Annotated in this window: 57 protein-coding genes (1 of these 57 running past the window's edge); 27 read left to right on the forward strand and 30 right to left on the reverse strand. The window is 68.2% G+C overall.

Going from position 1 to position 53,732, the window contains the following annotated elements:
• Positions 1–342 precede the first annotated feature (342 nt).
• Positions 343–726 (forward strand): MarR family winged helix-turn-helix transcriptional regulator, encoded by a 384-nt coding sequence (locus tag ACWGE0_RS38650; RefSeq protein WP_452265908.1) that lies wholly within the window; start codon positions 343–345, stop codon positions 724–726.
• Between the two features lie 7 nt (positions 727–733).
• The gene (locus ACWGE0_RS38655) at positions 734–1,078 is read left to right on the forward strand and encodes an MmcQ/YjbR family DNA-binding protein (protein WP_452265837.1); all 345 of its coding nucleotides are present in this window, start codon (positions 734–736) and stop codon (positions 1,076–1,078) included.
• Here ACWGE0_RS38655 and ACWGE0_RS38660 read toward each other — a convergent pair.
• Positions 1,075–1,458: a VOC family protein gene (locus ACWGE0_RS38660; protein WP_452265838.1), complete on the reverse strand. Its 384-nt coding sequence runs from the start codon at positions 1,456–1,458 to the stop codon at positions 1,075–1,077. The two genes, ACWGE0_RS38655 and ACWGE0_RS38660, sit on opposite strands and share 4 nt — an antisense overlap.
• A 56-nt stretch (positions 1,459–1,514) precedes the next feature.
• On the opposite strand from ACWGE0_RS38660, the gene ACWGE0_RS38665 reads away from it, so the two are divergent.
• Complete coding sequence (locus tag ACWGE0_RS38665; protein WP_452265839.1) at positions 1,515–1,907, forward strand: VOC family protein; 393 nt, start codon at positions 1,515–1,517, stop codon at positions 1,905–1,907.
• A 1-nt stretch (position 1,908) separates the two neighbouring features.
• Here ACWGE0_RS38665 and ACWGE0_RS38670 read toward each other — a convergent pair whose 3' ends face one another.
• Genes ACWGE0_RS38670 through ACWGE0_RS38680 form a run of 3 tightly spaced genes read right to left on the reverse strand, consistent with a single transcriptional unit; the run spans position 1,909 to position 5,856 of the window.
• A complete protein-coding gene (locus ACWGE0_RS38670) occupies positions 1,909–2,835 on the reverse strand; it encodes an ABC transporter permease (protein WP_452265840.1) in 927 nt (308 codons plus the stop codon).
• Positions 2,832–3,020 (reverse strand): hypothetical protein, encoded by a 189-nt coding sequence (locus ACWGE0_RS38675; protein ID WP_452265841.1) that lies wholly within the window; start codon positions 3,018–3,020, stop codon positions 2,832–2,834. The genes ACWGE0_RS38670 and ACWGE0_RS38675 overlap by 4 nt, the downstream gene beginning before the upstream one ends.
• Positions 3,013–5,856, reverse strand: coding sequence for an alpha/beta fold hydrolase (locus ACWGE0_RS38680; RefSeq protein WP_452265842.1), 2,844 nt, complete (start codon positions 5,854–5,856; stop codon positions 3,013–3,015). Before ACWGE0_RS38680 ends, ACWGE0_RS38675 begins: the two co-directional genes overlap by 8 nt.
• A 350-nt stretch (positions 5,857–6,206) precedes the next feature.
• Between ACWGE0_RS38680 and ACWGE0_RS38685 the strand changes: the two genes are divergently transcribed.
• Positions 6,207–7,205 carry a TerC family protein gene (locus tag ACWGE0_RS38685; protein WP_452265843.1) on the forward strand — a complete coding sequence of 333 codons (999 nt, stop codon included), beginning with the start codon at positions 6,207–6,209 and terminating at the stop codon, positions 7,203–7,205.
• Here the strand turns inward: ACWGE0_RS38685 and ACWGE0_RS38690 are convergent, their stop codons facing one another.
• Positions 7,206–8,408, reverse strand: coding sequence for an amidohydrolase family protein (locus ACWGE0_RS38690; protein WP_452265844.1), 1,203 nt, complete (start codon positions 8,406–8,408; stop codon positions 7,206–7,208).
• Between the two features lie 89 nt (positions 8,409–8,497).
• Between ACWGE0_RS38690 and ACWGE0_RS38695 the strand changes: the two genes are divergently transcribed.
• On the forward strand, positions 8,498–10,357 hold the full coding sequence (locus ACWGE0_RS38695; protein ID WP_452265845.1) for a S9 family peptidase: 1,860 nt from the start codon (positions 8,498–8,500) through the stop codon (positions 10,355–10,357).
• Between the two features lie 45 nt (positions 10,358–10,402).
• Here ACWGE0_RS38695 and ACWGE0_RS38700 read toward each other — a convergent pair whose 3' ends face one another.
• Complete coding sequence (locus ACWGE0_RS38700) at positions 10,403–10,741, reverse strand: hypothetical protein (protein WP_452265846.1); 339 nt, start codon at positions 10,739–10,741, stop codon at positions 10,403–10,405.
• A 198-nt stretch (positions 10,742–10,939) separates the two neighbouring features.
• On the opposite strand from ACWGE0_RS38700, the gene ACWGE0_RS38705 reads away from it, so the two are divergent.
• Positions 10,940–12,985 (forward strand): ATP-binding protein, encoded by a 2,046-nt coding sequence (locus ACWGE0_RS38705; RefSeq protein ID WP_452265847.1) that lies wholly within the window; start codon positions 10,940–10,942, stop codon positions 12,983–12,985.
• 4 nt (positions 12,986–12,989) lie between these two features.
• Here ACWGE0_RS38705 and ACWGE0_RS38710 read toward each other — a convergent pair whose 3' ends face one another.
• A complete protein-coding gene (locus ACWGE0_RS38710; RefSeq protein ID WP_030466547.1) occupies positions 12,990–13,646 on the reverse strand; it encodes an RES family NAD+ phosphorylase in 657 nt (218 codons plus the stop codon).
• 28 nt (positions 13,647–13,674) lie between these two features.
• Positions 13,675–14,259, reverse strand: a complete 585-nt coding sequence (locus ACWGE0_RS38715) for a DNA-binding protein (RefSeq protein WP_452265848.1) — start codon at positions 14,257–14,259, stop codon at positions 13,675–13,677.
• Positions 14,260–14,415: 156 nt separating this feature from the next.
• On the opposite strand from ACWGE0_RS38715, the gene ACWGE0_RS38720 reads away from it, so the two are divergent.
• Positions 14,416–15,585 carry a glycosyltransferase 87 family protein gene (locus tag ACWGE0_RS38720; protein ID WP_452265849.1) on the forward strand — a complete coding sequence of 390 codons (1,170 nt, stop codon included), beginning with the start codon at positions 14,416–14,418 and terminating at the stop codon, positions 15,583–15,585.
• Here the strand turns inward: ACWGE0_RS38720 and ACWGE0_RS38725 are convergent.
• A complete protein-coding gene (locus tag ACWGE0_RS38725) occupies positions 15,527–16,072 on the reverse strand; it encodes an HdeD family acid-resistance protein (protein ID WP_452265850.1) in 546 nt (181 codons plus the stop codon). The genes ACWGE0_RS38720 and ACWGE0_RS38725 overlap by 59 nt on opposite strands.
• 54 nt (positions 16,073–16,126) lie before the next feature.
• On the opposite strand from ACWGE0_RS38725, the gene ACWGE0_RS38730 reads away from it, so the two are divergent.
• Positions 16,127–16,651 carry a hypothetical protein gene (locus ACWGE0_RS38730; protein ID WP_452265851.1) on the forward strand — a complete coding sequence of 175 codons (525 nt, stop codon included), beginning with the start codon at positions 16,127–16,129 and terminating at the stop codon, positions 16,649–16,651.
• Here the strand turns inward: ACWGE0_RS38730 and ACWGE0_RS38735 are convergent.
• The 7 genes from ACWGE0_RS38735 to ACWGE0_RS38765 all read right to left on the reverse strand — a co-directional run bounded on the left by ACWGE0_RS38735 (position 16,648) and on the right by ACWGE0_RS38765 (position 24,640).
• Positions 16,648–17,577, reverse strand: a complete 930-nt coding sequence (locus ACWGE0_RS38735; RefSeq protein WP_452265852.1) for a hypothetical protein — start codon at positions 17,575–17,577, stop codon at positions 16,648–16,650. The genes ACWGE0_RS38730 and ACWGE0_RS38735 overlap by 4 nt on opposite strands.
• 127 nt (positions 17,578–17,704) lie before the next feature.
• Positions 17,705–18,148: a hypothetical protein gene (locus tag ACWGE0_RS38740; RefSeq protein WP_452265853.1), complete on the reverse strand. Its 444-nt coding sequence runs from the start codon at positions 18,146–18,148 to the stop codon at positions 17,705–17,707.
• Between the two features lie 42 nt (positions 18,149–18,190).
• Positions 18,191–18,652 carry a hypothetical protein gene (locus ACWGE0_RS38745; protein WP_452265854.1) on the reverse strand — a complete coding sequence of 154 codons (462 nt, stop codon included), beginning with the start codon at positions 18,650–18,652 and terminating at the stop codon, positions 18,191–18,193.
• On the reverse strand, positions 18,621–23,255 hold the full coding sequence (locus tag ACWGE0_RS38750; protein WP_452265855.1) for a hypothetical protein: 4,635 nt from the start codon (positions 23,253–23,255) through the stop codon (positions 18,621–18,623). The genes ACWGE0_RS38745 and ACWGE0_RS38750 overlap by 32 nt, the downstream gene beginning before the upstream one ends.
• The gene (locus tag ACWGE0_RS38755; protein WP_452265856.1) at positions 23,255–23,557 is read right to left on the reverse strand and encodes a type VII secretion target; all 303 of its coding nucleotides are present in this window, start codon (positions 23,555–23,557) and stop codon (positions 23,255–23,257) included. Before ACWGE0_RS38755 ends, ACWGE0_RS38750 begins: the two co-directional genes overlap by 1 nt.
• 35 nt (positions 23,558–23,592) lie before the next feature.
• Positions 23,593–24,123, reverse strand: a complete 531-nt coding sequence (locus ACWGE0_RS38760; RefSeq protein ID WP_452265857.1) for a YbaB/EbfC family nucleoid-associated protein — start codon at positions 24,121–24,123, stop codon at positions 23,593–23,595.
• Positions 24,124–24,265: 142 nt separating this feature from the next.
• Positions 24,266–24,640, reverse strand: coding sequence for an FKBP-type peptidyl-prolyl cis-trans isomerase (locus tag ACWGE0_RS38765; RefSeq protein WP_452265858.1), 375 nt, complete (start codon positions 24,638–24,640; stop codon positions 24,266–24,268).
• A gap of 170 nt (positions 24,641–24,810) precedes the next feature.
• Between ACWGE0_RS38765 and ACWGE0_RS38770 the strand changes: the two genes are divergently transcribed.
• Both ACWGE0_RS38770 and ACWGE0_RS38775 read left to right on the forward strand, forming a co-directional pair.
• Positions 24,811–25,620 (forward strand): S1 family peptidase, encoded by an 810-nt coding sequence (locus ACWGE0_RS38770; RefSeq protein WP_452265859.1) that lies wholly within the window; start codon positions 24,811–24,813, stop codon positions 25,618–25,620.
• Positions 25,621–25,691: 71 nt separating this feature from the next.
• The gene (locus ACWGE0_RS38775; RefSeq protein WP_452265860.1) at positions 25,692–27,638 is read left to right on the forward strand and encodes a beta-propeller domain-containing protein; all 1,947 of its coding nucleotides are present in this window, start codon (positions 25,692–25,694) and stop codon (positions 27,636–27,638) included.
• Between the two features lie 10 nt (positions 27,639–27,648).
• On the opposite strand, the gene ACWGE0_RS38780 is transcribed toward ACWGE0_RS38775, so the two are convergent.
• A complete protein-coding gene (locus tag ACWGE0_RS38780; protein WP_452265861.1) occupies positions 27,649–28,428 on the reverse strand; it encodes an EI24 domain-containing protein in 780 nt (259 codons plus the stop codon).
• Between the two features lie 140 nt (positions 28,429–28,568).
• Here ACWGE0_RS38780 and ACWGE0_RS38785 point away from each other — a divergent pair, with 140 nt between their 5' ends.
• The 3 genes from ACWGE0_RS38785 to ACWGE0_RS38795 all read left to right on the forward strand — a co-directional run bounded on the left by ACWGE0_RS38785 (position 28,569) and on the right by ACWGE0_RS38795 (position 30,406).
• On the forward strand, positions 28,569–29,897 hold the full coding sequence (locus tag ACWGE0_RS38785) for a helix-turn-helix domain-containing protein (protein ID WP_452265862.1): 1,329 nt from the start codon (positions 28,569–28,571) through the stop codon (positions 29,895–29,897).
• An 84-nt stretch (positions 29,898–29,981) separates the two neighbouring features.
• Entirely contained in the window at positions 29,982–30,143 is a 162-nt protein-coding gene (locus ACWGE0_RS38790) for a hypothetical protein (RefSeq protein ID WP_452265863.1), read from the forward strand.
• A 26-nt stretch (positions 30,144–30,169) separates the two neighbouring features.
• Entirely contained in the window at positions 30,170–30,406 is a 237-nt protein-coding gene (locus tag ACWGE0_RS38795; RefSeq protein ID WP_452265864.1) for a hypothetical protein, read from the forward strand.
• Here the strand turns inward: ACWGE0_RS38795 and ACWGE0_RS38800 are convergent.
• Positions 30,389–31,066 carry a GNAT family N-acetyltransferase gene (locus ACWGE0_RS38800; RefSeq protein ID WP_452265865.1) on the reverse strand — a complete coding sequence of 226 codons (678 nt, stop codon included), beginning with the start codon at positions 31,064–31,066 and terminating at the stop codon, positions 30,389–30,391. The two genes, ACWGE0_RS38795 and ACWGE0_RS38800, sit on opposite strands and share 18 nt — an antisense overlap.
• Before the next feature lie 104 nt (positions 31,067–31,170).
• Between ACWGE0_RS38800 and ACWGE0_RS38805 the strand changes: the two genes are divergently transcribed.
• Together ACWGE0_RS38805 and ACWGE0_RS38810 are read left to right on the forward strand one after the other, a co-directional pair.
• Complete coding sequence (locus ACWGE0_RS38805) at positions 31,171–31,608, forward strand: nitroreductase/quinone reductase family protein (RefSeq protein ID WP_452265866.1); 438 nt, start codon at positions 31,171–31,173, stop codon at positions 31,606–31,608.
• A complete protein-coding gene (locus ACWGE0_RS38810) occupies positions 31,605–31,970 on the forward strand; it encodes a hypothetical protein (protein WP_452265867.1) in 366 nt (121 codons plus the stop codon). Before ACWGE0_RS38805 ends, ACWGE0_RS38810 begins: the two co-directional genes overlap by 4 nt.
• Here ACWGE0_RS38810 and ACWGE0_RS38815 read toward each other — a convergent pair.
• Positions 31,941–32,867 carry a YihY/virulence factor BrkB family protein gene (locus ACWGE0_RS38815; protein WP_452265868.1) on the reverse strand — a complete coding sequence of 309 codons (927 nt, stop codon included), beginning with the start codon at positions 32,865–32,867 and terminating at the stop codon, positions 31,941–31,943. The genes ACWGE0_RS38810 and ACWGE0_RS38815 overlap by 30 nt on opposite strands.
• A complete protein-coding gene (locus ACWGE0_RS38820; protein WP_452265869.1) occupies positions 32,854–33,042 on the reverse strand; it encodes a hypothetical protein in 189 nt (62 codons plus the stop codon). Before ACWGE0_RS38820 ends, ACWGE0_RS38815 begins: the two co-directional genes overlap by 14 nt.
• 92 nt (positions 33,043–33,134) lie before the next feature.
• On the opposite strand from ACWGE0_RS38820, the gene ACWGE0_RS38825 reads away from it, so the two are divergent.
• Positions 33,135–34,736: a hypothetical protein gene (locus ACWGE0_RS38825; RefSeq protein ID WP_452265870.1), complete on the forward strand. Its 1,602-nt coding sequence runs from the start codon at positions 33,135–33,137 to the stop codon at positions 34,734–34,736.
• Between the two features lie 6 nt (positions 34,737–34,742).
• On the opposite strand, the gene ACWGE0_RS38830 is transcribed toward ACWGE0_RS38825, so the two are convergent.
• Genes ACWGE0_RS38830 through ACWGE0_RS38840 form a run of 3 tightly spaced genes read right to left on the reverse strand, consistent with a single transcriptional unit; the run spans position 34,743 to position 37,139 of the window.
• Positions 34,743–35,885: a cysteine desulfurase-like protein gene (locus tag ACWGE0_RS38830; protein ID WP_452265871.1), complete on the reverse strand. Its 1,143-nt coding sequence runs from the start codon at positions 35,883–35,885 to the stop codon at positions 34,743–34,745.
• A gap of 4 nt (positions 35,886–35,889) precedes the next feature.
• Positions 35,890–36,486: a TetR/AcrR family transcriptional regulator gene (locus ACWGE0_RS38835; protein WP_452265872.1), complete on the reverse strand. Its 597-nt coding sequence runs from the start codon at positions 36,484–36,486 to the stop codon at positions 35,890–35,892.
• Positions 36,474–37,139: a YqeB family protein gene (locus ACWGE0_RS38840; protein WP_452265873.1), complete on the reverse strand. Its 666-nt coding sequence runs from the start codon at positions 37,137–37,139 to the stop codon at positions 36,474–36,476. Before ACWGE0_RS38840 ends, ACWGE0_RS38835 begins: the two co-directional genes overlap by 13 nt.
• Positions 37,140–37,246: 107 nt before the next feature.
• Between ACWGE0_RS38840 and ACWGE0_RS38845 the strand changes: the two genes are divergently transcribed.
• Positions 37,247–39,469: a glycosyl hydrolase family 95 catalytic domain-containing protein gene (locus ACWGE0_RS38845; protein WP_452265874.1), complete on the forward strand. Its 2,223-nt coding sequence runs from the start codon at positions 37,247–37,249 to the stop codon at positions 39,467–39,469.
• Here ACWGE0_RS38845 and ACWGE0_RS38850 read toward each other — a convergent pair.
• Positions 39,466–40,605: a GNAT family N-acetyltransferase gene (locus ACWGE0_RS38850; RefSeq protein WP_452265875.1), complete on the reverse strand. Its 1,140-nt coding sequence runs from the start codon at positions 40,603–40,605 to the stop codon at positions 39,466–39,468. The two genes, ACWGE0_RS38845 and ACWGE0_RS38850, sit on opposite strands and share 4 nt — an antisense overlap.
• A 54-nt stretch (positions 40,606–40,659) precedes the next feature.
• On the opposite strand from ACWGE0_RS38850, the gene ACWGE0_RS38855 reads away from it, so the two are divergent.
• From ACWGE0_RS38855 to ACWGE0_RS38865, 3 genes are all read left to right on the forward strand, one after another.
• On the forward strand, positions 40,660–41,163 hold the full coding sequence (locus tag ACWGE0_RS38855; RefSeq protein WP_452265876.1) for a DinB family protein: 504 nt from the start codon (positions 40,660–40,662) through the stop codon (positions 41,161–41,163).
• A 79-nt stretch (positions 41,164–41,242) separates the two neighbouring features.
• The gene (locus ACWGE0_RS38860; RefSeq protein ID WP_452265877.1) at positions 41,243–42,157 is read left to right on the forward strand and encodes an NADP-dependent oxidoreductase; all 915 of its coding nucleotides are present in this window, start codon (positions 41,243–41,245) and stop codon (positions 42,155–42,157) included.
• Positions 42,158–42,228: 71 nt separating this feature from the next.
• Positions 42,229–43,362 carry an endonuclease gene (locus ACWGE0_RS38865; RefSeq protein WP_452265878.1) on the forward strand — a complete coding sequence of 378 codons (1,134 nt, stop codon included), beginning with the start codon at positions 42,229–42,231 and terminating at the stop codon, positions 43,360–43,362.
• On the opposite strand, the gene ACWGE0_RS38870 is transcribed toward ACWGE0_RS38865, so the two are convergent.
• Complete coding sequence (locus ACWGE0_RS38870) at positions 43,343–43,795, reverse strand: NUDIX domain-containing protein (protein ID WP_452265879.1); 453 nt, start codon at positions 43,793–43,795, stop codon at positions 43,343–43,345. The genes ACWGE0_RS38865 and ACWGE0_RS38870 overlap by 20 nt on opposite strands.
• A gap of 10 nt (positions 43,796–43,805) precedes the next feature.
• On the opposite strand from ACWGE0_RS38870, the gene ACWGE0_RS38875 reads away from it, so the two are divergent.
• Together ACWGE0_RS38875 and ACWGE0_RS38880 are read left to right on the forward strand one after the other, a co-directional pair.
• A complete protein-coding gene (locus ACWGE0_RS38875) occupies positions 43,806–44,867 on the forward strand; it encodes a DNA polymerase IV (protein WP_452265880.1) in 1,062 nt (353 codons plus the stop codon).
• A gap of 28 nt (positions 44,868–44,895) precedes the next feature.
• Positions 44,896–45,111 carry a hypothetical protein gene (locus ACWGE0_RS38880; RefSeq protein WP_319970619.1) on the forward strand — a complete coding sequence of 72 codons (216 nt, stop codon included), beginning with the start codon at positions 44,896–44,898 and terminating at the stop codon, positions 45,109–45,111.
• 3 nt (positions 45,112–45,114) lie between these two features.
• On the opposite strand, the gene ACWGE0_RS38885 is transcribed toward ACWGE0_RS38880, so the two are convergent.
• On the reverse strand, positions 45,115–45,864 hold the full coding sequence (locus tag ACWGE0_RS38885; RefSeq protein WP_452265881.1) for a class I SAM-dependent methyltransferase: 750 nt from the start codon (positions 45,862–45,864) through the stop codon (positions 45,115–45,117).
• A gap of 242 nt (positions 45,865–46,106) precedes the next feature.
• Here ACWGE0_RS38885 and ACWGE0_RS38890 point away from each other — a divergent pair, with 242 nt between their 5' ends.
• From ACWGE0_RS38890 to ACWGE0_RS38905, 4 genes are all read left to right on the forward strand, one after another.
• A complete protein-coding gene (locus tag ACWGE0_RS38890; protein ID WP_452265882.1) occupies positions 46,107–46,301 on the forward strand; it encodes a DUF397 domain-containing protein in 195 nt (64 codons plus the stop codon).
• A 213-nt stretch (positions 46,302–46,514) separates the two neighbouring features.
• Positions 46,515–47,417 carry a helix-turn-helix domain-containing protein gene (locus ACWGE0_RS38895; protein ID WP_452265883.1) on the forward strand — a complete coding sequence of 301 codons (903 nt, stop codon included), beginning with the start codon at positions 46,515–46,517 and terminating at the stop codon, positions 47,415–47,417.
• A gap of 279 nt (positions 47,418–47,696) precedes the next feature.
• Positions 47,697–49,298, forward strand: a complete 1,602-nt coding sequence (locus tag ACWGE0_RS38900; protein ID WP_452265884.1) for a hypothetical protein — start codon at positions 47,697–47,699, stop codon at positions 49,296–49,298.
• A gap of 36 nt (positions 49,299–49,334) precedes the next feature.
• Positions 49,335–50,180: a hypothetical protein gene (locus tag ACWGE0_RS38905; RefSeq protein WP_452265885.1), complete on the forward strand. Its 846-nt coding sequence runs from the start codon at positions 49,335–49,337 to the stop codon at positions 50,178–50,180.
• Here ACWGE0_RS38905 and ACWGE0_RS38910 read toward each other — a convergent pair.
• The 3 genes from ACWGE0_RS38910 to ACWGE0_RS38920 are packed head-to-tail and all read right to left on the reverse strand — an operon-like array spanning position 50,165 to position 51,855.
• Positions 50,165–51,046: an SRPBCC domain-containing protein gene (locus ACWGE0_RS38910; protein WP_452265886.1), complete on the reverse strand. Its 882-nt coding sequence runs from the start codon at positions 51,044–51,046 to the stop codon at positions 50,165–50,167. The two genes, ACWGE0_RS38905 and ACWGE0_RS38910, sit on opposite strands and share 16 nt — an antisense overlap.
• 4 nt (positions 51,047–51,050) lie before the next feature.
• A complete protein-coding gene (locus ACWGE0_RS38915; RefSeq protein ID WP_452265887.1) occupies positions 51,051–51,362 on the reverse strand; it encodes an ArsR/SmtB family transcription factor in 312 nt (103 codons plus the stop codon).
• Positions 51,363–51,399: 37 nt separating this feature from the next.
• Positions 51,400–51,855 carry a GyrI-like domain-containing protein gene (locus tag ACWGE0_RS38920; protein ID WP_452265888.1) on the reverse strand — a complete coding sequence of 152 codons (456 nt, stop codon included), beginning with the start codon at positions 51,853–51,855 and terminating at the stop codon, positions 51,400–51,402.
• Between the two features lie 74 nt (positions 51,856–51,929).
• On the opposite strand from ACWGE0_RS38920, the gene ACWGE0_RS38925 reads away from it, so the two are divergent.
• Positions 51,930–53,066, forward strand: coding sequence for an aminotransferase-like domain-containing protein (locus ACWGE0_RS38925; protein ID WP_452265889.1), 1,137 nt, complete (start codon positions 51,930–51,932; stop codon positions 53,064–53,066).
• A 540-nt stretch (positions 53,067–53,606) separates the two neighbouring features.
• On the opposite strand, the gene ACWGE0_RS38930 is transcribed toward ACWGE0_RS38925, so the two are convergent.
• Positions 53,607–53,732, reverse strand: partial view of a PPOX class F420-dependent oxidoreductase gene (locus ACWGE0_RS38930; protein WP_452265890.1) — the 3' portion only. Its footprint extends 297 nt past the window's final position; 126 of the gene's 423 nt are visible here — the last part of the coding sequence; its start codon lies off the right edge, out of view; it ends in the stop codon at positions 53,607–53,609.

Raw genomic sequence — 53,732 nt, forward strand, 5'->3', positions numbered from 1 at the left:
GGTGTCAACTCGACGAAAAGCGTGTCGAGTTGACACCCCTCCCCGCGCGCGGCAAGTGCTGAGGAGCGCTAGACGGGGGAGCCCACCACCCACTACCCGTGGCTTGAGGCTTGGCTTGACTGCTCGGCTTCGCCTTCGCTTGGGCGCTCGCCTGCGGCATCGCGGGCTCGCGTGGCTTTGCTGTCCACTGTGGATGCCGGGTGTTGGGGGCGTTTCGAAACTTAGAAATCGCCCTCTGGGGTGAGATGTCGGCTGACAGCTTTCGTCACGGCGCAATGCGGCAATGATCTCACGGTGAACGTGGACTCCCACCTCGCCGCGGTGGAGCAGGCTCTGATAGCTATGCGGCGCAGTCAGTCACGTCGAGCGCTCGCTGAGTTGGCCGTACCGGCGTTTGACGTGCTCGATGTTGTTGAGGCGGCGGAGCGGACAGGGACGCAGGCGACTGTGTCCAGTGTGGCTTTGGCCTTGCACGTGGATCAGCCGCGTGCCAGCAAACTTGTCACCAGCGCTGTTGATTCTGGGCTGGTGTCGCGGGTTGCGGACAAGGCGGATGGGCGGCGGGTGTTGCTCGTGCGGACGCCTCGGGGGCGGGCTACGTCGGCTGAGTTGCATCGGGCTCGGCAGGCTGCTTGTGCTACCGCCATGGCGGACTGGAGCGAGGAGGAGCGGGTGGCGTTCGCGCGGTTGCTCTCGCGTTTCGTTGCGGTCTTCGGCGCGCGATAATCCTGTTGTGACACTGGATGAGCTGATCGCCTACTGCGCAGGGAAGCCTGGCGCGGAAGAGACGTATCCGTGGGGCGAGGCCGAGTTGGTGTGCAAGGTGGGCGGCAAGGCTTTTGCGTTCATCGGGTTGGACATGCACACCGTTGGGCTCAAGTGTGGTGTTGATGCCGAGGCTGCCGCGCCGTGGCGAGAGCGCTTTCCGGACGATGTCACGGTGAGCGGGTATGTGGGGCGGTACGGCTGGAACACCGTTGCGCTCAAGGGATCGGTGCCCGACGACGACCTGTTGGAGCTGGTCGACGGCTCCTACGAGGCCGTCGTCGCGCGGTTGCCGAAGCGGAAGCGGCCCTAGCCGCGTTCGTCGGGTTGCAGGATGCCGAAGATGTTGCCTTCGGTGTCCTTGTAGTAGGCGAGCAGGCCCACGCCGGGCATCTTGTCCTTCGGCAGGGCCACGGTGCCGCCGTTGACTTCGATGGCCGCGATGGTGGCGTCGATGTCGATCACGCTGATCGTCATGACGTAGCCGTGCACGGGTGCGTCCGGGGCCGGGTCCGGGCCTCGGCGGGGGAGCAGGCCGCCGTTGACGCCTGGTTGGTCGTCGTCGCCGGTGGCGATGGTCCAGTAGGGGATGTCGCCCCACTGTTCGATCTTCCAGCCGAAGACGGAGGAGTAGAAGTTCCGCGCTCGCTCGGGATCTGCGGCGTGGATCTCGAAGTGCACAGGACGTGACATGAGACGGCAGGCTACTCCGGACAGTGGTTGTCCGCATTGGGTTCTACGGTTGGTTCATGGCAATCGGAATCCAGGTGACGATGGACGCGGCGGACCCCGGCAAGCTGGCCGGTTTCTGGGCGGAGGCGCTCGGTTACGTGGTGCAGCCGCCGCCTCCCGGGTTTGACTCGTGGGAGGCCTTCGCCGAGGCGAACGGGTTTCCGCCGGAGACGTGGAACGACTACTCGGCGATCATCGATCCCGAGGGCAAGGGGCCTCGGTTCTTCTTCCAGCGCGTGCCGGAGGGCAAGACGGCGAAAAACCGCCTCCACCTCGACGTGAACGCCGGAGTGGAGGCGGTTGACCGGCTTGTTTCCCTTGGGGCCACGAAGGTTCGCGAGTTCAAGGACAACAAGGGGCATTGGATCGTGATGCTCGACCCTGAGGGAAACGAGTTCTGCGTGCAGTGACCTAGCTGGTGATGTCCTTCGTCTTGAACTGGCGTGCGGCGAGCAGCGTGAAGATGCCGCCGTAGACGAGCGCGGAGAAGGTGCCGCGGGTCATCTCCGACCAGTCGATGTCGGTCGAGAGCAGGTCGGCCCACGCCATCGCGTAGTGCGTCGGCAGGTAGTTGCGCAGGTCCCCGAGCGGCTCGATCTGGTCGAGGATCTGCGACAGGATCGAGACGAGGACCGTGCCGCCGACCGCGCCGAGCGGTGCGTCGGTGGACACGGACAGGAACAGTGCCAGGCCCGCTACCCAGAACAGGTTGATCGCGATGTAGACGACCGCGAGGGCCATGCCGAGCACGCCGTCGCCGAACGGGGCCGCCTCGCCGGTCGGGCTCACCACCTCGCCCGCGCCGTACCAGGCGACGCCGACGCCCAGGGCCACCGCGGGGAGCAGGGCTAGGGCGAAGACGCTGAGGATGCCGCTGCTGATGGCTTTCTGACGCAGCAGGCGGTGGCGCGGGATCGGTGCGGCGAGCAGGTACTTGAGGCTCGACCACGACGCTTCGGACGCGATCGTGTCGCCGAAGAACAGCGCCACGATCATCGGCAGCAGGAAGCTGCTGCTCACGAACAGCGTGAGCACCACGAAGTTGATGCCGCTGGCGGTGGCCAGGTCCACGAAGCCGCCGGAGCGGCGGTTCGGGTCGGACTGCCCGATCTCGAAGCTCAGCGCGAGGATGAACGGCAGCAGCACCAGGAAGCCCAGCACGAGCTGGGTCCGGCGGCGGCGGATCTGCCGTTGCAGTTCAACGTGGATGCGGAGCGTGCGGCGCGCCTTGTAGCCGACCGACGAGCCGTCCGGTGCCACCTCGGTGTGCTGCTGGGCGGCTGCGTCGGTGAGGTCGTTGAGCGCGCCGGGGTCGGTGTGGACGCCGTTCTCGTTCATCGGTCCACCTCGTGGCGGGTCGGTGCCTTCGTGCGGTTCGGGTTCGCGGTCCGCACAGGCGCGAACGCGGGCGTCGCCGCGATCTCGTCCGTCACGTCGAGGCCGGCCTCGGCCAGCACCTCGACCGCGGTGGGGTTCGGGGCGTCCGCCGTGGCGGACGCCGCTGCCATCAGGAAGTCATTCACCGACCAGCTCCAAGAACGCGTCTTCCAGCCTGCGTCGCGGGCCCGCCTGGTCCACTGCCACACCGGCCGCCACGAGAGCGGTCAGAGCGACGGAACGCGGGACGCCGTTCATCGACGCGTGCACGGCGTCCTCGTCCTCGTGCACGTCGTGCACGCCTTCGAGGCCCCGCAGCACATCTGCTGCCTTCGAGGGGGAGTCGACGCGGAACGTCGCCTCGCCGCCTCCTGCCGCGATGTCTGCCACCTCGCCGGCTGCGACGAGCTGGCCCTTGTGCATCACGACCACGTGCGAACAGGTCTGCTCCACCTCGGCCAGCAGGTGCGACGAGACGACGACCGTGCGGCCCGCCGCGGCGTAGCGGCGCAGGACCTCGCGCATCTGGTGGATCTGGGGCGGGTCGAGGCCGTTGGCCGGCTCGTCCAGGATCAGCAGGTCCGGGAGGCCGAGCATCGCCTGGGCGATCGCCAGCCGCTGGCGCATGCCCTGGCTGTACGTGCGCACGCGGCGGTGCACCGCCTTGCCGAGGCCCGCGATCTCCAGCGCCTCCTCGACGTGCGCCTCCTCCACCGGCCGGCCCGTCGCCGCCCAGTACAGGCGCAGGTTCGCGGCGCCGGAGAGGTGCGGCAGGAAGCCGGAGCCCTCGACGAACGAACCGATGCGCGAGAGCACCGGAGCGCCCGGCGTGACTTTGTGACCGAAGACCCGGATGTGGCCCTCGGACGGGTGGATCAGGCCCATCACCATGCGCAGCGTCGTGGTCTTGCCGGCGCCGTTGGGGCCGAGCAGACCGAGGACCATGCCGTGCTCCACGCGGAACGACAGGTCCTTCACCGCCGTCACGCCGCCGGGGTAGGCCTTCGTGAGGTTCGAGATGACCAGCGGCACGTCGGCGAGGTCGGGGTCCGAGTCCTGCGCCATGCGGCGGCGGAACATCGCGATGATGCCGGCGCCGATCAGCACCAGCAGCGCGATCACGATTCCCCACAGGGCTCCCGTTGGGAAGCCCTCGGTGACGTTGCGACCGGGCACCACGGGCACCGACAGTTCGTCGGAGGCCAGTGAGATCCGGTACGCGGCGGGCTGCTCGGCGTTCGCGAACGCCTGGTCCGTCGTCGACACCACGAGAGCCAGCTTGTGCTCGCTCTCGACCGGACGGACGGTGCCGGGCAGTGTCACGGTCACCTCGGCGGCGGAACCGTCCGGCGGCAGCGCCACGCGCAACGGCGCGACGATCGAGCCGGGCAGCGTGCGGGTGCCGTCCGCGGAGACGTCGTAGAGCTTCGCGAACAGGATCGCCTCGCCGGAGGTCTGGTCACCACGCGCGACGCGCAGCTTCACCGTCGACGACCCGGTCAGCAGCACCTGCGAGTCCAGGGCGTCCGAGGTGAACACCGCGGCCTGGCCCGGCATGTCGAGCGACAGCCGCGACGAGATCGCCGACGACCGCGACAGCGCCGAACCCAGACCTGGCAGGTTGCTGATCGACGCCGGGTTGCCGCCCGCCGGGTTCACCACGACCTGCTCGCGTCCGCTGAGCTTCAGCGTCTTGCGCTCGGTCGAGGAGCCCTGAGCGAGACCGGGGTACGACGGCGCCATGACCGTGCGCAGCGACGGCTGGCCGGACGAGCGGAACGCGCCCTGCACCGTGTACTCGAAGCCCGTACCGGGATCGGTTCCCTTGCCGCCCAGGTGGAAGTCCATCCAGTCGGCGATCTCGCCGCGCAGCGCGGTGCCGGGGTTGCCGCCGTCGTGGCCGCCCGCGTACCAGACCATCTTCACCTTGCCGCCGGCCGCGGCGATCTGGCGCGCGGTGGCGTCGGACTGGTCGAGGCCGAACAGGGTGTCCTGCTCGCCCTGCACCAGCATCGTCGGCTGCTTGATCTGGTCGGTCACGGCGACCGGTGACGACTTGCGCAGCAGTTCGAGCGTCTGCTGCGAAGCGCTGCCCGTCGTGGCGACCTCGGTGTAGGCGGTGCAGACCTCGGGCGTGAAGCGGCCGCACGCGCCCAGCGACGGTGTGGGCGGCTGGAGGCCCTGCGCGCCCGAGTTGCCCGGCGCGGGCGCGCTGCCCTGCTGGTTCGACGACTCCCGCTGGCCAGTCTCGGGCGCGTCACCCGTGGGCGAGGAGAGGTCGATGGACGTCATGCCCGCGGAGAAGAAGATGCCCGCCCACGAACGCTTGAAGACGCCGTCCTCGCCGAACGCGGTGGCGGACGGGGTGGCGTCCGCACGCGGGGTCGCCAGCGCCGAGTTCGGCAGCAGCGACTGCGCGAGGTCGTTGTACGTGATGACCGGCACGAGTGTGTCGATGCGCTTGTCGACGCCCGCGAGCAGCAGTGACAACGCACCGCCGTACGACGCGCCTGTCACACCCACGCGCGGGTCGCCGCCGCCGTCCTTCTGCACCTCGTCACGTGTGCCGAGGAAGTCGACGAGCTTCTGGGCGTCGCGGACCTCGCGGTCGAGGGAGTTCAGCGCGATCTGCCCGGTGCTGCGGCCGAAGCCGCGCGCGGACCAGGTCAGCACGACGAAACCACGCCGCGCGAACTCCTCGGCCTGGGTGTGCACGCTGCGCAGACTGCCGCCGAAACCGTGCGCGAGCATGATCGCGGGCGCGGGAGTCTGCTGGGGGAGGTAGAGACGCGTCTCGATGTTCACCGTCTGGGCGCTGTCCGGCCCCTCGGGTGCGTCGATGATCGCTTCTCTGAACGTCACGGGCGCGGGGTCATCCGAGGACCGGGTGAAGTACACGCCACCTGCGACAAGGGCGAGCACGACGACCGCTGCGGGGATTGACCACCTGCCGCGAATGCGGGAGAGGCGGGGCACAGCCATGACGATATGCGAGTTTTGCTGAGAACGACCTGTCGGGATCCGGCGCCGCTCTCAGCATGAGTGGATCTTCAGCCGGGCTTCAGGTAGCGGCGGTTCCGGCCCGAACGACACGCAGCGTATTCCCGTTGCACCTGGTTGCGTGGGTCTGCTCACCCTGTGTGGCGCTAACCGCTCCTCGTGGAGCACAATATTGACGCAGCATGGAGGGGAGTACTCCCTAAGCAGCGGTGTCGTCAATACGGAGCTCGGCGTGGAGCTCCCGGTGCCGTTGGTCGTTCGAGAGTGATCTCGGCGGCGGAGGAGACCTCCGGGTTTATTTGGCGTGCGCTAAGAATCCCGGAGGTTGGATTGTGAACGTCCCCGCATGGATGTGGATCGCGACGATCGGTGGTCTGCTCGTTCTACTGGCCGTGGACCTCGTCATCGTCGATCGAAAGCCCCATGAGGTGACGATCGGTGAAGCCGCCCGCTGGGTGATCTTCTACGTGGCGATGGCCGCCCTCTTCGGCCTCGGGATCTGGTACTTCTCCGGTGGGCAGTACGCCACCGAGTTCTTCGCCGGGTACATCACCGAGTACTCGCTGAGCGTCGACAACCTGTTCATCTTCTTGATCATCATGACGACGTTCAAGGTGCCCTCGATCCACCAGCACAAGGTGCTGCTGATCGGCATCCTGCTCGCGCTCGTCATGCGTGGCATCTTCATCGCGGCCGGCGCGGCGCTCATCAGCCAGTTCAGCTGGGTCTTCTTCATCTTCGGCGCGTTCCTCATCTACACCGGCTGGCAGCTGGCGCGGGAGAACCACGACGAGGAAGAGGAGTACAAGGAGAACCTGATGCTGCGCATGGTGCGCAAGGTTTTCCCGGTGACCAACGACTTCCACGACGCCAAGTCGTTCATCAAGATCGACGGCAAGCGCTACGTGACCCCGATGTTCATCGTGATGGTCGCGATCGGCTCCACCGACCTGCTCTTCGCGCTCGACTCGATCCCCGCGATCTTCGGCCTCACCAAGGAGCCGTTCCTGGTGTTCACGGCCAACGCGTTCGCGCTGATGGGTCTGCGCCAGCTGTACTTCCTGCTCGGTGGCCTGCTCGCGAAGCTGGTCTACCTCTCGATCGGCCTGTCGGTGATCCTCGGCTTCATCGGCGTGAAGCTGATCCTCGAGGCGTTGCACACCAACAACCTGCCGTTCCTCAACGGCGGCGAGCCGTTCCACGTGCCGACGATCGGCATCGAGGTCTCGCTGTCGGTGATCATCGGCGTGCTGGCGATCACGACGATCGCCAGCCTCCTCAAGGTGAAGCGCGACCCGGAGGCCGCGAAGCACGTGGGCGCCAACCACTAACTACAAGACGCTGACGCCGTTCTGGTAGACGGCGCGGATGGCCTGCTTCAGCGTTCCGGCCTTCACGTGCTGCTCGGCGTCACCCTCCACGAGAACGAGATCGGCGAGCTTGCCAGGGGCGAGCTCGCCGAGTTCGTTTCCGAGGCGCATCAACTCGGCGGCGGACGTGGTGGTCGCGTAGATGGCCTCGGCGGGCGACATGCCGTACTCGACCATCAGCGTCAGCTCGTTCAGGTTGTCGCCGTGCGGGCCTACGCCGGAGTCCGTGCCCATCGCGATCTTCACACCGGCCTGGTGCGCCTTCTGGAACGCCTGGAAGTGTTGCGAGACAACGGCATGGGCCTTGTCGAGGATGACGTCGGAGATCGCCATGCCGGCCGCGGCCTGGTCGAGCACCATGCGCGGCGCCATCAGCGTCGGCACGAGCCAGGTGCCGTTCTTGATCATCTCCTCGACGCCCTCGTCGGTGAGGAACACGCCGTGCTCGATGGACCGCACGCCGTTGCGCACGGCCGTGAGGATGCCGTCGCCGCTCATCGCGTGAGACATCACGGCGATGCCCGCGGCGTTCGCCTCCTGCACGATCATCGCGATCTCCTCGTCGCGGAAGTGCGCGTGGCGAGGGTTGCTGCGCGGTGACATCACACCGCCGCTGGAAGCGATCTTGATGATGTCGGCGCCGTGCCGGACGAGCGTGCGGATGACCTTGCGCAGCTCCTCGGGACCGTCGGCCACGGTGTCGGGCAGGCCGGGGTGCAGCGGCGGTGAGATGTGCGCGCCGCACTGCATCCAGTCGTCGTTGTGGCCGCCGGTCTGCGACACCATGTTGACCGCGATCTGCATGCGCGGTCCCTGGATCAGCCCGCGCCGCACGGCTTCCGCGACACCGAGGTCGGCGCCGAGCGCGTCGCGGACGGTGGTGATGCCGCACTCGAGCGTCGCCTTCATGTTCCCGATCGCCTCGTAGAACGGCAGCGAGAACGGCGTGTTCAGCGACCGCACCAGGTCGGCGCCGCTGAACATGAAATGCACGTGGCAGTCGAACAGCCCCGGCAGGACGGTGTGGCCGGTCGCGTCGACCACGGTGTCGCCGTCGAGTCCGGTGCCCACGTCGACGATGCGGTCGCCCTCGACCACCACGTCGCCGGGCTCCGCCGTCCGGCCGGTGAAGACCCTGCCCCCAGAGAACACGATGCGCGTCATACGCGGAAATCTAAGGGCCGAGTCAATTTCTGTGATCCGTCAACAAACAGTTATGAGCGTTGCTAACAAGTTCTGTTAGCGTCCAGGTCGTGCGCCCCGAAGACCTGCAGCTGCTTACCACGCCCGGCACCGTCGCCGTGTCCGGAGACCTGGTGCTGGTCAGCATCACGACGCCCGATCTCGACAAGAACAGCTACCGGGGCGGTCTGCACCGGGTGTTCCCCGATGGCACGACAACGCCGTGGACACACGGTGATCGAGACAATGCGCAGCGCATTTCTCCGGACGGTCGTTCGGTGGCGTTCCTGCGTGTTTCCGGTAAGTCCAAACCGCAGCTCTACGTCGTTCCGGTGGACGGCGGCGAGCCTCGCCGGCTGACCGATCTACCGCTGGGCGCCGGAGCCCCGGTGTGGTCGCCGGACTCGTCCCGCCTGGCTTTCGTGGCCCGCGTGCCCGAAACCGGCCGCTACGGCACGACCGACGACGGCCCCGAGTCCGAGGCGCCGCGCCGCATCACGCGCCTGGACTACCGCGTCGACGACGTCGGCTTCCTCGCCGATCGCCGTCCGCGCGTGCACGTCGTCGACCTGGACGGTGCGGTCACCGAGGTGACCGACGGTTCGTTCGACGTCTCCGACCCGGCCTGGATCGACGACTCGACGCTGGTGTTCGTGGCGCCGCGCGACCTCGGCGCGGTCGAGACCCTGCACTCCGACCTGTACAGCGTGCCTGCCGGCGGTGGCGACGTGTCGCTGCTCGTGCGCGGTGCCGGCGAGGTCTCGATGCCGTTCGTGGCTCAGGGTTCGCTCTTCTGGCTGGGCACGGAGTTCACCGGGATCGACGCGGTGGCGCGCAACCACGGTCTGTGGAAGGCGTCTCTGGACGGCTCCGGCGCGGTTCGGCTCACCGATGTCGAAACCGTTGACGTGGAACGGCTTTCGGGTCAGCCCGTGGCCGACGCTTCGGGTGTTCTGCTCGTCGTGCGCAATCGCGGGGCGTTGGAGCTGCAGCGGATTCCGTTCGACGGCGGTCCTGGCGAGGTGCTCGCCGGTTCGTCGGCCGCGGTTCGCTCGTTCGCCTCGGACGGGTCCACTGTGGTCGCTGTGGTGTCCACTCCGGACAGTCCTGGTCAGGTTCTCTTCGTTGAGACCGGTGTGCGCACGGCGTTCTCGTCGGTGCCTGCGCGTCAGGTCGTGGAGCTTTCCGGCGCGGCCTCCGACGGCTACCCGGTGCACGGCTGGCTCGTGCTGCCCGAAGGCGACGGCCCGCACCCGGTCGTGATGGCCGTGCACGGCGGCCCGTTCATGTACCACAGCTGGGGTTTCTTCGACGAGGCCCAGGTCTACGCCACCGCCGGCTACGCCGTCGTGCTGCCGAACCCGCGCGGCTCGGCGGGCTACGGCCAGGCCCACGGCCAGGCGGTGATCGGCAAGTTCGGCACCGTGGACGTGGACGACGTGCTGTCCCTTTTGGACGTCGCACTCGCTCGTGAAGATCTCGACGCCGAGCGCGTCGGCGTGATGGGCGGCTCCTACGGCGGCTTCATGACGTCCTGGCTGTCCGCGCACCACGGCGAGCGCTTCAAGGCCGCCTGGAGCGAGCGCGCCGTGAACGCCTGGGACTCGTTCTCCGGCTCGTCCGACATCGGCTACTTCTTCACCGACGCCTACTGCGGCACCGACCCCGAGGCTCAGCGCGTGATGTCACCGCTGACCTACGTCGAGAAGATCAACCTGCCGTTCGCCGTCGTCCACTCCGAACAGGACTGGCGCTGCCCGCTCGAACAGGCGCAGCGCATGTTCGTGGCGCTGAAGCGGCGCGGGGTCGAGGCGGAGATGCTGATCTTCCCGGGCGAGGGCCACGAACTGACCAGGTCGGGCCAGCCGCGGCACCGCAGGCAGCGCTTCGACGCGGTGCTGGAGTGGTGGGGCCGCTACCTCAAGGCGTGACGCGGGCAGGCTGCTCCGGCGGGGATCGCCGGAGCAGCCTCCCCGTCAGCTGATCTGGACGCAGGTGGCCTTGTTCTGCCAGTTCACGCCGCCGAGCCGCAGGTCCTCGCTCCGGTCGATCCACGTGGACTTGAGGCCGCTGTTGGGGCAGTCGGCCGCGTCGAAGAGCCTGACGTCGCACTGGTGGGCGGTCGTCAACGAGCCCGCACGGTTGTTCCAGCCCCAGCCAGCGAGGTTGAACAGGCCCTCGATGTCACTGGTGGACGCCGGCGCCGCCTGAGCGACCGCGACGCCCGTGATCAGCGCACTCGCCGCGAACGCCGTGGCCACGGCCAGTCCGGCCACCCTGCGCACCGCCCGAGCCCCCTGCTCCCTGGTGAACATCCTGGGATTCCCTCTCCTCGTGGCCGCGACAGGTCGCCGCGGTTGGGAGTGATCGTGGGAGGCGGGTCGTGCGGAATCCTTGCAGGACTCCTGCAATGCCCAGGTCAGCCCAGCAAGGTGTGCGACACCGCCGCTGCCCGGCGGGCTGGACCCGTTCGGCCGCTGGTGTGCGACCGCGCGCGGCACGAGGGTGTTCCGGTGGAGAACAACGAGTTCCGCGCGGTGGTGCAGGCCAGCACCAGTGGAAGTTTGCCAGTCGTGTTGCCGCCTGACGTCGTCGTGCCGCGTCAGTTGCCTGCCGCGATCGGCAACTTCAGCGGGAGGGCGGACGAACTCGCTGAGCTGGAATCGCTCGTAGGCTCGCGCACCGTTGTCATTTCCGCGCTGAACGGCACGGCCGGGGTCGGCAAGACCGCGTTGGCACTGCATTGGGCGCATGGTGTTGCTGATCAGTTCCCCGACGGCCAGCTCTACGTGAACATGCGCGGGTTCGAGCCGGACCGTGAACCCATGTCACCTTTCGAGGCTGTGCGGGGGTTCCTCGATGCGCTTGGTGTGGCAGGTGATGCCATCCCCGTCAGCCCGGATGCCCAAGCGGCCCTGTTCCGCAGCAAGATCGCCCAGCGCCGCGTCCTGATCCTGCTGGACAACGCGAACAACGTGGAGCAAGTGCGGCCGCTGCTGCCGGGCAGCTCAACCTGCTTCGTGCTCGTCACCAGCCGAAACCGGCTGTCCGGCCTCGTGGCTGAGCACAACGCCACGCCGCTGCGGCTCGACCGTCTGTCCAACGCCGAGTCCGTGGACTTGTTGCGCTCTCGTCTCGGCGATGTCGATCCCACCGTGCTGGCTGAGACCGCCGATCTGTGCGCGGGTCTGCCACTTGCGCTGACGATCGTCGCCGCACGGATCGCGTTGGAGCCCGATCTCCCGATCTCGGAAGTGGTCGCCGAACTGCGCGCGGACCGGCTTGAGGCATTGGAGCTGGATGAAGGTGGCCGTGGCGCGCGAGCGGTCTTCTCGTGGTCGGTGCGGGCGCTGCGAGAGCCGGCGTCGAGGCTCTTCCGCCTGCTCGGGCTGCATCCCGGGCCAGACATCGACATGCACGCCGCCGCTGCTCTGGCCGGGTTGCCGGTGGCGGTGTGCAAGAAGCTGTTGAGGGAGTTGGTCAGTGCATCTCTGATGGACGAGTACCTGCCTGCGAGGTTCCGCTTCCACGACTTGCTGAGGTTGTTCGCGCGCGAGTTGGTGGGCGCGGACAAAGATGCGGAACTTCGAATGCTCGGGTTCTACCTCCACACCGCATGGGCCGGAGACCGCGCGTTGGTGTCGCAACGGATCGGAGTTGAGCTGCCGTCGTTAGGTTCTGTGGTGATCCCGCTGAGCTTCAACGGTCCGGTTGACGCGGGAGCGTGGTTCGCCGCTGAACACGCTGTGCTCACCGGAATGATCGGTCACGCCGTCACGGCAAGATTCGATCAGCACGCGTGGCAGTTGGCACTGACGATGCGCAGTTACCTTGACACGCAAGGACATTGGCGCGGCTATGAGTCCGTGTACCGAGCCGTGGTCCCATCAGTGAACCGGCTCGCGGATCCAGTCGCGCAGGCACGCGTCTACAGAGGGCTCGGCAGGGCGTTGAGCAGGTTGGGCGACTGGGACGAGGCGGAGAGGGTGCTGATCCGCGCCCTGGAACTCGCCGAGGAAGCTGACGACCGCAGGCAACAGGCACACAGCCAGGAGGCGTTGTCTTGGCTGTACTCGGAGCGTCTTATGCATGAGGAGGCGCTGGTCCACGCTGTGAAGGCGCTCCAGCTGCATCCGGAAGAGAACAGCGCCGCCTGGCGCGGCTACGCCCTCAACATGGCCGGGCGGTGTTTTGCGGCGATGAACGAACTGGACGAGGCGTTGCCGCTCACCTTGGAAGCGTTGAAGTTGCACCGCGGGCTTGCCGAAGGTGACAAGACCGGTGAGGCAGAAGCACTCAACACCCTCAGCTTCATCAAGCTGAAACAGGGTTCGTACGACCAGTCGTTGGAAAGCGCGGAGAACGCCCTCTTGCTGCACAAGCGCCTGGGTAACCGGCCTGGGCAAGCAGAGGCGTTGGAACGCATCGGCGACGTGCACCTGGCGATGAACGAACGCGATGACGCTCGCACGGCTTGGGAGCAGGCGCTGGTGATTCTCGAGCACCTGCAGCGCGCCAATTTGGCCGATGTCTGGAGGAAGCTGGCTGATCTCGGCTGAGGTATCAACCCAGCAGCGTGTAGTTGAGCTCCTCGCACACCCGCGCCAGCGGCAGGTCCAGGCCCGGATGGTCCAGCGGCAGCAACACGTCCGGCGCCGCGGGCAGCCCGGAAGCCCCCGGCGGGTCCCACAGGCAGATGGCCGGGTCGCCGGAGTCCATCGAAGACCGGTACCAAAGCCCGTCCAGCTCCGGATAGGCCGCCCGGATCGCCCGCGACCACGCCTGCGTCACCAGCTTCGGCCCCGTGGAGATCTCCTGCGACGCACCGACGCGCGTAGGCCACAGCCCGCCCAGATCCAGCAGCCTCAACGTCCGCCGAGGACGTAGGACCACGAGGAACGGGCTGCGGGTGCGGCGGTCGACGATCGAGGTGGCCTGGAAGACCTCGGCGATCGACGTGCGGACGGAGAGGCCGAAGTACAGGACGCCGTTCTCGTGGTCCTGGACCGGGGAGCCGTCGTCGGCGGGTTGTTGCGCGTCGAAGCGGGCGTGGGGGAGTGGGCCTGTGTAGCGGAACGTGTTCCAGCGTTGGGGGTGGGAGCCCTTTGCCGTGAACACGCGCACCAGGCGGGTTGCCCGGTGCACCGCCACCACGTCCTCGGTGCGGCGCAGGTGTGCTTGCAGCACGGCAGGGGCAGGCGGCTGCGGAAGCCGTGACATTCGGGTCCTGTCGGGTGTTCGGGAGCGCTCAGGCGGGGGTGCCGAGCACGGAGGCCAGGGTGGCGACTCGGCGCGGGTCTCCTCCGGCGAGGAGCCAGTCGCGCGGGGTCGCGGGCTTGCCGTCCACTGGCAGGTCCTCCTGGAGGGTGGTCATGAACGCCGCTACGACCAGGGCCGGTTGGTCCGACGGGATTTCCGTCAGCACGGTTTCCAGGCCTGGCAGCACGCCGGTGCCCGCGAACTGCCACGCGGGCAGGCGCCAGCTGCCGCGGTCCTTCCAGCCCACGAGCCTGCCGACGCCCAGGCGGTGCCGGATGCGGCTGGTGTCCACCTGGAGTTGGCGTGCGGCCTCGGCGACGGTCAGCGCCGAGTCGCGCAGCACGGCGTGAGCCACGACCGTGCGGGTGCGGGGCTTGGCGTCGGTCGGGCCGGCCGGGGACAGGTCGAGGCCCACGTCGGTGAGCGCTGCCTGCTGGTCCGGGGTGAAGTACGTGGCCGGTTCCGGGTGTGGTGGAGCGAGCCTTCGCGCCGCGTCGGTCACGAGGGCGAGGAACTCGTCGGGGCTCACCTGCAGGCCGGCCTTGGCCAGCACCGTCTCCAGTGCGGGACTCATGCGCACAGAATAACCCGCGCGTGCGCATCTGTGCGCCCTACGAACGGCTTAAGCAGGAACGTTCGACGTTGTGCGCTCACGCGACGACGCTACGTGAGTTCCGCCGGTCCAGACCGGTGACGTGGGCCTCATGTGGCACATCGATACCATTCCCCGATGCACCTGGACCGCACCGCCAAGCGGGTCGTGGTGGCGTGGGCCGCCGTCATGGTCGCCACGCTCGCCTACGTCATGATCCGCCCGCCGGGGTGGTCGCTCGACCTGCGCGTCTACCGCAACGGCGGCGATGCGCTGCTGCAGGGCCTGCCGCTCTACGTCGAGGGCTTCGCGAAGCCGCTCGGTGGCCCTGACCTGCCGTTCACCTATCCGCCGATCGCCGCGGCGCTGTTCAGCCTGCTGGCGCTCGTGCCGCTCGTCGTCGCCATCTTCGTGGTGGCCGCGGCGAACCTCGCGATGCTCACGCTGTTGTGCCTGATCGCGGCGCAACGCGTGCTCGGCTGGGGTCCCGAGGCGGTGAAGTGGGGCCTGGGTGCCGCGGCGGTGTCGTCGATCTTCGACCCGCTGCGCGAGACGCTCTGGTTCGGTCAGATCAACCTGCTGCTGGCCGTGCTCGTGATGGCCGACTGCTTGCTGGAACGCACCCGCTGGTGGCCGCGCGGCGCGCTGATCGGGCTGGCCGCGGCCATCAAGCTGACGCCGGCGTTCTTCGCGTTGTACTTCGTCGCGCGACGGCAGTGGAAGCCCGTGTTCGTGTCCATCGGATCGTTCTTCTTCTTCGGACTGGTGGGGTTCCTCATCACGTTCAGCGACGCGAAGGAGTACTGGACGCACGCGCTGCTCGACCCGAGCAGGGTCGGACGCCTGACCTACGCGTCGAACCAGGCCATTCGCGGCACGTTGGCGCGCTTCGGGCTGGAGAACACGGCCCAGGTCGCCGTGTGGGCCGTGCTGGCGCTTCTGGTCGTGGCGACGGTGTGGTGGTTGGCGTCGCGTCTGGGCGACGTCGAAGCCTTCTTCGTGGTCGCGATCGGTGGTCTGCTGATCTCGCCGGTGTCATGGGGACACCACTGGGTGTGGATCGCGCCCGCGCTCGTGCTGTTGTCGCGCCCCGCGTTGCGCCGTCACTGGGCGCCGTGGCTGATCGTGGCGGTGTTCGCGGTCGGGCCGCACTGGCTGTTCCCGCGCGACAACGACGTCGAGCAGCACTGGGCGTGGTGGCAGCAGGTGATCGGCAACCTCTACGTGTTCGTCGGCGTCGCCGTGCTGGTCACGCTCGCGGTGCGGGTTGTGCGAGACCGGCGTCGAGCCGCTTCAACCGCAGGCTGAACAGCACCAGCACCACGCCCCACAGGATCGCGAACGCGCCGATCGTGATCACGAACGCCAGCGCGCCCGCCGCCGGGTTCACGATCAGGATGATGCCGAGCAGCACCGTCAGCGCACCGGTGATGACGTAGAACCACTCGTTCGTCATCACCTTGCGCAGGCGGATGGCGTCGACGATCTGCAGCACACCGGTGACGAGCGCCCACGCCGCGATCAACAGCAGCAGCGCGGTCGCCGTGATGCCCGGCCAGAACAACGCGATCAAGCCCGTGACCAGGCCCAATGCGCCGATGAGGCCGAGCGCCCAGCGGGCGGGCCACTCCTTGTGGGTCAGCGTCAGGTACAGCATCATCGCGCCGTCGATGAACGCGTAGGCGCCCCACAGGATGATCAGGGCGAGCAGGGTGAGGCCGGGCCAGATCAGAGCGGCCAGGCCGAACAGGACAGCGAACACTCCGCGCACCGTGAAGAGCCACCACCGTTGCATGGTCACAGATGGTCTCGGCTGTCGGTGGGGTCGGCAACCTGAGACCCTCGTTCGGTGCTGATCCGAGTGGCTGACTGGGAACGGATCCGTTCCGGCGAGGTCACGCTGCAGTTCCGGCGGTGGAAGCGGCCGACGGTGCGTGCCGGCGGGACGTTGCGCACGTCGTTGGGCGTGCTGGCGATCGACGCGGTGGACGTCGTGTCGCGGGTGACGAGGGCAGAGGCGGTGGCGGCCGGGTATCCGACGGTGGCCGCGTTGATGTCCTCAGTGGACAAACGCGAGGGTTCGCTTTACCGGATCCGGCTGCGTTTCACAGGCGAGGATCCGCGGATCGAGCTGCGTTCGTCGTCCGATGTGGACGGACTGGAGCTGGCCGAACCGGCGGTGGCGCTGCTGCGGCTGATCGCGGCGAACCCCGGTGTGCGGGCCGCGGATCTGGCCGCGTCGGTGGGCCGCGAGAAGCTGCCGTTCAAGGCGGACGTCCGCAAGCTCAAGGCGAAAGGGCTCACCGAGTCGCTCGAAGTGGGGTATCGCCTCTCCCCGCGGGGAGAGGCGTACCTGCGAACGCTTGCGGACTAGCCCTGGCCCGTGATGATCGACACCGCGAGGTCCTGCGTCTGCTCGGTGACCTCAGCGACCTGGAAGTCGTGCGCCACCACGTGCGCCACCAGTTCGGGCTCCGGCGGGAGGCCGTACTTGCGCAGGTAGTGCGGCACGGCGCCGGCCCAGATCCAGGTGCCGTCGGTGCGGAAGTTGAGCGGCACGTCCTGCTCGCCGTTCTGCGAGAACTCGTCGAGGTCGTAGCTGCGCGCGGCCAGTACAACCGGCGCCGACTCGAGGTAGTTGAGCAGGCCGTCCATCAGCTGCGGGTCGACGGGCTGGCGGTTGACGATGATGCGGCCGTCGTCGCTTTTGCCGTCGTACACGCGCGCGGTCCGCAGCTCGTTGGAGCCCGCGAACTGGTCCGGCTGGTCCGGCGCGGTCAGCGGCGAGACCTGGTACTCCTGCTGCGGATTCGCCGGTGGTGCCAGCACCGGTGCCGGGTCGGGCTCCGGGGCAGGCAGCGGCGGCAGGCCGACGCGCTGGCGCCACCAGTCCGGGATCTGCCTGTCCGGGCGCGGGAACGTCTGCAGCTCGTCGCGGAAACCGATGGGCGGCGGCGCGTTGCGCCAGCGCGGCTCGTCCTCTGCGTTGAAGTCGACGGTGAACGCCGCCGGCGCCTCGATCTCGTACGTGGCGCTCAGCCAGGTGCCGCGGTCCGGGTGGTACATGCCCCCGCGCAGGTGGCCGAACATCTGCACCACGTCCATCGGCGGCCGCACCGGGCGCAGCTGCCCGTCCGGTCCCGCGAACGCCAGATCGACCTCGATGTGCCGTCCGGCCGCGCGGTACTCGGCCCGGATGCGCTGCCAGCCCTGCGGTACGGCCGGCAGCATGGCACGGCCGATCTGCCGCACCAACTGCTGCTGGTCCTGCTCGCTCAGCGGTGTAGCCGGCTGGCTCATGTGGTCCTCGCCCCTCTTTTCCCCGTGCAAACCGCAGTGATCTTATCGGGCGGCCGCAGCTCGCGCGGGCCGGTCGCACACTCCACGCCGTTGACACCACGCTGAGTGGGTGTTGCGTGCGGACCGGTCAGGAGGACGCCTGCGCGAGACCTTCGCGATACCAGTCCGGCTGGTGGGACTCGACGCGCGGAAAACGCTCCTGTTCCAGCGCGAACTGCTCGGGAGACGGCTCGCTCGTGAAGTCCGGCTTCCGGTCCCAGTTGAACTTGATGTTGAACTTGTCCGGCCGCTCGAGCTTGTACTGGGCGCCGAACCAGGTTCCCTCGCCCTCGCCGTACATCCCGCGCCGCAGGTCCTGGAAGCGGTGCCACGTCTCCAGCGGCGGGTCCCAGTCGCGCATGACGCCGTCGGACCGGGTGAGCCCGACCCTTCCGTTGCTGTGACTGCCGACCACGCGGTACTCGATCGTCAGCTTCTGCCAGTCCTCCGGCAGGACCTCGAGCAGCATCACCGTGAGCCGGTCGAGCACTTCCTTCTGTCCTGCGGGGTCGAGCGTCGGCCAGCCTGTCATCGCGTTCCGGTCCTCCTTCAGGTCGGTCGCCCGACCCTATCGTCAGCCCTGCCAGCCTTCGGTCTCCGCCGTCGCGGCGAGCTCGACCTGCTCGCGCAGCCAGTCCGGCATGTGCTCGTCGTCGCGCGGGAAGAACTCGAGGTCGCGGACGAACGAGTAGGGGTGCGGCCAGGCGCGCCATTCGGGCTTCTCGTCGTAGTACAGCTGGACGTCCGGCTCGGCGCCGTCCTGGATCGTGATGGTGGCGGAGTACCAGGTACCCCGTCCTGGCTCGTAGCACGCTCCGCGGAACTGGTCGAGCTTCTGCGAGAACACGTCGGGCATCGCGTACGACTTGGGCGTGCCGTCCTTCTTCACCGCGGAGGCGGTCGACGTGTCGGTGAGGACGGTCGACTGCACGGAGAACCGAGCGCTTTCCCAGTTCAGCGGTGCGGACAGCTCCATGATCTCGAGGAGTTCGCCCAGAAGCCGCTCAGCGTCGGGCGTAGGGAGTGTTGGGACCATAGTTCGTGATCTCCGGAACGTTCTTGAAGGTCTTCTTGATCACTTCGGACGACGCGACCGTACCGTCGGCGTTGTAGACGACCTGGGTGTAGCGCATCGTGACGGTCTCGGGCAGACCGTCCTCCCGGCGCGTCATCTGCACCTGGTAGTCGGTGACAGCGTGGAGGTTCGGGTCCTGGCGCACGAACTCGGCCAGCCGCGACTCCTCGGCGCGCCACGAGGCCGCGTTGCTGAACCCGTCCCTGTTGTGGCCGCTGTTCGACGCGTTCATCTGACCGAACATGTTGATGTACTCGCCGGGGCCGCCCGCCTCGTTCGCGACGATGTGCCCGCCGGCCCACCTCACCTGCTCGTAGTCGGTGCCCTCGTAGGCGGCCCTGCCCTCGCTTCCCGCACGGTTCTGGGCGCTGTAGTCGCCGGAGTCGTCGCGGAAGTTGCCGTCGGACCTGCCGTAGCTCGGCGTGCCGGACACGGAGTCCGTCTGGCCGCGCTCGTTGGTGTGGAAGTCCCACTGGTCGTTGACGCGGTACTGCACGTCACCCATCAGCGGGTAGTCGAGGTCCGGGTTGAAGCCGTGCATGTCGGGCGTGGCGCCGGCCTTCGAACCCGAGGTCGCCTCGACCCACTTCACGTTGCCGTCGGCGTCGGTGAAGAACGTCGTGCGCGTGCCGTTCGCGTTGCTGACGTTGAACTGCGTGTTCGGCGGCAGGCTGGTGTGGTCCGGCGGCAGCGCGTGGCTGCGCAGCGGCTCCGGGACCGTCGGCACGTCCTCGGCCGCTCGCGGCGGGCCGGGGATGTCCCGGACGCGGTCGCGTGGCGGTGCGTCGACGTCCCGCGGTGAACCCAGGTCGTCCGGCGGGTTCGGGTCGCGGTTGAAGTGCGTGTTGTTCGGGTCGTTGTGGCCCGGCCGGTCGTAGTCGACGAACCTCTCGTCGAAGTCCGCGGCTTGCTCGTCGATCCGCTCGCGGGCAGGCGGTGCTTCGTACTGGTTGTCCGGGCTCGCCGCGCGGTCCCGCGCGTCGGTGGGGTCGAGGTCGGTGTCGTTGTCGTGCGAGCCGGGCGCGAAGCCGTCCTCGCTCGCCCTGGTCCTGGACCCGTCCGGGTGGTGGGTCTCCCACTCGCCGTTCGGGGGGATCCGGGGCTCGCGGGTGCCGTCGGGACGGATGTCGGCGTCACTCGAGAAGACACGGCCGTGGCTGTCGGTCCAGGCGGGCCTGGTCGGGGCGACCACCGGCGCGTCGAGGTGCCGGGACAGCTGCTGGGCGAAGTCGTTGCTGCCCGCGTCACACCCGATCAGGCGAACGGGCCGGCTGCCGTCGTACCCGCTGCGCCGCAACATGTCCGCGTACTCGGCCGGCGTGTAGTCGTGGCCGCCGATGCGCGCCCTGCCGTCGGGCGTGATGTGGACGTCCGCCGTGAAGAAGCGCGGGTCGTTGGGGACGCGGTGGGGCAGGTCGCCCATGTCGCTGTCGCCGCCGTGGTGGGAGACGCCGGCGGGGGTGGACTCGGCGTGCCTCGCGTGCGCCTCTTCCGGGCTGGGGCGGTCCGCGGGCGGGGCGTCCGGGTCGTGGCTGTTCGGGCCGTCGGGGTCGCCGTCGTGCGGGCGGTCCGGGGAGTTGTCGTGCGGCCTGTCGGCGTCCGGGGCGTGGTGGGGCGCGTCGGGGCTGTGGGGCGCGTCCGGGCCGTGCGGGGTGCTCGCGTCCGGACGGTGCGGGGTCGCGGCTTCCGGACGGGTGGAGTCCGGGGTGCGGTGCGGGGCCTCGGCGGTGTCGGTGCCGCGGGAGCGGGGGCCGTCCGGGCTGTGCGGCCGCGAGCCGTCCGGCCGGGTGCCGTCCGGCCGGGTGCCGTCCGGCCGGGTGCCGTCCGGCCGGGTGCCGTCCGGCCGGGTGCCGTCCGGCCGGGTGCCGTCTGGTCGCGAGCCGTCCGGTCGGGTGCCGTCGGGGCGGTTGCCGGGGCCGCTGCCGTCCGGTCGCGACGGGGAGTCGGGACGGTGTGGCGCGTCCGGACGGTTAGGTGCGTCGGGACGGGACGGGCCGCCGTGTGGTGCGTTGGGTGAGTGGGGAGCGTTGGGCCCGCCGTGTGGCGTGTTGGGTGAGTGGGGAGCGTTCGGCCCGTCGGGCCGCGACGGGGTGAACGGGCCGTTGTGCGGTGCGTCGGGACGCGTCGGTGCATGCGGCGCGTCGGTGCGCGACGACGGCGTGGTGCCGCCGCCGTGGGGAGCGTCGGTGCGCGTCGGTGCGTTGGGTCCGCTGTGCGGCGCGTCGGGTCGTGATGGTGTGGACGGTCCGTGGGGTGCGTCCGGCCGTGAGGTGGGCGTGTTGGGCCCGCCGTGCGGGGAGTCAGGACGTGATGGTGTGGACGGACCGTCGGTGCGCGTCGGCGTGTTGGGTCCGCTGTGCGGCGCGTCGGGGCGCGTGGGCGCGGACGGGGCGTTGTGCGGGGTGGGCTGGGGAGCGTTCGACCTTGACGGGGCCTGCGGGGCGTCCGTGCGGGCAGGCGGTGCCGAGGGGGAGTTGGGGCTGTGCGGGGCGTTCGGGGCCGTCGGTGCGGACGACTGCGGGCGCATCGGGGAGTCGGTGCGCGGGGCGCCGGCTGCCGGCGGGCCGCCTGCGGAGGGGCTGTGCGGAGCGCCCGCTGAAGGAGCGTGCGGGGTGCCGGCCGGGGGCATGTTCGGAGTGGACGGTGCTGAAGGAGCGTGCGGGGCCGACGGAGCCGCGGCGGACGGAGTGGTTGCGCGGCTTGGCGGGGTCGCGTCCGGGCGGGCGGCGTTCGGGCTGCCGGCCGATGGGCTGTGCGGTGCGCCTGCCGAAGGAGCGTGCGGAGCGCCCGCCGAAGGAGCGTGCGGGGCGCCTCCCGACGGGGCGTGCGGCATGCCGCCTGACGGGGCGCCGCCTGAGGGCAGGCCGCCTGACGGGGCGCTGGGTGATGAAGGCATCGACGGGGCGGACGGGGGCGGCTGCATCGAGGCGGGGCGTGCGGGGGCGTCTGCGCGGGAGGCAGAGGTCGACATGTCCGGGGTGCGCGGCGCGGGTGCGCCGGAGCCCAGGTCGCCGCGGCTGCCGGGGGTGCCGGTCCAGCCCTGGCCGCCGGTCGCGGGACGGCCCGCGGCAGGGGAGGACGGTGCGCCGGAACCGCCGGCGTTCGGGGCGCCGCCCATCGGGCCTGCCTGGGACGGGGCCGACGGGGAGCTGTCCGGGGTGCGCGACGGGGCGTTGGGCGCGTCGGCGCGGGTTGGGGCTTCCAGCGGTGGCGCCACCGAGGACTGGACGGTCTGGCCCGTGTTGCGGACCGGAGCCGGGGCGTCCGGAGTGGAGGACGGGCTCGTGTGCGGGGCGCCGGGGCTCGCGGGAGACGGGGAACTGTCCGGAGTGCGTGTGGAGGACGGGCTGTCCGGCGTCCGCGACGGCGCGTCGGGGGAGGAGCTGTCCGGCGTCCGGGACGGCGATGGCGTGTCCGGTGTCGACGAGCTGTCCGGGGTGCGCGACGGTGAGGGCGCGGACGACGGCGACGAGCTGTCCGGGGTTCGCGAAGGTCCGTCCGGCGTGGAAGAAGTCGATGGGGACGAAGGAGACGACGTCGACGGGGACGAGGGAGAGGGCGAACTGTCCGGCGAGGACGACGGCGAAGAGGACGAAGGCGAAGACGGCGAGCTGTCCGGAGTGGACGAAGGCGAACCGTCCGGAGAGGACGAAGGAGAAGAGGACGAAGGTGCGCTGGGCCCGCCGGAAGGCGAGAGGTCCGGCGAGTTGGTGCTGTGGAACAGGCCACCGGGCTTGATGGACTTCGTGGAGATCACGTCGAGACCGGTCACCTTGCCGACCAGCTTGCCGACGACCTTCATGATCTTGGTGAAGATCTCGACCAGGCGGCCCAGCAGCGGCGAGACCTTCTTGATGGTCTTGATGAGCTTCTGGATCAGCTCACCGATCCTGGTCGCCCACTTGGAGATCGCGGTCACGGCCTGCGCGACGATCACCGGCGTGCCGAAGCCCAGCGTGAAGACGGCTTCCAGGACCCACGTGATCAGCTTCGCGACCAGGTCGGCGATCAGGTCGCGCACCATCTCGCGCACGAACCCGACGACCATGCCCATCACGCCGACGACGGTGCCGACCGACCCCGCGGTGGAAGCGGCGCCGGACAACGCGTCCAGCTGCTCGCCCGCGGCCTTGCGGTAGGAGTCACCGGCCGCACCGGTCCACGACGCGGTCTGGTCGACGGCGGCCTTGTAGTCGGCCGCGACCTTGCCGAGCTCGGCGGAGACGTTGCCCCACGTCGTGGAGTACGACTGGATCACCGGCGGGTCACCCGCCAGCCAGTCCAGCGCCTCCTTCAACGGCTGCATGTGCTCCATCAGGAACGACGCGGCGGAGGACAGCAGCGTGCCGAACGGGTCGATCGCCATCGAGGCCGCGTCGGCCACGAGACCGACGACGCCGAGGCCGCCCTCGATCCAGCTGCCCTCGGAGATGCCCTTGTAGGCGTCGACCGCGGAGTCGGCGATGGAGAAACCGGTCGCCCAGCCGTTGTCACCGGTGCCGGCGTTGAAGAAGCCGGACGGTTCTGCGGGGGCCTGTGCCACCAACGGGTTCGGTGTGGACATCAGAAGCCCTTCAGCGACTTGGCGATCTGGTCCTCGACCTCTTGGTAGTGCTTCGCGGTCTCGGTGATCTTCTTCGAGGTGGCGTCCATCGCCTCGGCGACGCCCTTGATCGCGTTCATGCCCCACTGCTCAACGGGGTCGAGCAACATCCGGAACGGCTGGCAGATGATCCCGTACGCGTCGGTCGGCATCGACACGGTGTTGGCCGCGTCCATCGCGCCCTGCAACCGCCCGTGCAAGCCCTCCAAGGCCTTGGCGTGCGCTTCCAGCACGTCCGACGTGACGTTGAAACCGGAAGTCATCGAACCCCCTCAAGTTCGAGCAGCGGACAGGAAGATCAGCTGAGCACGGACTGCCCGCCGAAGTCGTCGTCATCGTCCGACGGGGGACGGCGACGAGGCGGAGGTGGCGCGGACGGCCTCGGGGGAGGCGGCGCGTCGTCCTCGACTCGGAAGTTGATCTCGTTGTTGTCGTACGGCGAGCGGGTGAGTTCCTCGGCCGGTGGCGCGGGGAAGTTCTTCTTGGCCTCGTTGAACAACACGTTGGCCGTCTCGTCCTGCGTGCCGATCGTGTCGGCCATCGCTTCCTGCAGCAGCTCGGGGATCCGGGACTGCGCGCGCTGCAACAGCTTCATGATCTCGCCGCTGATCTCGGACATGCGCTTGCCCGCGGCGGACTCGTTGATCACGAGGTTCTGCAGGATCCCGTTGGACCCGACCGTCATCTCGATGGAACCGTCCGACGACCGCTCGGAGATCGTCATCCCCTGCACGCGCGTCGCCATCTCCTGATAGCGGGCGGCGCGCTGCTGGATGGTCTGGTTCCAGTTCGCGAGCATCTGCTCGGAGCCGGCGATGTCCTCGGGCACCGATGTTCCTTCCCAAAGCGGCGGCGGACTCAAAGGATGACGCAGCCGGGCGTGATCCAGTTCCGTCGACGTGGCAAATAGGCCGTACAGACCAGCGACGCCCCACTGATCGGACCAGTGGGGCGCCGCCGAGGTCAACCAGCTAGTTCACGCCCAGCAGGTCGACGACGAAGATCAGCGTCTCGTTGGGCTTGATCACGCCACCGGCGCCGCGCGCGCCGTAGCCCAGGTGCGGCGGGATGACCAGCTTGCGGCGGCCACCGACCTTCATGCCCTGAACGCCCTGGTCCCAGCCGGCGATGACGCGGCCGCCACCGAGCGGGAACTGGAACGCCTCGCCGCGGTCCCAGGACGCGTCGAACTGCTCGCCGGACGAGTGCGACACACCGACGTAGTGCACGGACACGAACTGACCGGCCGTGGCCTCCGCACCGTCGCCAACGGTGATGTCCTCGATCAGCAGGTCGGCGGGCGCCGGGCCGTCGTGCGGGTCGACCTCAGGCTTCGTGGGGGCCATCACAACTTCCTCTCGGAACGGGATTGTTCGCGCTCGATCCAATCACGCGCGCGCGTGCGCGGCCGAATGGCCTACGCGGACCAGCCCTACCCGGTCTCGGAATCCTCTGTTGATCTGGTAACCACCTCCGGCCCTGCATCCGGGGGACACAACAGAAGAAGGAGATGATCATGGCGGCAACCCTGCACCGCCTCAGGTCACTGCTCGGGACGGCATTGGCGGCGGCGACGCTGTCGATGGCGTGCGTGAGCGTGGCCGAAGCAGCTCCGACCCCGCCGGCCACCGACGGTGAGTTCGGCACCCAGATCGTCGGCGGCACGCGCGCGAGCACGTCCACCTACCCGTGGGTCGTCTACCTGGCGACCAGCAGCGGCTTCCAGTACTGCGGCGGCACGCTCGTCGCTCCCAACAAGGTCGTCACCGCCGCGCACTGCACCGTGGGCGACTCCGCGTCCGCGGTCCGCGTGGTGGCCGGCCGCGACGACAAGAACTCCACTGCGGGCACCGTCGCCCGCGTCACGAAGATCTGGATCCACCCGAGCTACACCGACGTGACCCGCGGCTACGACGTCTCGGTGCTCACGCTCGACCGCAACCTGTCGCAGACCCCGATCAAGTTCGCCACCTCGGCGGACAGCGCGCTGTACGCGGCGGGCACCAGCTCGACGATCCTCGGCTGGGGCACCACGTCGTCCGGCGGTTCGGCCTCGCGCTACCTGCTCAAGGCCACCGTGCCGCTGACCAGCAGCGCGACCTGTTCCAGCTCGTACGGCAGCGACTTCAACGCCACGCACATGGTGTGCGCCGGCTACACCCAGGGCGGCACCGACACCTGTCAGGGCGACTCCGGTGGACCGCTCGTGGCCGGTGGCAAGCTGATCGGCATCACGTCGTGGGGCGAGGGTTGTGCCGCCGCCGGTTACCCCGGCGTCTACTCCCGCGTCTCCACCTACGCCGCGCAGATCCAGGCGCAGCTGTAAGAAAACGAACTCCGGGAAGGGTTGTCGCAACGGCGCGCAACCCTTCCCGGTGTTGTTTCCGTCCTGAAGGCATGAACGGCAGAAAGCTGTTGGCCGGTGCCGCCGTGCTGGCCGTCGCCGGAGTGAGCGTGAGCTCCGCGGTGCGAGACGAAACCCTCGCACCACCACCGATCGTGGACTACGGGCCGGTGCGTCTTGTCGCGTTCGACTCCTGCGACAACGCAGTGACCGAACTGCGCAACGCCATGGCTCCGTACGTCAGCGCGTACGGCCTCGGGGGCCGTCCCATCATGTACGCCGAAGGCATGGCAACGGACTCGAGCGCGGGTGTCGCGCAGAAGAGCGTGCCCGACGCGAGGGCCGCCACGCCGCCCGCGCAGCAGCAGGAGCACTCGACGACGAACGTCCACGAACAGGGCGTCGACGAGCCGGACATCGTGAAGACGGACGGAAAGCGCGTCGTCTCCATCGCGGACGGCAAGCTGCGCGTGATCGACGTCGCGAGCAAGAGCATCACGGGCACGGTCGACCTCGGGATGCACGCGAGCCAGCTTCTGGTTTCCGGCGACCGCGCGCTGGTGGTCGGCGAGAACCAGGCCCCCATCACGGAGAGGGTGGCGCCCGACCGCCCCTACTACCCGGAAACCGGCACGAAGCTGGTTCTGGTGGATCTCAAAGGCTACAAGGAGATCAGCAGCCTCAAGACCGACGGCCTCTACCTCGACGCCCGCCAGATCGGCGGCACCGCCCGCGTGGTCGTCCGCTCACAGCCGCGCATCCCGTGGGTGTACCCGAACGAGACGATCAACGAAGCGGGATCCCTGCGGCGCAACAAGGAGATCCTGCAGAGCGAGCCGATCCAGTCGTGGCTGCCGCGCTACGAGCTGAACCAGAACGGCGCCAGCACGAGCGGAACCCTCGTCGACTGCGCGAACATCAGCCACCCCGCCGTGCACTCGGCGGCGTCGATGCTGACCGTGCTGACCTTCGAACTGTCCGGCCAGCTCGGCACCGGCCAGCCGGTCTCGATCGTGGCCGACGGCGACACGGTGTACGGCACCGACCGCAGCCTCTACATCGCCGACGACCACCGCCTGCTGCCCGAATTTCCCAGCAAGCCACCGGTTCAGCGCCCGATCACCACGGCGATCCACCAGTTCGACATCAGCCAGGCCGGACCGCCCAAGCACGTCGCGTCCGGTGACGTCGGTGGCACGCTGCTGAACCAGTACTCGTTGTCCGAGCACGACGGTGTCCTCCGCGTCGCCACGACGACGGGCACGGCGGCTCCGTGTTGCTGGCGCATGGGCGATTTCGCGCCACCACAGCCAGCACAGCAGCAACAGCCGTCGGAAAGCTTCGTCACGACGTTGCGCCGCAACGGGAACGAGCTCGCCAAGGTCGGCCAGATCGGCGGCCTCGGCAAGGGCGAGCGCATCTACAGCGTCCGGTTCATCGGCAAGACGGGCTACGTCGTCACGTTCCGCCAGACCGACCCGCTGTACACGCTGGACCTGAGCGATCCCAAGCAGCCCAGGGTGACGGGCGAGCTGAAGATCACCGGCTACTCCGCCTACCTGCACCCCGCGGGCGACGGCAGGCTGATCGGTGTCGGCCAGGAGGCGACGGACCAGGGCCGAGTCACCGGAACGCAGGTGTCGCTGTTCGACGTGAGCAATCCCGCTTCACCGCAACGGCTCGCGCAGTACCACCTGCCGAACTCGAACTCCGAGGCCCAGTTCGACCCGCACGCGTTCCTGTACTGGCCCCAGGACGGCACGCTGGTCGTCCCGGTGTCGCAGTACAAGACGACCTACGAGGTCGCGTCGCTGGTGCTGAAGGTCGAGGGCGCTCAGCTGCGCGAGACCGGCAAGATCGTCGAGCCGTCGAACCAGAACTACGGCGGCGGTCAGCGGCGCACGATCGTGATCGGCGACCAGCTGTGGTCGATCTCGAACGCGGGCGTGCAGGTCAACGCGCGCAACGGCTTGGCGCAGCAGGCCTGGCTGCCGTTCTAGGCGGCGTCCATCAGTACGTGTTCGTGTAGCCGTTCGGGTCCGGAGCGCGATCCCCGTTGAGCAGGCGGTGCGACAACACCGTGCCGCCTGCCATCGCGGCCGGGATCACGACGATCGCGGCCAGCGGGATCAGGCACAGCAGGTAGGTGGGCACGGCGAACCCGAGCACCATCGCGCGCCGGGTCGCGAGGATCTTCCTGCGTTGCTTGAACGACCGGCCGCGCCGTGTGAACGGGATGCCGGTCAGTTCGATCCCGAGCAGGTAGCCGTTGATGCACACGGCCAGAACTGGCACCAGGGTCTGCCCGACGACGGGGATGAACCCGCAGGCGAACAACGGGATCGCGAACAGGATCGAGGTGCCGACCAGCAGGATCGTGCCGCGCAGCCCCACCAGGAACCCGCGCCACCAGCCGACCTGCTCGGCCTCGGGCACACCGCCGAGCTCGTCCTCGACCTCCTCGGCGATGTACTCGTAGAACGGGCCGCCGATCATGATCGTGATCGCGGTGAACAGCAGCACGCTCAAACCGAGGATCGCCGCAACCACCGAAATTCCGACGGCGACCTCGACGACGCCCTTCCAGGTCTCGCTCCACGAGTCCGCGAACCCGGTGAGCCAGCCCGCGATCGAGTCGATGTAGAGGAACAGCAGCACCCAGCCGGTGATCATCAGCACCGCGGTGATGACCGCGGGCAGCGCCCCGACCAGCACGCGCTTCGGCGAGCTGAACACCAGCCTGAACCCGCGCAGCAGCAGAGAGATGCCGGCCCCGAAATCCTTGATCACGCGCGCAGAATAGTCGGTTCGAACCTCGCGGTCCCCGGTTACGTGTGGGGAGTGGGGCCTTCGGGACCCATTTGAGATGAGGGGGCGCGCGAATTCGTTCGGACGGGCATGATGCGAGCTGATCGCTGGAGGCGTTGAGGTTGAGCAACCCAGCTAAGAACGCCGTCGTCGTCCCGGACGGGCCGCTGCCGATGCTGCCGCCCGCCATCTGGGAGTCGAAGGACGTGCAGGACGCGCTCACCGCGGAGTCCCCTGGAGCCGTGGTGGCGATCGCGCGCAAGGCGCACGGCTTGCGCCAGGACGAACTCGGGACGCTGGCGGGGTTCTCGCAGTCGGCGATCTCGCGCCTGGAGGCCGGCAGCAACATCGCCTACGACATGCGCGTGCTCAGAACGCTCCAGCGGCTGCTCGGCATCCCCTCCCACCTGCTGGGCCTGACCGACCGCACCGTGCCGATGCGCGTGGGCGAAGCCAGGCGGCTGCACGCGGACGGCTTCGAGGCCGTGGCGAAAGACCTGGTCGTGGGCATGGAGGGCAAGGCGCTGATGGCGTTGTGCGCCTCCGCTGTGTTCAACACGGCGAACGGCAGTGGCGCGTTGGCCGACGACGCCGTGAGCCAGCTGCTCGTGTTGCGCCGGATCGTCAACGACGCGCACAACTGGCGCGGTACCGGTGCGCTCATGCCCGCCGTGCGCAGCATGTACGACTTCATCGACGTACTCCGCCGCAACGCGCGTGGCGACGTTCGCAGGCGGTTGCTCGGCACGGGCGCGATGTACGCCGAGTTCTACGGCTGGCTGCACGAGGAGATCGGCGACCTGCGCGGTGCGGGCGCGTGGACGTCCAGGGCGTTGGAACAGGGCCAGGCCGCGGACGACAGGGACGTCGTCGCGTACTGCTACGTGCGGATGAGCCAGCTCGCCGAGGTCGAGGGCGACGATGACCGCGTCATCGGCCTGGCGCGCGCGGCCCAGCGCGAGACCGGGCTGAGCCCGATCGTGCGGGCGATGGCGGTGCGGCAGGAGGCCCGTGGTCTCGCGCGGGCGGGTCAGGACGCGTGCATGCCGCGGTTCGACCTCTCACACGCGCTGGTGCAGTCCGCGCAACGGCCGCAGACCGACGAGTACTCCATCGGCTACTGCTTCACCGAGCTGCACGTCCTGATGCAGCGTGCGTCGAGCATGGTGGATCTCTCCGACCACAGGCGCGCCATCGACGCGTACACGAGCCTCATGCCCAGGTGGGGTGGCATCTGTCAGTGGGAGCAGGGCGTGCACACGGCCAAGCTCGCCTACGCGCACGCCGCCAACGGTGACGTGGAGCAGGCCGTCAGCTTCGGGTTCGCGGCGCTCGACCTGGCGCGGGCGACCGGCTCCCGGCTGATCGTGAACGAGCTGGACAAGCTCGACCCGTGGGCGGCGACTCCGGCGATCGCCGAACTGGCCGCCGAGGTCTCCCACCTGCGATAGGGCCCGTATGCGAGTTCCGCATACGGCACCCGCAATTAGTATGTAACCCTCCCCATTTCGTGCTGCGCGCCGCACGATCTAGGTGTGATCGACCTAGCCGAACGAACGCCGCGCTCGGACGAGGTCAGCTCCGAGAAGTTCTGCGCGGCAGTGGCAGAGCGGAACTCGGGCCCGTACCGGCTCAAGTTCTACGCCACCACGCACGCCGTCGTGTGTGTGGTGGACGACGCCGAGGTGAAGGCATGAGCACTCAAGAACGAACGGATGCGCGCATGCCTGTATTGCTGGTCCGCAAGCGTGCGGGTGTCGTAGGAGAGACACAACGCACGTGCCACCTCGTACCTGTGCCCGACGACGACCGCACGCCGCTCGCGCTCACCGCGTACTGCGGCGAACTCATCCACCGCGGTGAGGCCGAACTGCTCGCCCAGCCGTCCGGAATGCCTTGCGTCGGCTGCCTGTTTCGCGTTCCGATGCCCCGCGATGGCGAACTAGCCCACGACTGGTGAGGCGATGCAGGCCGTTCCGGCCAGCCGGAACCCGACGCGCTCGTAGACCCGTGCGATGTCCGGGCTTCCCGCCGAGAGGAACACCAGCTTCGCGCCGCGATCCAGCGCGTCGCGCGCCAGTTCCGCAGTGACCGCACCACCGAGGCCACGTCGCCGTGCCGCCGGCAACGTGCCGATTCCCGCGACCTCCACGACGTCACCCGCCCGTTGCGCGGTGCCTACCGCCAGCACGCCCTCGCCTGGCAGGTCGGCCACCGCGTGACGGTGCCGGGTGCTCATCGGGGTCGCCTCCCGCAACGCCGCGTCCCGTTCCGCCACACCGACGTCCCCGAGCGAGGTGCCCGGTGAGGAGAACGCCAGCTCGGCCACCACCGACACCTCCACCGGCCGGGTGTCGAGCACTCGGACGTGCGGATGCGGCTCCGGTAGCCGGTCGGGGTCGAGCACGAGCAGCGGTGCCCGGAGCACCTCCAGGCCGGCCTCGATCGCGATGTCGTACAGGTCCGGCGTGGTCTCGTGCACCCATTCGAACGCTTCGGGCACACCGAGTTCGCGCTGCCGTTCCCGCACCTTCACCACGTCCGCGAGCGTCGGTTTCCCACCGGGATGCCGCGGCCGCGCGTAGTACGGATAGCCGTCACCGGCCTGAACGAACAGCACCAGCTCGCCGTGATCCTCAACGCGAGATCCCGGTCGGGGCACAGAGTCGTAAAAGTCCTCGAGAACGTCCCACACGGACGATCACGCTAGCTACCTTTGGCGGTATGACGCACGGCAATTCCCGCCCGAGCGGCTTCGAGCAGTTCGCCAACAGGCTCGTGGGCTCTCTGGTGAAGCTCGGGACCGGCCCCAGGAGCATGCGCAGCCTGTCCGTGCGAGGCCGCAGCAGCGGCAAGTGGTACAGCACCCCGGTGAACGTCCTGGAGCTGGACGGCATCCGCTACCTGCTCGCTCCGCGCGGCACCACCCAGTGGGTCCGCAACCTGCGCGCCGCCGGCTCCGGTGAGCTGCGCCGCGGCAGGTTCGTCGAGACGTTCAAGGCGGTCGAGCTGCCGGACGAGGCCAAGCCGGTGATCATGCAGGCCTACCTGACGCGCTGGCACGGGCAGGTGAAGAAGTTCTTTCCCGGCATGGACGCCTCGACGCCGCTGGACAAGCTGCTGGCGCACGCCGGCGACTATCCCGTTTTCGAGCTGTCATGAGGATCGTGGCGGCGGTGCTGGCCCTGCTGATGGTCGTCGCCGGCTGCGGGAGCGACCGCGAGGACCGGTTCGCCCGGCCGGGCGCGCCCAAGTCGTCGCCGAGCGGGAAGTTCGTCGCGCACGCCGAGAGCTCGAGCGAGGTGCGGGTGACCGACCGCAACGGTGGTGACGTGTTCCGGAAGTCCTACGAGTACGCCACGAGTTCGCGCGCCGACGGCATCGGCGTGGTGTGGCTGTCCAAGAAGGACCAGCTGTGGGTGCTCGTGCCCGGTGACACGAGCGAGCGCATCGAAGCCGGGCCGGACGGCGTGTGGACCGCGGTCGAGGCCGAACTACCCGGGGAGATCACGCGGCTCGGGTGAGGCCTCGTCGGCGGGCTCGCCCTGCTGGATCCGGCGGCCGCGCTCCAGTTCCGCGTCGAACTCGGCGCCCAGCAGCACGGCGATGTTGGAGATCCACAGCCACACCAGGAAGACGATGACACCACCGAGGGAGCCGTAGGTCTTGTTGTAGGACGCGAAGTTCGCCACGTAGACCGCGAATCCGACGGTCGCGAGCGCCCACAGCACGATCGCGAGCAGGCTGCCGGGGGTGACCCAGCGGAAGCTGGGCTGCCGGACGTTCGGCGCCGCCCAGTAGAGCACCGCGAACGCGAGGCTCACGAGCAGCAGGATGACCGGCCACTTCGCGACGTCCCACACGGTGACGACGGTGTCGCCGAGGCCGATCGCGTTGCCGACGGTGTCCGCGACACCACCGGTCAGCACGAGCGCGCCCAGCGTGAGCGACACCAGCACCACCGAACCGAGCGTCAGCGCGAGGCGCAACGGCACGGTCTTCCAGAACGGGCGGCCTTCCTCGACGTCGTACACGGCGTTGCACGCACGCATGAACGCGCCGAGATAACCCGATGCGGTCCAGAACGCCGTCAGCAGACCGATGATGCCCAGCAGTCCGGCGGCGCTCTGACCTTTCTGCAGCTCCTCGACGGACGACTTCACGAGCTCGCCCGCTTGACCGGGGGCGACCTGGTCGACGTACTTCAGCAGCTCCTGCGTCGTCGAATCGCCGAGCAGTGCGAGCGCGGACGTCAACACGATGAGACCTGGGAACAGGGACAGCACCGCGTAGTAGGTGAGCGCGGCCGCCCAGTCGGTCAGGTTGTCGTCGTTGAACTCTTTGACCGTCCGTTTGAGAACGCCCCACCAGGCGCCCTTGGACAACCTGGTGGGGCCGTCGACGGCCTTACCTGCGGGCACGGCGGCGCCAGTTCCACGACCGGGCACCGGTGCCGACACCGGCCAGGTGCAGGGCGATGAGCAGCAACCCGAGCGTCACTAGAGTCCCGGTGGTGATCGCACTACCGAGCGACACGTCCGCGAGGTCGAACAGCAGGGCGAGGCCGAACGCCACCGCGGCGATGATTGCCAGCACGAGTAACCTCCTCAATCAAGTGACCTGCGGATACCCACTTCGTTGCGGGGGAATCGCACCGTTCGGAGCAATGGTCGTGCCATGATCCGCACATGAACGTCCAGCGGTGGCAGGCGGCCGCGGTTCCGTGGTGGGTGACCAGGGTCGGTCTCGTCGGTGGCTGGATCGTCGCCTTCTACTTCGCGGCGAGCGCGAACGAGGCGCCCTGCACAACCGCACAGCCGTGCATGCCAGACCCGTTGTTCGCACTCGCTGTGGTGCCGCTGCTCGCCACGCCGTTGCTGCTGCTGTTCGGCCGTGTGCTCACGGGCTGCGCGATGGGCGTGGTGTTCGGTGTGCTGGACATCGTGCTCGACGGCAGTGCGACGGCCAACGTCGCGTTTGGCCTGCACGCCGGTGCGTGCGCGATCGTGGCGGCGTGGACCGTCAGGTCACGTGCGGACCAGCACGAGGCCGCGGGTGCCACGATCGTTTCGTTGCCGGACATGCCGCCGCCGCGCGGAGTTCTCCGCATCGTCGCCGTGCTGCTGGTCGTCTTCGGGTTCCTCACGTTCGTGCAGTACGACCTCAGCAGCAGCGAGATCGAGCAGCACATCGCCAAGGCCAGCCGGGTGGAGGCCGAGGTCGTCGAGATCAAGAACACCTACGAGGTGTGGGTGGAGCTGCCGGACCGGCAACGCACCTCCTTCGAACCGCTCTCGCCCGAGTCGTACCAGGTGGGCGACGCGGTGCCGGTGATGGCGGACGGCACGTGGGTGCGGATGGTGAACGAACCCGACGACGTGACGTGGTGGCTGACGCTCGGCGGCGCCGCCGTGTTCATGGCGATCATGCTGGCCGTGCGGGAACGCCGCCGCCGTGCGCTGTGGACCGGCCCGGTCAAGGCGATCCGGCTGCAGGCCCACCCCGTCGGCCCGCGCCGGATCCTGTTGCGGCACAACAAGCAGAACATCGCCACGGTCACCACGCTCGCGGATCTGGGGCTGGAGGAGCCGCTCTACCACGACACCGAGCAGTTCGGCCGGGTGTGGCGCGGTGAGGAGGATCCGCCGGTGCAGCTCGACCCGGCGGAGATCCTCGTCGCGGGCGAGTGGCACCACGGCGGGCAGGTCGCGTTGCTCGTCGAGGGCGAGGTGGTGGCCACCAGCACGTTGTCCCGCGTGCGTCCGCGGCACACCGTCCACAGTGCACACCTGCCGGGCGAACCCGTCACCGCGGGCACGGCGGTCGACCTGCCGCACGCGATGTGGCCCGGCGACCGGCGGCGCACCGAGGGCGTGGTGTTCCTGCTCGCCGCGGCCGGTGCGCTGATCGCGATGAAGTACTACCCGAGCCTGATCCTGCTCGGCCTGATCGGCGGGCAGTTCCTGCTGTCGGCGGTGAACAGGTTCCAGCCGTTGATGCGTCTCGACCACACGGCGGTGTTCCTCTACACCGGCGTGTGGACGTACCGCGTGCCGTGGTCGCAGCTGCACGGAGTTCGCCGCTCAGGTCCACAGCTCATGCTCGCGTTCGGCCCGCACGGCGATGTCATCACGACGCCGCACCTGCCGGACGCGCAGGCCGGCGAGAAGCTGATGTGGGCGCGCGCCCGGTCGTTGATCGCCGACCACACCGGCGAGCGGGTGACCCGCAGGCTGAACATCAGCGTGGTCGTCGGCCTGATCTACCTCGGCCTGATCCTGTTCATCTGAGGCGGTTCACCTCAACCTGGCCACGGCCTTGAGCAGACGGTCCACATCGGACTCGTCGGTGTACGGCCCGATGCCGGCCCGCACCGCGCCCTTGTCGCCCAGACCGAGCCACCGCGAGCACTCGATGGCGTAGAAGTGCCCGGCGGGCGCGTTCACGCCCTCGGCGCCGAGCCTGCGGTACACCTCGGCGGGGTCCAGCCCGTCGACCGAGAACAGCACGGTCGGCGTGCGTGAGGAAGCCTTGCTGTAGATGCGGGCGCCGAGTTCCCGCAGCCCGGACTCCAGCTGCTCGCGCAACCCGAGTTCGTGCTCCTCCAGGCCCTCCAGTGTGCGCATGAACTCCACCGCCGCGGTCGTCCCAGCCAGCAGCTCGTACGGCAGCGTGCCCAGCTCGAACCGCTCCGGCACGGCGTTCGTCGACGGCAGCAGCTTGTCCGGCCGCAGCGTCTCCAGCAGCTCCGGTGCCGCCGCCAGCACGCCGAGGTGCGGGCCGAGGAACTTGTACGGCGAGCACACGAAGAAGTCCGCGTCCAACGCCTCGACGTCGACCGGCACGTGCGGTGTGTAGTGCACGCCGTCGACGTAGACGAACGCCGCCATCTCGTGCGCCGCCCGTGCGATCTCCGCGACATCGGGACGCGTGCCGAGCAGGTTCGACGCGGCCGTGATCGCGACGACGCGGGTGCGGTCGGACAGCAGCTTCGTCACCGACTCGACGGGCAGCTCGCCGGTCGTGCGGTCGAACGGCGCCCAGCGGACCGTGGCCCTGGCCGCCTCCGCCGCCTGCACCCACGGCCGGATGTTCGCGTCGTGGTCGATCCTGGTCACGATGATCTCGTCGCCCGGCCGCCAGTTCTTCGACAGCGTGCGGGCGAAGTCGTAGGTCAGCTGGGTCATGCTGCGGCCGAACACGATGCTGCCCGCGTTGAGGAACTCGCTCATCGTCCTGCGCGCGGTCTGGACGATTTCCTCTGCCCGCCGTTCGGCCGCGGTGACCGAGCCGCGGTTCGCGATCGCCGAGGTCAGCGTGTCCCTGACCGCCTCGGCGACGACGTCGGGGACCTGCGCGCCGCCGGGCCCGTCGAAGTGCGCGGCACCCTCGCGCAACGCGGGGAAGTGGGCGCGGACCGCGGCGACGTCGTAAGCCATGACCTCATGGTGCTTGAGCACCCACGAATCGGGAAAGGATCAACCGGAGGGTGCTCACCTGAACGGGCGCGTCGAAGTCCGGGTCGACCAGCCTGCCGAACAGGCCGTCGACCAGTCCCTGCGCCCAGGTCGCCACCGTCCGCGCGTCCACCGGGAGCACGATCTGGCCGGCGTCGTGCGCGTTCTGCAGGAGCCGGGCGAGCCCGTCGCGCACCACCTGCTCGTTGTGGCCGACCAGCTCCCACAGCTCCGGATCGCGGCTGGCCTGCATCACGACCTCCAGCACCAGCCCGGCCACCGACCGGTCCAGCGCGGGCACGCACAGGTGGTCGACCACCATCAGCACGCCGTCCCACGGGCTCAGCTCCGCGGCCCTGGCGAAGACCTCGGCGTTGTCCTCGCGGTCCTGTTCGAAGATCTCGCGGAAGATCGCGCGCTTGGTGGGGAAGTAGTGGAACAGGCTGCCGGTGCTGATGCCGGCGGCCTTGCAGATGTCCGCGACGCTGGTCCGGTCGTAGCCCTTCGCCGCGAACAGGCCCGCCGCCGTCTCGGTGATGTGCCTCTTCTTCGCGGCGTGCTTGACCGGATCTACCGTTCGCACCTGTAGTACTGCCTCTTCTTCTGGTCCTTGACGTAGACACCGCGCTTGCGGATCTCCCGCGCCAATTCTGCGGCCTCCTCGTTCTCGTACTTCGAGATGGCCTTCCTGCGGGCCGTGAACAGCGCGTTCACGTCCGCCGTCAGCTCCGGCGCGTGCTCGACCCACATCCTGAAGTCGTTCGCGAACGGGTCGGCGTCGCGCCACCGGTAGCCCTGGCCGGTGAAGGCCCGTTCGAGCTTGGCCCTGCTGAGGTCGGACGTCTCGCGGGCCAGTTCGGCACCGCTCGGGGACAGCAGGACGAGCTGCTTGCCGTCCGCGAACGCCGACTCGACCTCGTCGCGGCCGAAGTCGAAGGTCTTGTCGTCCTTCCTGAGCGCGACCCGGTCGTGCGAGACGTCGACCGACATCATCTCCGCGGCCCAGAACAGCGCGAACACCCCGCCGATGAGCGCGCCCACCGCGAGCGCCGCGACGGTCGCCCACGGCTCCGGGATGTCCGTGACCAGCTCGAACACGCCCTGGAACGGGAACCACCTCAACGTGGTGATCCACGCGGCTGCCAGCTTGAGCCCCCACACCGCGGCGGCGCCGGCAGCCGGGCAGAGCACCCAGATGCCGTACCGGACCGCTGCGGTCTCCTGCACAGTCGTCATGGAGCGCAATACTAGACCGAGTGCTCGGTTTATTGACATGAAACGCTTCAGAGGACTACACATCCGATGAATCGGCCGCCGCCTCCGCTTCGTGGGATGGAGTCGCCGTGCTGTTCTCCCGTCGCACCCTCTTCGCCGGCACCGCCGGTGCCGTGGCGTTGTCGAGAGTTTCCGCTGCTTCAGCTGCCGCCGAAGGGCTGGAGGACCGGGTCGACTGGCCGTCGTACCTGGGCGCGCTGGACCCGGTGTGGGCGTCCGTGCCGACGACCTTCTACCAGGGCCCGTTCCTCGGCAACGGAGGTCTGGGTGCGGCCGTGTACCGGATCGGCAAGCGGTTGGCGTTCAAGATCGGCGACACGCGAGTGCGCGACCACCAGGGCACCGGCGGCACCAACTTCGGCAACGCGCGGTTGCCCATCGGCCACTTCCTGTTCGACACCGCGGGCGACATCACCGACGTGGACCTGCGCCTCTCGTTGTGGAACGCGGAGGTCTCCGGGACGGTCACGACTTCCGCCGGTGTGCTGGAGATCCGGACGTTCGTGCACGCCACACGAGACGTTCTGGTGGTCTCGGCCTCGGTTCGCTCCGGCGCGGAACGGGTGCGGTGGACGTTCGTGCCCGCCAAGGCCCGCAGTCCGCGGCTGGACTTCAAGCCCGCGCCGTCCGGGTTGAAGACCAACCCGGATCCGAAGGTGAGCGGCACCGTCTGCACGCAGGACCTGGCGGCGGGCGGGCAGACCGTGACCCGGTGGCAGATCCGGTCCGGTACGTTCCTGGTCACGGTCGCGCACACGTTCCCCGAGAAGAACGCCGACTCGGTGGCGTCCGCAACGCTCACCAGCGCTTCAGCGCTGACTGACGACCAGCTGCGGGCCGAGCACCGTTCGTGGTGGAACTCCTTCTATCCCAAGAGCTTCGTGTCGGTAGCCGACACCCGCATGGAGAGCTTCTACTGGATCCAGCTCTACAAACTGGCCTGTGCGACCCGTCGTGACCGGCCGGTGCTCGGCACGTGCGGCCCGTGGCTGGAGCCGACGCCGTGGCCGGGCACGTGGTGGAACCTCAACGTGCAGCTGGAGTACTGGATCCTCAACGCCACGAGTCACTGGGAGCTCGACTCGCTGACCGCGTCGCTGGACCGCTGCCGTGACGCGCTCGTCGCGAACGTGCCGTCGCAGTACCGATCCGACTCGGCCGGGATCGCCCGCACAACGCAGGAGGATCTCAAAGGTGGTGTCGCCCAGCCTGGTGCCGACGGTGATCCGGAGTGCGGAAACCTGTTGTGGGCTCTGCACAACGCGTTCCTGTCCTACCGCCACCAGATGGACGATGCCGTGCTGCGCGATCTGGTGTTCCCGTTGCTGCGCCGCGCGGTGAACTACCACCTGCACTTCCTGACCAAGGACTCGAAGGGCGTCTACCACCTGCCGAAGACGTTCTCGCCGGAGTACGGATCCACGAAGGACTGCAACTACGACCTCGCGCTGCTGCACTGGGGCTGCAAGACGTTGATCTGGGCTCAGGCGCGGCTGGGGTTGAACGATCCGTTGCTGTTGAAGTGGCGTGACGTGATGGACAACCTGGTGAAGCCGCCGCAGGACTCGACGCAGGGTTTCTGGATCGGCGCCGACCAGAAGATGGCCAAGTCGCACCGGCACTACTCCCACCTGCTGTGGTTCTACCCGCTCTACACCCTCGACCCCGCGGTGCCTGCCAACCGGGACGCGTTGCAGAAGTCGATGAAGCAGTGGCTCAGCTTCACGGGAGCGTTGCAGGGATACACCTTCACCGGTTCCGGCTCGATGTACGCGCTGCTGGGCGACGGCGACAAGGCCCGCGGACAGCTCGTGACACTCCTCGACAAGTACGTGCAGCCCAACACGATGTACAAGGAATCCGGTCCGGTGATCGAAACGCCGCTGTCCGGTGCGCAGACCATGCACGACATGCTCGTGCAGAGCTGGGGCGGGGTCGTGCGCGTCTTCCCCGCGGTACCGGCGGCGTGGGCGAGCGTGTCCGTGCACAACGTTCGGGCCGAAGGCGCGTTCCTGGTCAGCGCGGTGCGGAAGGCGGGCAAGACCCAGTTCGTGCGCGTGAAGTCGTTGGTGGGAGAGCCTTTGCGCCTGCATCCCGGCAACCTTGCCGGGCCGTTCGAGGTCGTGCGCTCCGACGGCTCCGCGGCTCCGTTCCAGACCAACTCGGACGGCACCTTGACGATCACCTCGGCGCGCAACGACGACGTGGTGATCACGACGCGCGGGAGCAAGCCGGAACTGGTGATCGCCCCGGCCGGTCCGAACGCGAAACGGTTCTGGGGGATGCCTTAGGGCAGGTAGAAGGTGAGCAGATCGCTCGTGACCGGCGGGAACAGTGCGTACATCAGGTCCTTGTTCGGGCCTGGGTAGACGTCGGTGAACCAGCGCTGCAGTCCGTCGATGCCGTGCGGGCCGAACAGCAGTGGTGCGAGGAGGTCCGGGGCGATGCCTGCCCCGCCCTGCTCGCCCGGCCCGATCATCGTGCCGCCCCACTCGTACGGTCCGATTTCCGTGCCGTCCCAGCGGAAGCGGACGTGCGTGCGGTAGAAGCCGAGCAGCACGTCGGCGGGTTCCTGGCCCTGCAACCGTGCCGTGAAGACCGGGCGCAGGTGCTCGAACAGCTTCGGGATGTCCGGAATCCGCACCAGGTACTGCTCCAGGCCGGGGCGTCGCGGTTCGAGGAACTCCTCCAGCACCGGCAGCCGTTCCACGACCGAGTCCGGATTCACCAGGTGCACCAACGCTTTGACGGCGTCGTCATCGCCTGCGATCTCACCCAGGACGACGTCGCCCTCCTCCGCGGGTGTGCTGCGACCGGTGGCGACAGGGGTGCCGTCGCGCTCGACCACCCACGTGGTGGAGCCGGTGCGGTTGATCAGCCAGCGCCAGCACGGCGTGGTGTGGCCCATGTGCAGAGCGGTGTTCTGCTGGGCGTCGTCCTGGAACCGTTGCAGTGTGGGCACATCGGATTCGGTGGCGCGCCGGATCGTGTGTCCCGCAACGAGTTCGGGCCTCCTCGCGAGCGCCCTCGTCTGCTTGATCGGGATCGAGTACGTGTAGCCGAACTGGCGGTAGAAGTACGGGATGCCGATCATGATCTGGATCAGGTGACCGCGCTGGGCCGACCTCTCGTGCGCCCAGTCCATCAGTTGCCGCACCAGGCCCTGGCCCTCGTGCTCGACGTCCGTGGCGACCTGTTCGACCTGGCCGGCCGGGATGTCGAGACCTGCGAGCGTCACGGTCTCGTCCATCAGCGTGGCGGTGGAGACGATCCGGTCGCCGTCCGCGGCTACCCCGACCCAGTCGCAGCCCGCGTCCGGGTCGGTCATCAGCAGGCGGGCGTCGACTCCGTCGCTGGGATCCATCCGCCCGACGATGAGCTTCTCGACCTGGTCCACGTCTTCTGGGCGCGCGGCGCGAATCTCCACCGGCCGAGTGTTTCCAGGGCGGTGGTTGTCCGCAAACGGTTTTAGGGTCGAGGCATGGACTGGAACAAGCAGTTGACGGACCAGCTCGAGTTCCACTGGAACATCCAGTTGCGGCCACGGCTGGAGGGGATGACCGACGACGAGTACTTCTGGGAACCCGTGCCGGACGCGTGGACGGTCCGCAGGGACCACTCCATCGACTGGCAGTACCCGACACCGGAGCCCTCGCCGGTCACCACGATCGCGTGGCGGATGGCGCACATCATCGTGGGCGTGTTCAACATGCGAACCCATTCGCACTTCGGTGGCCCGCCGGCCGACTACCAGACGTGGCAGTACGCGACGACCGCTGATGACGCGCTGAAGCAGCTGGACGAGGCGTACGAGGCGTGGATGGCCGGCGTGCGCAAGGCCGACCTCTCGCTTCCGGTCGGTCCGGCGGAGGGACCGTTCGCCGAGGAGCCGATGGCGACCCTGGTGCTGCACATCAACCGGGAGGTGATCCACCACGGTGCGGAGATCTCACTGCTGCGGGATCTGTATCTGCGAGAGAGCTAGTTACCTCCAAGTGCCTACTTTCTAGAAGTTGGCGCTAACTGCAAGATGGTGCCCACAGGGAACATCGAAGGGGATCATCATGCGAGTCATCACGCAGAAGTCCGTGGGCGACACGTCCGTGCTGGAGGTCGCGGAGGTGGCGACGCCGGCGCCCGGCGCAGGCCAGGTGCTGGTCAAGGTAGGTGCGGCCGGCGTGAACCCGGTCGACACGTACATCCGCGGCGGTGGGTTCCCCGCGCTCGGCGAGCCGCCGTTCACGCTGGGCTGGGACCTCGCGGGCACGGTCGAGCAGCTCGGTGAGGGCGTGCAGGGGTTCGCGGCCGGTGACGAGGTCTACGGGCTGCTCCCGTTCCCCGGCGCGGGCGGTGGCTACGCCGAGTACGCCGTGGTGAACGCCGCCGACGTCGTGCGGCGGCCCTCGTGGCTGACCGTCGAGCAGGCGGGCGCGGCGCCGATGGTGGCGCTCACGGCGTGGCAGGCGCTCGTCGGTCGCGGCGGGCTTTCCGCCGGTCAGCGGGTGCTGATCCACGCCGCGGCGGGCGGTGTCGGGCACGTCGCGGTGCAGATCGCGAAGGCCCGAGGCGCGTACGTGATCGGCACGGCGTCGGCGGCCAAGCACGACTTCCTGCGCTCGCTCGGGGTGGACGAGGTCATCGACTACCGGCACCAGGACTTCACCGAGATCGAGCCGGTCGACGTGGTGTTCGACGCGGTCGGCGGGGACTACGCCGAGCGGTCCGCCAAGGTGATCAAGCCGGGCGGAGTGCTCGTGTCGATCATTCCGGGCAACCCGGGTTTTGACGTTGACCGAGCTGTGGACCTCGGCATCCGGTTCGAGCTCTTCACCAGCGTCTCCGCGTCGGGTGCCGACCTGGCCGCGTTGCCGCAGCTCAAGGTGCAGATCGACCACGTCGTGCCGCTCGCGGACGTCGCGAAGGCGCACGAGCTGGTCGAGTCCGGCAGGACCACGGGGAAGGTCGTCCTGGTGCCGTGACCGCGCGTTAACCATTCGTTGACCATGTACATCGATCGTGTGCGAAACATCCACACGATCGGGGAGTGCTCATGGCGCGGTGGAGTCCACTTGCTTTAGTCGTCGGTTTGTTGGCGGCGGTCGGCCTGTACGGGTCGACCGCCGCTGTCGCAGCTGCTCCGATCTCCGTTGCCGAGGCGATCAGCCAGCAGGACGGGTCGTCGAGGACCGTCCGGGGGTACGTGGTCGGTCAACCCACGGCCACGAACACCGTCATCACTTCGGGCTACCCGAACGACTACGCGCTGGCGCTGTCCGACGCGGCCGGCGCGACCAACCCGCCGAGCATGATCTACGTGCAGATCCCGTCGGCGTTCCGCGCCTCGTGGGGGCTTCGCACCAACCCGTCGCTGCTGGGCAAGCAGATCGACGTGACGGGCACGTTGAGCGCGTACTTCTCGCACCCCGGTCTGACCTCGTCCACGGCGTTCGCGTTCGCCGGCACAACACCGCCGCCCACGTCGACACCACCTTCGACCTGCACCGGCTACTACGCCACGGCCTGCAACAAGACCGGCACGGCGTTGAAGTCGGCGTTGAACACCATCATCCGCACCCAGACCAAGCTCAGCTACGACCAGGTCTGGAACGCGCTGAAGGACACCGACCAGGACCCGGCCAACTCGAACAACGTGATCCTGCTGTACAGCGGCCGTTCGCAGTCGAAGTCGACCAACGGCGGCGGCGTGAACGATTGGAACCGCGAGCACGTCTGGGCCAAGTCGCACGGTGACTTCGGCACGGCCACCGGTCCCGGCACGGACATCCACCACCTGCGGCCGGAGGACGTGTCGGTGAACGCCACCCGCGGCAACCTGGACTTCGACAACGGCGGCTCGGCCGTCCCCGAGGCGTCCGGCAGCCTCTACGACGGTGACTCGTTCGAGCCGCGCGCGGCCGTGAAGGGCGACGTCGCGCGCATGCTGTTCTACATGGCCGTGCGCTACGAGGGCACCGACGGCTTCGCGAACCTGGAGATCAACAACTCCGTCAACAACGGGTCCGCGCCGTACATGGGCAAGCTGTCGGTGCTCAAGCAGTGGAACCTGCAGGACCCGCCGGACGCGTTCGAGCAGCGCCGCAACCAGGTGATCTTCGACAGCTACCAGCACAACCGCAACCCGTTCATCGATCACCCGGAGTGGGTCAGCTCGATCTGGCCGTGAGTCGTTCGAGGAAGGGGCGTTGCGCGGAGACGATCTTCGCGCTCGCCTCGTCCACGCTGAACCACTGCACGCGGTCGACCTCGGGGAACGACTTCTTCTGGCCGGACTTCGGCGGCCACTCCATCTCGAACGTGCCGGGCGTGACCGTCTCCGGGTCCAGGTCGCCCTCGAGCGCCCACACCGTGATGACCTTGCCGGAGCCCTTGGCCTCGCCGAGCTCGATGAGCTCGCCCTCCGGCACCGGCAGCCCGAGCTCCTCGGTGAACTCACGGCGTGCGGCCTGCTCCGGCGTCTCGTCGTCGGTGTACTCGCCCTTCGGCACGGACCACGCGCCGGCGTCCTTGCGGGCCCAGAACGGGCCGCCCATGTGCCCCAGCAGCACCTCGAGCTGGGTGGTTCGTCTGAACAGCAGGATTCCGGCCGACCGTTTCATACTGTCCAGCATGGCGGACTGGGTCCTGCACGTGGACCTCGACCAGTTCATCGCGGCGGTCGAGGTGCTGCGCGATCCGTCGTTGCGCGGCAAACCCGTGGTGGTGGGCGGCAACGGCGACCCGACCGAGCGCGCGGTCGTGGCCACGGCGTCCTACGAGGCACGCGAGTTCGGTGTGCACTCCGGCCTGCCGCTGCGCACCGCGTTCAAGAAGCTGCCGGACGCGATCTTCCTGCCCGCCGACCACGCGTTGTACGAGGCGGCGTCGGAGGACGTGATGGCCGTGCTGCGGTCGTTCCCGGTCGTCGTCGAGGTGATGGGCTGGGACGAGGCGTTCGTGGGCGCCACCGTGGACGATCCGGTCGTGCTGGCTCGATCGTTGCAGGCAGCGGTCCTGGAGTCGACCGGGCTGCACTGCTCGGTGGGCATCGGCGACAACAAGCTGCGGGCCAAGATCGCGACCGAGTTCGGCAAGCCCGCCGGGGTGTTCGAGCTGACGCGGGCGAACTGGGCCGAGGTGATGGGGCACCGGCCGACGTCCGCGCTGTGGGGAATCGGTGCGAAGACCGAGCGCAAGCTGGCCGAGCTGGGCTTCTTGACCGTCGCGGAGCTGGCGTCCGCTTCGGTGGACGCGCTGGCCGCCCGGTTCGGCCCGCGGATGGGCCCGTACTACCGGACCGTGGCGCTCGGTGCGGGCGACACGGTCGTGAGCGCGACACCGTGGGTCGTGAAGTCGCGTTCGCACGAGAAGACCTTCCAGCAGGACCTCGCGTCGTTGGAGGACATCCGGCGTGAGGTCGTCGCGCTGGCTCATCAGGTGGCTGTCGACGTGGTTGCTGAGGGCCGTCCTGCCGTGCGTGTGGGCGTGAAGGTGCGCTTCGTACCGTTCTTCACGAAGGTGCGCGCGATGAAGCTGCCTGCGCCGACGTCCTCCGCGGACGAGCTGGCAGCGGCCGCGCTGACCGTGCTGGACCGCTTCGAACACGGTCGAGCCGTACGTCTTCTGGGGGTACGCGCAGAATTCTCTTCCGATGATGTCGAACCGAAGCCTTCTCCTTCGACGTATCCATGAGTAGACGCTTTACCGCTAGGAGAAGAAGATGACCGCCTCATCGCTCACACACCGCGACCGCGCAGTTCTCAGAGCCGTTGCCGACGGCCGATGCGAGCTCACCGGAAGCTTCCTGCTCGTCGACGGCCTGTGCTGTGCCGACCAGTTCGCCGGCCTGCGCCTGACCTCAGCGGGCCTGATCAACGCCGGTTCCGGCCCGGCGGCGCTCACCACGGCGGGCTACGAGATCCTCGCCGCGGCCTGATTTCTACTTTCTGGGGATCTCGTTCTTGCGGAAGACCGACATCAGGTACTTGTTGGCGAACAGATAACCACCGTCCGCGGTTCGGAACTGTTCTGTCGCCGCCCTGATCCTGGCCGCGACACTTTCTTCACCCTCGCTCTCGATGATGGGCTGGACGCTGCCCACGCTCAGCATGGCGCGCAGCATCGTGGCCTCGTCGGGATGTTCCTGAGGAATGTCGATCGTGAGTTTCTGCTGCGGCTCCGGCAGCTTCGTGCCCCTGCGCCCGCTCGGCCCCCGGACGGCCCGCGCGATGGTGATGATGTCGCTCGGCTGCTCCGGATGCCACTCGCACACGACCACGTAGTCCTTGCTGACCCTGACCGCCTCCGCGAACGCCTCGTCGGGGTCGTCCGCGAAGAACAACGCGTTGAACGCCGTCACGACGTCGAACGTGCCGTCGGGCCAAGGCAACGACCCCAACGCGTGTTCGTGGAACTCGGCGGTGCTCGCCTGTCGCGCCAGCGCGATCATGGTGGGTGAGATGTCGATCCCGGTGGCGTTGGCGCCTGCTTCCGTTGCGGCGGCACAGAACTCGCCGCTGCCGCACGCCAGGTCGAGAACCGTGGTGCCGGGGCCGATGCCCGTGCGTTCGATCGCGGTCTTCCAGGCGGGCATGGACATCTTCGCGCCGTGCGATGCTCGCTGCGCGGCCCTGCGGCCCCACAGCTCGCCTTCCCGCATCGCCTGGCTGTCCACATCGTCGTTCGCCACGATCCCCGCCTCGATTCCACGTCAGGCCAGCACTTCTGCGTGCATGACCTTGAAATGACCCCTTTCTGTCTACCGGATGGCGCACCTCTGGCGGTGTGGGGATCAACTTCGCCGACTTATTCTGAGATGTGGCCTCGTCGGGTTGGAGGTGATCCTCCGCCACTCTCCCGGGGCGCACACGGGTGAGCCAAGGCCGAACGCGGTGTGGTTGATCGGTCGGGGACCCGTGCGAGGGAGCGACGATGGCGGCAGAGCGCGGCAAATGGTTCCGCAGTTCGTACAGCGACGGTGGACCACCGAATTGCGTGGAGTGCCTGTTCGCCGCGCAGGGCGGGCACGGGGTCTACGTCCGCGATCTCAAGGACGTCCGCGGTCCCGTCATCCACCTGTCTTCGTCCGCTTGGGCGTCTTTCGTGCTTCTGGCCTGCACCCTTTGAGGTGAACTCTCGCTAGCGGCTTTGCCAATGCAGGCGAGTAATCGCTGCTGCTAGTAGGCCGTTTGGGTGCCTTCCAATGCGCCATTCCGGTGGTACTCGCGTGTGAGTAGCATGCGCGGGTGAATCGCGCGATACATGTCACTTTGTTGACAAGCGTTCTGATACCCGGCCTGGCACTTGCCAGCAGTCTGCTACATGGCAGACTGACACCTAGTGCAGTTCCTCCCCCATGTGACAGGGGGCAGCGTCTTGGCTCGTAAAGAGAGTCCTGTCGTTGTCAAGCAACGACAACTGCTGGGTGTGCTCAAGCAGGCTCGGGAAAGCCTGGACCTCACCCAGCAGTCGGTCGCGGACGCACTTGACTGGTCTGTCTCGAAGGTTCTGCGCATCGAGCAGGGCAAAACTCGAGTGAGTGTCACGGACTTGAAGGCGCTGTTGCTCCATTACCGGATCACCGAGTCAGATCAGGTGAACGAGCTGGTCGAGCTGGCTCGTGCGACCAAGCGACCGGGCTGGATGTCGGCTTACAAGGGCCTGCCCGAACAGTTCGCTCAGTTCGTCGAGTTCGAGTCAGTGGCGATCTGCTGCCGTTACGTCCAGATGTCGATCATTCCCGGCATGCTCCAGGCGCGCTCCTACGCAACCGCGATGATGGAGCGCGGTGGCACGGACACGGCCATCGTCCGGCGCGGTGTCGACATCCGCATGCACCGTCAAGAGCTTCTCGGGCCGGACGGACCGGAGATGTTCTTCATCATCGACGAGTCCGCTCTGCATCGTGTCATCGGATCGGTCGAGGTGATGCGGGAGCAGTTGTCCCATCTCAGGAACATGGCCCTGGCCGGCGATGTCAGCATCCAGATCGTGCCTTTCAGCGCGGGTTTGCACCCGGCGATGAAGGGCTCTTTCTCGATCCTCGACCTCACCGAGGAGGAGGGCGACTCAGCGCTGTTCCTGGAGGAGCTCCACCAGGACACGCTGTTCCAGAACAACCCGGAGGAGGTGCGGCAGTACCTCGACCGCTTCGCTCAGCTGGAGAAGTTCGCTCTGCCCGCCAGTGAGACGCCGAGATTCGTCAAGGAACGACTCAAACGAATGGGAGGAGAAACACCGTGATGAGTGGGACAGGTGTCTGGCCCACAGACACCTGTCCCTGCGGTAATGCTCGCAACAGACCCCAATGTGCACATGAGGCGAGGAGACATCGCCGTCGTCAGACTATGACGCTCGGCGGTTCCTGGGTCCCGCCATCCGGGGCCCTTCGGGTGATCGGTCTCGCCTCGCTGATCCACGTGATCGGTGACGACAGGTCACCCAGCTGCAAGGAGGCCGCTGTGAACAGCAGAAATCTCGTCTCATTCCCTTGTCTGACAGCCATCTCGCGGGGGAGTGGACATGAGTGGCCTCATCGTTAGCTACAGCAGCAGCGACGGCCGGCGGGCCGCCGAAGCTCTGGTGGTCTCGTTGCGGGAGCGGGGTTTCGACGTCACCTGGGACGGTGATCTCCCCGTGCTCAACCCGCTGTCGATTCCGTCCTGGATGGAAACGGAGTTCCGCGAACGAGTCGTGGTCGTCGTGGCTTCGCAGGACTACCTCAAAGCCTTGGAGTCCAACGACTTCCTTGACCGCAAGGGTGTTCGGTACGAGGCGACGTTGTTGCGGCACAAGCTGTATCACCACGATCGCGCCAACTCCTGCGGTGTCGTTCCGGTGGTGGCGCCGTCGACGGACAAGAACTCGTTGCCTGCGGTGCTGCAGTCACTCGTCATCCACTGTTTCGAGCCGGAAACCGGTGCGGGCGTGGAAGAACTGGCGCGATCGCTGATGAGCTTGGGAGCCGCGAAGGGCGGTGCGACCATGAGCGCGACACCTGAACCGACCACTGCTGCTTCGCCGAAGGTTCGTGATCTGGTGCGGGAGCTCGAGGAGCTCGATCCCGCGTCGCACGAGGCGTACCTGCACGCCCGTCGTCTGGTGGCACTGGGGCATGACGGCATCGAGTTCGCGCGAGCGTTCGAGTCGGTGGTGACGGTTGCCAAGGTGCACGGTGACCTGGACCTCGTGCGGCAGATCTCCGAAGCGTGTTGGCAAGCGTTGTCGTCGACGGCACGGTTGCGGGGCGAAGGGGCGTTGGAGGCGAAGATCCTCATCTCCGGCCGGGCGTGGTACCTGTTGCGCGAACACCGGTTCTCGCACGCCGCGACCGCCGCCGAGGACGGCACCTCGATCGCGGAGAGGTTTCGTGATCCGTACACGGCGGCACTGGGGACGCGATGTCAGGCGAGGGCTTACCTGGAAATGGCCGCGGAGGGTGAGGCGTACGACCGCAGTTTCTACCTGAGCAAGAGCGAGCACCTGCTCATACGTGCCACGGAAAGGTTCAACGCGATCACCGGTGGGACCAGCGAGGACGTCGGCATGTGCGCTTCGCTGGGGGCTGAGTGGGCGCTCGCCAAGTACCACCTGACCAGTGACCGTGCGGACCTGGTGATGGCGACGGATCGGGCGCGGACTGCCGAAGGCCTGCTCACTCCGGGCAGCGTCAGCTACCACTGGTTGATGGTGCTGCACGCACGCTTGTACCTCGCGGCTCGCCGATACCCCGAAGGCAAGGCGTACGCCACGGATGTCATCCGGTCCTCGGACTACCCGGAGGTGGTGGCGCGGGCCCATCAGGTGCGCGGTGACCTGCTGCTGGGCAGCCGGGAGAGGACCGCGGCTCTGCAGGACTACGTCGTGGCCGAGGAAATCTTCCGCAGCCTCGGGTGCGTGTACGCCGCGGCCGCGTGCTGGTGGTCGATCGCGCGGATCGACTCGCTGCCCATCACCGACGTCCGGCTCACTTCCGGTGATGTGGAGACGCTCGAACTGTTGACGGATGACCCGCGCATCCGGAGGCGGGCGGTGGTCGCCCATCAGCAGGCAACCGCGCGGCGGTTCGGGCGGCGGTCCTCGCCTGACTGGCGTTCCCTGGTGCACCGCGTGCAATACGAGTAGCGAAAACCGGTGGATGTGCCGGGCACGATGGTGGGCATGGGTGTCTTGAGGCGGGTGCTGCGGTCGTTGGGCGGGCAGGAGGCGTTGGACCGGCTGGCGGGGCTGCCGCGCAGTGACCTGACCACCGTGCTGCTCGCCTTGATGCGACGGCGGGCCGGCGCGTTGTCCGGACCGGATGTGCTGCGGCAGTATCGTTCCGACCGCTTTGTTGCTCCGTCGGAGTTGCCGTTCGGCTTGCTGCGTTCCACCGAGGACCGTTTGCTGGCCGCGTTGCCTCCGTCGTTCGCCATCGTCGGACTCGCGCCGGTGATGCCGCTGGGCACGTGTTCCGCCGTGGCCGAGATGGACCAGAACAACGTGCTGTCGACCATCCGCGGCACAGAGGTCGCGGCCGACCCCACCAACGCGTTGGCGCTGGAAGCAGCCCTGCGCAGGCAGGCGCGCCCGGACGACGTGCGGCTTGCCGCGGTGCAGCGCGTGGTGCGAGCGCAGTTGTTCAGCGGTGCTGGAAGATTCGCGCATTTCACGCTGTTCGCCGCGGTGTCGGCCGGACGCGACCGTGGATCTCTCGGCTTCGAACGGCAGCATTTCGCCGAGCACATCGCGTTTCTGCGCGAAGCGTGCGGAGACGTCGACGTGCGCGTGACCGTGCTGGATCCGCGGTTCGAGGTGCTGCGCGGTGATCTGCCCACTGACCCGTCGCGGCACACCGGCTACTACCAGGGTCTGTGCTTCAAGGTATTCCGCGACGGAGTGGAGATCGGTGACGGCGGTTTCGTCGACTGGACGCAGCGGCTGATGGGCAACCGCAAGGAGCGGCTGCTGATCAGCGGAGTGGGCGTTGACCGCTTGGCGATGGAACTCGATCAGCGCTCGGCGTAGCGCCGGGTCAGCTCCTCCTCCCGTTCCGCCGGCCACGGGCAGCGGATCTCGCCCTGCGTGGCCGCGAAGAACAGCTCCAGGTGCACGTGCCACGCCGCGAGTGCCTCGGGGCCGTGTGCGTTCTCCTGGACCAGCGTGACCGTGGTGCCCTGCAGCGGCACGTGGTCGAACTCCCATCGCACGACGCCCTTCGGTGCGCCGTCCTGGAGCCATTCGTATTCCAGCAGGCGTGGAGCCTCGGACCGTGTGACCTTGCCGGGCTGGATGCCGGGATGTGCGGCGCGTGTGGGCACGCCGTCCTCGGTGCCCTCGGTGAGCAGGGTCCAGACGTCGTCGAGCGGCTTCCAGACCAGATCGCGGACGAACCGCACGCCCGTGGCCTCGTCCGTGCCCTCGTCCAGGCCGAACTTCGCGACGTAGTGCTCGATCCGCGACAGCCATTCGGTCGGCGGCTCGAACTCGGTGCCGTCGGCGTGGGCGACCAGCGCGTCCAGGCAGGTGGTCCAGCCGGGTGCGTCGCGGCCGATGGTGAGCTTGGTGGTGACCACGGCGGTGAACACCAGCAGGCAGCCGTCCTCGCGCGGCAGGATCTCGAAGCGCAGCACGTCGTTGATCCAGCGGAAGGCGAACACCTTCGGCGGGTCGGACTCGAGCAGTTCGCCCTCGCCGCCGTCCGCATCGACGGGTGCCGCTTCCGGGAACGTGAAGCGCATCTTCTGGCCGTCGATCTCGACCTCGGCGGGGAACCAGTGCTTCATCTCGGCCGGTTCGGTGACCACCCGCCAGACCTTCTCCGGTGAGTGCCGCAGCCTGCGCTCGAAGCGCAGGACGGGCTTGCCCTCGATCATCCGCAGTTCGGCGTCCACGGGTTCAGTCCCCTTCGATCTCGTCGAGTCGTCGTTCGAGCGCGTCCAGGCTCTTCTCCCACATCCGCCGGTAGGGCGCGAGCCAGGCGTCGATCTCCTCCAGCGGGCCGGGGGAGAGCCGGTACCAGCGCCGTTGGGCGTCGGTGCGCACCTCGACCAGACCGGCCTCGCGCAACACCTTGAGGTGTTTCGAGACGGTCGGCTGCGTCAGCGTCAGTCGGTCGACGAGATAGCCGACCGGCCGCTCGCGTTCACGCAGCAGGTCGAGGATCTCCCGGCGACTCGGATCCGCCAGCACGACGAATGTAGATGCCATGCCAGCAATATAGCTCTATCGGCATATAAGCGCGACCTCAGTCGGCGATCCGGATCGCCACCTCCGTCTTCCAGTTGGCGGGGTCGGGCTCGACGGCGGGGTCGGTGAAGAACGTCTCCAGGCGGGCGCCCCAGTTGTCGCCGTCGCGGTCGAACCGCAGCGTGCTGCTGGTGAGCCGTTCGGTGACGGCGGCGAGCCCGTCCGGGTGGCCCTCGTGCAGCTCCACCGCGTACTGGCCGCCGGGCAGCGTCGCGGTGAACACGTCACCGTCGCCGGGCACCTCGGCGACGGTGGGGATCGCGGCCTCCACCTCGTACTCCTCGTTCGTGACGCGTAAGTACCGGAAGAACGGCGCGCCGAGGATGGGTAACTCGCGATCGGCCAGCCACTGCATGACCTCGGGAAAGCGGTCGGCGATCTTGGCGAACGTCTCCGGCGTCACGGTGGCCCGGACGGCGGCGTAGGGCTGGTCTTCACGCGTCTCGATGTCCATGTCACCACGCTAGCCACGAGCCCTGACAGAAAATCGCGGTTCACTCGGAACCAGTCCCGATTAACGTGAAGTTCATGCACCGCACCCTCTCCGTGGCCAGCTCCCCGGTGCGCGACCTGCTCGCGCTGGCCTCGCGCCCCGAGGTGATTTCCTTCGCAGGTGGACTTCCCGCCCCCGAACTGTTCGACCTGGACGGTCTGCGCACCGCCTACGACACCGCGTTGCAGGACCGCTCAGTGCTGCAATATGCCCCCACAGAAGGAAACCCGGCCCTGCGCTCGTTGGTTTCCTCCCGCCTGACCGGCCGCGGACTGCCCACTTCGGACGTCCTGATCACCACCGGCTCCCAGCAGGCCCTGAGCCTGATGGCCACCGCCCTGCTGCAACCGGGCGCCGTCGTGGCGGTGGAAGAACCAACGTATTTGGCTGCGCTGCAATGCTTCCAGATGGCCGGCGCCCGGATCGTGCCCGTCGCCGGCGACGCCGACGGCCTGGACCCGGACTCGCTGCGCTCCGTCATCGCCGCTCACCAGCCGTCCTTGTTGTACCTGGTTCCGACCTTCGCGAACCCGACCGGCCGTACCCTGTCCGCCGCCCGCCGCGCGGAAGTCGCCGCACTGGCCTCCGCACACGGCTTCTGGATCGTCGAGGACGACCCGTACGGCGAACTCCGCTACCGCGGCTCGGCCGTCGCGTCGCTCGCATCCATCAGCGATAGAAGCGTTTATCTGGGCAGCTTCTCGAAGATCGGCGCTCCAGGCATGCGGCTGGGCTGGCTCCGTGCGCCCGCGGACCTGCTCCGCACGTTGGTGATCGTGAAGCAGGCCGCAGACCTGCACACGTCCACAGTGGACCAAGCCGCCGCGGCCGCGTACCTGACGCACAACGACCTCGACGCCCACGTCGCCCGGCTGTGCGTCGAATACGGCGCGCGCCGTGACGCGATGATCGCCGCACTACCCTCCACCGTTCCGGACGGCACGACGTGGTCGGACCCGGACGGCGGCATGTTCGTGTGGCTCCGGCTACCGGGCTCCGCGGACAGCGCCGCGCTGCTGAAGGAGGCGTTGCGGCACGACGTCGCTTTCGTGCCGGGTGCACCGTTCTTCGCCACGACGCCGGACCACGCGACGTTCCGGATGTCCTTCACCACCAACACGCCGTCGGAGATCGCCGAAGGCATGTCCCGCCTGGCCGAAGTGCTCCGATGAGCCTGCTCGCCGGGGAGTGTCAGACCTCGTGAGTACGTTGAAACGCAGGGGTTCCCAGCTCGGGGGTACCCCTGCGAAAGCGTGCGCGGGGTCGCTGCGTGGCCAGGTGGACGGGCTTGCGAGCTGCGGCTAGAGGGTTGGCTCACCGAAGCTTTCGACGTCTTCGAGTGTGTTTCGTCGATCATCGCGTGTCCGCGCGTTCAGGCATGAGTTCGTCGTCTCGGCGGACGGCAACTGGGAGCCTGACGGGCCCGTTGATCCCTGGGCGTGCACGGTTTGCAGTGCGTGGGCGACCACTCGGCTTACTGGTGAGCGTTGCGTTCTGGCTCGCGCCCGGTAGCGGGGTTCGTTGCGAGTTTCGGCGTGTCCAGCCTGCGCCGCTGCGATGGGACCCGTTAAGCCATGCAATGGTCAAAGCGCTGCGCGAGAGGCACATCGCCGACGGTAAGGGCCGAGTCAGCCTCCGCTGCCGTTCACCTATCTCGGCGCGAACGACAAGGCTGGCCCGAACTACACGGGCCAGCCCGCTGTCCACTCGTACTACGAGCCCTGTTGAACCCAGGGACCGACGCCGGTTACGCGGTCGACTTTGATGCGCGTGATGAAGCCGGGCGGTGGGTTGTCCATCGGAGGGAACTTCACGTCCGGACCGAGGTAGATGTGTGC

The organism is Lentzea sp. NPDC054927 (genome assembly GCF_053610285.1).

What these genes read in the sequence shown, in the direction of transcription:
- ACWGE0_RS38650 (WP_452265908.1), top strand. Translation starts at nt 343, where the DNA reads ATGCGGCGCAGTCAGTCACGTCGAGCGCTCGCTGAGTTGGCCGTACCG.
- ACWGE0_RS38660 (WP_452265838.1), bottom strand. Translation starts at nt 1,458, where the DNA reads ATGTCACGTCCTGTGCACTTCGAGATCCACGCCGCAGATCCCGAGCGA.
- ACWGE0_RS38665 (WP_452265839.1), top strand. Translation starts at nt 1,515, where the DNA reads ATGGCAATCGGAATCCAGGTGACGATGGACGCGGCGGACCCCGGCAAG.
- ACWGE0_RS38670 (WP_452265840.1), bottom strand. Translation starts at nt 2,835, where the DNA reads ATGAACGAGAACGGCGTCCACACCGACCCCGGCGCGCTCAACGACCTC.
- ACWGE0_RS38680 (WP_452265842.1), bottom strand. Translation starts at nt 5,856, where the DNA reads ATGGCTGTGCCCCGCCTCTCCCGCATTCGCGGCAGGTGGTCAATCCCC.
- ACWGE0_RS38690 (WP_452265844.1), bottom strand. Translation starts at nt 8,408, where the DNA reads ATGACGCGCATCGTGTTCTCTGGGGGCAGGGTCTTCACCGGCCGGACG.
- ACWGE0_RS38700 (WP_452265846.1), bottom strand. Translation starts at nt 10,741, where the DNA reads ATGTTCACCAGGGAGCAGGGGGCTCGGGCGGTGCGCAGGGTGGCCGGA.
- ACWGE0_RS38710 (WP_030466547.1), bottom strand. Translation starts at nt 13,646, where the DNA reads ATGTCACGGCTTCCGCAGCCGCCTGCCCCTGCCGTGCTGCAAGCACAC.
- ACWGE0_RS38715 (WP_452265848.1), bottom strand. Translation starts at nt 14,259, where the DNA reads ATGAGTCCCGCACTGGAGACGGTGCTGGCCAAGGCCGGCCTGCAGGTG.
- ACWGE0_RS38720 (WP_452265849.1), top strand. Translation starts at nt 14,416, where the DNA reads ATGCACCTGGACCGCACCGCCAAGCGGGTCGTGGTGGCGTGGGCCGCC.
- ACWGE0_RS38725 (WP_452265850.1), bottom strand. Translation starts at nt 16,072, where the DNA reads ATGCAACGGTGGTGGCTCTTCACGGTGCGCGGAGTGTTCGCTGTCCTG.
- ACWGE0_RS38735 (WP_452265852.1), bottom strand. Translation starts at nt 17,577, where the DNA reads ATGAGCCAGCCGGCTACACCGCTGAGCGAGCAGGACCAGCAGCAGTTG.
- ACWGE0_RS38740 (WP_452265853.1), bottom strand. Translation starts at nt 18,148, where the DNA reads ATGACAGGCTGGCCGACGCTCGACCCCGCAGGACAGAAGGAAGTGCTC.
- ACWGE0_RS38745 (WP_452265854.1), bottom strand. Translation starts at nt 18,652, where the DNA reads ATGGTCCCAACACTCCCTACGCCCGACGCTGAGCGGCTTCTGGGCGAA.
- ACWGE0_RS38750 (WP_452265855.1), bottom strand. Translation starts at nt 23,255, where the DNA reads ATGTCCACACCGAACCCGTTGGTGGCACAGGCCCCCGCAGAACCGTCC.
- ACWGE0_RS38755 (WP_452265856.1), bottom strand. Translation starts at nt 23,557, where the DNA reads ATGACTTCCGGTTTCAACGTCACGTCGGACGTGCTGGAAGCGCACGCC.
- ACWGE0_RS38765 (WP_452265858.1), bottom strand. Translation starts at nt 24,640, where the DNA reads ATGGCCCCCACGAAGCCTGAGGTCGACCCGCACGACGGCCCGGCGCCC.
- ACWGE0_RS38770 (WP_452265859.1), top strand. Translation starts at nt 24,811, where the DNA reads ATGGCGGCAACCCTGCACCGCCTCAGGTCACTGCTCGGGACGGCATTG.
- ACWGE0_RS38775 (WP_452265860.1), top strand. Translation starts at nt 25,692, where the DNA reads ATGAACGGCAGAAAGCTGTTGGCCGGTGCCGCCGTGCTGGCCGTCGCC.
- ACWGE0_RS38795 (WP_452265864.1), top strand. Translation starts at nt 30,170, where the DNA reads ATGCCTGTATTGCTGGTCCGCAAGCGTGCGGGTGTCGTAGGAGAGACA.
- ACWGE0_RS38805 (WP_452265866.1), top strand. Translation starts at nt 31,171, where the DNA reads ATGACGCACGGCAATTCCCGCCCGAGCGGCTTCGAGCAGTTCGCCAAC.
- ACWGE0_RS38810 (WP_452265867.1), top strand. Translation starts at nt 31,605, where the DNA reads ATGAGGATCGTGGCGGCGGTGCTGGCCCTGCTGATGGTCGTCGCCGGC.
- ACWGE0_RS38825 (WP_452265870.1), top strand. Translation starts at nt 33,135, where the DNA reads ATGAACGTCCAGCGGTGGCAGGCGGCCGCGGTTCCGTGGTGGGTGACC.
- ACWGE0_RS38830 (WP_452265871.1), bottom strand. Translation starts at nt 35,885, where the DNA reads ATGGCTTACGACGTCGCCGCGGTCCGCGCCCACTTCCCCGCGTTGCGC.
- ACWGE0_RS38840 (WP_452265873.1), bottom strand. Translation starts at nt 37,139, where the DNA reads ATGACGACTGTGCAGGAGACCGCAGCGGTCCGGTACGGCATCTGGGTG.
- ACWGE0_RS38855 (WP_452265876.1), top strand. Translation starts at nt 40,660, where the DNA reads ATGGACTGGAACAAGCAGTTGACGGACCAGCTCGAGTTCCACTGGAAC.
- ACWGE0_RS38860 (WP_452265877.1), top strand. Translation starts at nt 41,243, where the DNA reads ATGCGAGTCATCACGCAGAAGTCCGTGGGCGACACGTCCGTGCTGGAG.
- ACWGE0_RS38865 (WP_452265878.1), top strand. Translation starts at nt 42,229, where the DNA reads ATGGCGCGGTGGAGTCCACTTGCTTTAGTCGTCGGTTTGTTGGCGGCG.
- ACWGE0_RS38870 (WP_452265879.1), bottom strand. Translation starts at nt 43,795, where the DNA reads ATGAAACGGTCGGCCGGAATCCTGCTGTTCAGACGAACCACCCAGCTC.
- ACWGE0_RS38875 (WP_452265880.1), top strand. Translation starts at nt 43,806, where the DNA reads ATGGCGGACTGGGTCCTGCACGTGGACCTCGACCAGTTCATCGCGGCG.
- ACWGE0_RS38880 (WP_319970619.1), top strand. Translation starts at nt 44,896, where the DNA reads ATGACCGCCTCATCGCTCACACACCGCGACCGCGCAGTTCTCAGAGCC.
- ACWGE0_RS38890 (WP_452265882.1), top strand. Translation starts at nt 46,107, where the DNA reads ATGGCGGCAGAGCGCGGCAAATGGTTCCGCAGTTCGTACAGCGACGGT.
- ACWGE0_RS38900 (WP_452265884.1), top strand. Translation starts at nt 47,697, where the DNA reads ATGAGTGGCCTCATCGTTAGCTACAGCAGCAGCGACGGCCGGCGGGCC.
- ACWGE0_RS38905 (WP_452265885.1), top strand. Translation starts at nt 49,335, where the DNA reads ATGGGTGTCTTGAGGCGGGTGCTGCGGTCGTTGGGCGGGCAGGAGGCG.
- ACWGE0_RS38915 (WP_452265887.1), bottom strand. Translation starts at nt 51,362, where the DNA reads ATGGCATCTACATTCGTCGTGCTGGCGGATCCGAGTCGCCGGGAGATC.
- ACWGE0_RS38920 (WP_452265888.1), bottom strand. Translation starts at nt 51,855, where the DNA reads ATGGACATCGAGACGCGTGAAGACCAGCCCTACGCCGCCGTCCGGGCC.
- ACWGE0_RS38925 (WP_452265889.1), top strand. Translation starts at nt 51,930, where the DNA reads ATGCACCGCACCCTCTCCGTGGCCAGCTCCCCGGTGCGCGACCTGCTC.